The sequence below is a fragment of the Streptomyces sp. CA189 genome (assembly GCF_056428985.1).
On record NZ_JBWJVM010000039.1, the window covers coordinates 1 to 56,190 of the forward strand.

Consider the following 56,190-nt stretch of genomic DNA (forward strand, 5'->3'; position numbering starts at 1 on the left):
CCTCGTCCTCCGTACCGACGCCGGAACATGACGGACGCTCCGGACCCGGTCGGTAAACGAGCCCATGACGTCTTGGTCACAGGCCCAGCCGGACATCACGGGCAGCGCTACCAGCGGTCGGTAAAGTTCATCACCGGGTAGAAGATGGGCTGCTCCGGCAGCCGCGGCGGCCAGGCGCGCCAGTCGAGGCCGCGGACGAGGTCGAGCTCCACCGGGCCCGTCGGGCGCCACAGCGTGGTCGTTGTAGGGGACATGGGCGCAGCGTAGGCGGGCGGACACGGCCCCGACCAGCACTTTTCAGGCGGCGGGGCGGCGGGAGAGCCGGGTCAGGGAGACCGTCTGGGTCAGGAGCAGGGCTCCGGTCAGGATCTGCCAGAGGAGCGGGTCGGGGGCGTCCAGGGCCTGGGCCGCGGACAGGGCGATCGCCACCGCGCCGACCGCGAGCACGATCCGGTGGACGAAGCCGGCCTCGGTGCCGTGCGGCACTCCGGACACGAGGGCGACCAGCCCCAGCATGACCGGCAGCCAGTGCGGCTGGGAGCCGCGCAGCAGCAGGGCGGCGGCGAACTCCGCTGCGAGGGCGAGGGAGTTGCGCGCCAGCGCCCCCGGGACCGATATCGACATGCGCACATCATGCCGGGGATATTCGCGTGCGCACCCGCCGGGGCCGCGCCTAGGATCCCGGTCAAGGGCTGGGTCGTAGCACAGAGGTAGTGCGCCTACACAGCATGGAGGAGGACGCCGGTTCGAATCCGGCCGCCCAGCCCCCCTCCCCCTACTTCGCGGCCGTCGCCGCCACCCACGCTCCCGCCGCCCCGATCGCGGCCGCGGCGGCGGGGAGCGGCAGACCCAGGAAGCCGTGGAAGACCCCGGGGACCAGGTGGATCCCGCAGTCGACTCCCGCCTCCCCCAGCCGGCGCCCGTAGGCCAGGCCCTCGTCCCGCAGGACGTCGCAGTCGGCCAGGACCAGCAGGGTGCGCGGCAGCCCCGAGAGGTCGGGGGCCCGCAGTGGGGAGACGTGGGGGTGGGCCGGGTCGCCTCCGTACTGGTCCCAGTACCAGGCCATGTGGGCGGCCGTGTGGAAGTACCCCTCCGCGAACTCGGCTACGGAGGGGTGGTCCATCGAGGCGTCCAGCGGCGGGTAGAACAGCAGTTGCCCTGCGACCAGTTCGGGGGCCCGCAGGGCCGTCACGGCCGCGAGGTTGCCACCGCTGGAGTCCCCGGCGACGACCAGCCGCGCCGGGTCGCAGCCCAGTTCGGCCGCCCGCGCCCGGGCCCACAGCAGCACCGTCAGCGCGTCGTCGGGCGCCGCCGGCCACGGGTGTTCCGGGGCGAGTCGGTAGTCCGCGGAGACCACCACCGCGCCCGAGGCCGCGGCCAGCGCCCGGCACAGCGCGTCGTGGGTGTCCAGGCCGCACATCACCCAGCCCCCGCCGTGGAAGAACACCGTCAGCGGGCGGCCCCCGGCGCCCGGCGCCGGGTCGTAGATCCGGACGGGGACGCCGTCCGCGACCGCGTCCCGTACGGAGGCCACCTCCGCGCCGCCACCGCGGGAGCCGGCCGCGGCCGCCCGCAGGGCCGCCGCGTCCCCCGGTCCGGGGAAGACCGCGGCCATCGCGTCGCACAGCCCGCGGGCCGCCGGGGACAGGGAACCGGTGCCGGCGCCGCTCATCGCGCCGTCATCCCGCCGTCGACCGTGAACTCCGCGCCCGTGATGTACGAGGACCCCTCCGAGCAGAGGAAGAGGACCAGCGCCCCGACCTCCTCGGGCCGCCCGATCCGCCCCAGCGGCAGGTGCGACCAGTCCCGCCCCGCGACGGCCTCGCTGACCATCGGGGTGTCGATCGCCCCCGGATGCACGGAGTTGACCCTGATCCGGTCCCCCGCCAGGTCCAGCGCGGCCGACTTCGTCAGCCCGCGCAGGGCGAACTTGCTCGATCCGTACGCCGCGTGGCCCGGGATGCCGACCAGTCCGGCGGTGGAGGAGACGTTGACGATCGAGCCGCCTCCCGCGGCGCGCAGCACCGGGGCCACCGCCTGGATGCCGAGGAACGGGCCGAGCAGATTGACCCGGAGCAGGGCTTCGAAGTCTTCGAGGCCCTGGCGCTCCACGTGGGCCGTGCGCCACAGCGCGGCGTTGTTGACCAGGGCCGAGACCGTGCCGAAGGCGCGTACGGCCTCGCGGACCACCTCGGCCCAGCTGTCGGCGTCGGCCACGTCGTGGCGGACGTAGAGCCCCTGGTCACCGAGGGAGTCGGCGACCGCGCGGCCCTCCTCCTCCCGGATGTCGGTGACCACGACCCGCGCTCCGGCCTCGGCGCAGAGCCGGGCCTCGGCCGCGCCCTGGCCGCGGCCGGCGCCGGTGATGACGACGACCTTGCCGTCGAGGACCTTGCCGTCGAGGACCTTGCCGTCTAGGGGCTTGCCGTCGAGAGAGGGGGTCACGGGTCAGCCCTCCAGGGCGCGGAAGTGCGGGATGACCGTCTCGCCCCACTGGCGGATGGTCTCCATGCAGGCCTCCTGCGGGACGGTGCCCATCTGGATCAGGCACATGACCTCGTCGACGCCGATTTCGCGGAGCTGCTCGACGTAGGCGATGGCCGTCTGGGCGTTGCCGTAGGCATGCTCGGCGTTGTAGGTGCCGGTGTCTATGGGGCGGGCCGGGATGTTCGCCTCGTGGAGCTTGGCGACCAGCTCCTCGCGGCCCTTCTCCAGCGCGGCCACGTGCTCCTCGGCGGTCTCGTCCTCGGAGTAGCCCGTCGGCTCGGGGGCGTTGCCGTACCAGTGGGCGATGGACTCGGCGAAGAAGCGCTGGCCGCGGGTGCCCAGGCGCAGGGCGCGCTCGGCGTCGTCGAGGACGATGGTGGGGCAGAGCGCGGAGAGGTGGTCGTTGACCTCGGTGGAGACGAAACGGTCTCCGGTGCGGGTGGCGATGGCCTCGTCGTAGACCTTGCGCATCGTGCGGACGTCGTCGGCGCCGGCGAAGCCCATCACGAGGGCTCCGATGCCCAGTTCGGCGGCGAGCTTGAGGGTGTCGTGCTTGGAGCAGGCCATGAAGAGCGGCGGGTGCGGGTCCTGGACCGGGCGGGGCAGGATCGCGCCGGGGCCGATGTCGATGGAGCCGTGCCACTCGAACTTCTCCTCGCGCCACGCGGAGGAGAAGATCCGCAGCGCCTCTTCCATCTGCGGGTAGGTGTCCTCGGGGCGGACCCCGTACATGGACATCTCCTGGCGGGTGGCGCCGCGGCCGGCGCCGATGTCCACGCGGCCGCCGGAGAGCACGTCGAGCATGGCGGCGCGTTCGGCCACGCGCACGGGGTGCTGGTAGCCGAAGGGCATGGTGACGACGCCGTGGCCGATGCGGATCTTCTCGGTCCGGGCGGCGACCCAGGTCAGGAAGATCTCGGAGGCGCTCATGTGGGCGTACTGGGTGAGGGCGTGGTGCTCCACGGCCCAGATCCGGTCGAAGCCCATCTCCTCGGCGAACACGGCCTGTTCGACGCAGTCGTGGATGACCTGGCGCTCGCGTTCGGGCGTCGGGTCGACGAGCTGCGCCTCGAAGATCATCGAGAACTTCACGGGAGCCTCCCAGCCGTGCGCTGCGCACGGCATGTCGGTGATGTATTTCGAATAGGAATACTTCTAGCAGTCATACCCCGCCGGGGGAAGGGCGCCGCGACGACCGGTCGTAGACTGCGCTGCGTGACGAACGAGGCGACAGAAGAGGCGAACGGCCGCACGCTCCCCGCGACCAGCTGGGCGGTGCTCGGGCTGCTCTCCTTCGGAGAGGAGCTCTCCGGTTACGACCTGAAGAAGTGGTCGGACTGGTCGCTGCGCTTCTTCTACTGGAGCCCGTCCTTCAGCCAGATCTACAGCGAGCTCAAGCGGCTGGAGAAGGCCGGCTACGCCTCGTCGCGGATGGTCGCCCAGGAGACCGGCACCCGCGACAAGCGGGTGTACCGGATCACCGACGAAGGCATGACGGCCGTACGGCGCTGGGCGCGCGAGGCGCCCGTCGACCCGCCGGTGCTCAAGCACGGGCCGATGCTGCGACTGTGGCTCGGCCACCTGCTGGAGCCGGAGCAGATGCGCGAAGTCCTCGTACAGCACCAGGAGTTCGCGGAGAAGATGCGGCGGCGCGCGGTGGCCGACGCGGACGGGGCCAAGGAAGAGGCCTCGTGGGCGTACCCGACCCTGACCCTCAAGTGGGCGGAGCGGTACTACGCCTCCGAGCGCGACCTGGCGGCCGCCATGCTCGACGACATTGCGGCACTGGAGAGCGGGCGCACCCCGGCCCCGGGCTCGGCCCCGGACCCGGCGCCGGGCAAGCACCCGTAGGTGCGCCGGAAGTAGAGCAGCGGCGCACCCTCGCGGTGTGCCGTAAGGGCGGTGACCCTGCCCAGCGCGATGGCGTGGTCGCCGCCGTCCAGGACGGCCTCCAGCTCGCATTCGACGGTGGCGAGGACCCCGTCCAGCAGGGGCGCGCCATTGCCGCCGGGCAGCCAGGAGACCCCGGCGAACTTGTCGCCCCCGGTGACGGCGAACCGGCGGCACAGCTCCTGCTGGTCGGCGGCGAGGATGTTGACGGCGAAGGCCTCCGCCTCCTGGATCCGGGGCCAGGTGGTGGACGTGCGCGCCGGGCAGAAGCAGACGAGCGGCGGATCCAGGGACACGGACGAGAACGACTGGACGGCCATCCCGACGGGACGGCCGTCGGCTCCGCATGCCGTGACGACGGCGACGCCGGTGCAGAAGCTGGACAGGACCGACTTCATGTCGGACATGGCTTCCTCCCTCATGAGAACCCTCCCTGATTATTTCTACTAGGTATATGCCTAACCGAAACATTTGTGATTGGATACCGCCCACGCTCGCTCGTCAAGTAGGGAGGGTCCGATGCCACCACCACCCCCGCCTCAGCAACAGCAACAGCCGCAGCCGCAGCCGCCCGCCACGCTCGCCCGGCTCCCCGAGTACGCCGCCGCCGCGTACGGGGAGCGCGAGGCGCTCGCCGACGGAGAGGTCCGCTGGACCTTCACCCGCCTCGCCGCCGAAATCTCCGCCGCCGCCCGCGCCGCCATCGCCCACGGCATCCGCCCCGGCGACCGGGTCGCGATCTGGGCCCCGAACAGCCGCCGGTGGATCACCGCCGCCCTCGGCGCGGTCGGTGCCGGAGCCGTCCTCGTACCGGTCAACACCCGCTACAAGCCCGCCGAGGCCGCCGACGTCATCCGGCGCAGCGGCGCCCGCGTCCTGCTCACCGAGCGCGGGTTCCTCGGTACCGACTACGCCCGCGACCTGCACGCCTCCGGCGAGGACCTCGGGGCGCTCGGCTCGACGGTGATCCTGCGCGACGGGCGCGAGGAGCGCGAGGCGGGGGGCAACGGCGGCCCCGACGTCCCCGACGGCCCGCCCGGGACCGTCTCCTGGGAGGCGTACCGGCGCGCCGGCGAGGCCGTCCCCGACGCCGAGCGGGCCGCGCGCGCCGCCGCCGTACGCCCCGAGGACCTCAGCGACATCCTCTACACCTCCGGCACCACCGGCCGCTCCAAGGGCGTCATGACCACCCACGGCCAGACCGTCCGGCTCTACGCCTCCTGGTCCGCCCTCGTCACCCTGCGCCCCGGCGACCGGTACCTGCTGGTCAACCCCTTCTTCCACACCTTCGGCTACAAGGCCGGCGTGCTCGCCTGCCTGCTGCGCGGGGTCACCATGCTCCCCGAGGCGGTCTACGACACCGACCGCATCCTGCACCGCATGGCCGCCGAGCGCGTCACCTGCCTGATGGGCCCGCCGACCGTCTTCCGCGGCCTGATCCGCCACCCGGCGCGGGCCGCGCACGACCTGTCCGCGCTGCGCCTGGCCGGCACCGGAGCCGCCTCGGTGCCCGCCTCCCTCGTCGAGGAGATCCGCGGCGAGCTGGGGGCGCCCGACGTGTTCACCGCGTACGGGCTCACCGAGTCCGGCGGGGTCGTCTCCGTCTGTCCCACCGACGCCGACGCCTGGACCCTCGCCCACACCGTCGGCCTGCCGCTGCCCGACACCGAGGTGCGGATCACCGACCCGCTCGGCGCGGCGCTGCCCGCCGGGGAGCCGGGCGAGGTGCAGGTCCGCGGCTACCACGTCACCCCCGGCTACCTGGACGACCCGGCGAGCACCGCCGAGGCCGTGCTGCCCGGCGGTTGGCTGCGCACCGGGGACATCGGCGTGCTCGACGGGCGCGGCTACCTCGCCATCACCGACCGGCTGAAGGACATGTACGTGGTCGGCGGCTTCAACGCCTATCCGGCGGAGGTGGAGAACGTGCTGCTGACCCACCCCGCCATCACCGACGCGGCGGTCGTCGGCGCCCCCGACGAGCGGCTCGGCGAGGTCGGGGTGGCCTACGTCGTCACCACCGGGCCGGTCACCGCCGAGGAGCTGACCGCCTGGGCCCGGGAACGGCTGGCCAACTTCAAGGTGCCGCGGCGGTTCACCCGGCTGGCGGAGCTCCCGCGCAACGCGGGCGGCAAGCTGCTGAAGACGGAGCTGCGCCGCACGGCGCGAGGGGAGTCGGCGTGAGGCCGCTGGAGCTGACGGTCGAGCAGGAGGAACTCCGGGACGCGGTACGGGCGGTCCTGGCCCGGCACCCCGGCCACGCGGCCTGGGCTCCGCTGACGGCGCAGATCGGCGCGGCCGCGCTGGCGGTCCCCGAGGAGTACGGCGGGCTCGGCTGCGGGCCGACGGAAGTCGGGGTGGTCATGGCGGAGCTGGGGCGCGCGCTGAGCCCCGTACCGTACCTGGGCTCGGCGGTGCTGACCGCGGAGGCCCTGCTCGCGTCCGGTGACCGGGAGGCCTGCGCGAAGCACCTGCCGCACCTGGCGGAGGGCACCGTCGTCGGCGCCCTGGCCTGGGCGGAGACCCCCGCCGGCCCGCCGGTTGCGGGCTCCCCGGGTGGCGGCTGGGAGGCGGACGAGCTGTCGGCCCGCGCCGAGCCCGCCGGGCCGGACTGGCTGCTCACGGGCACGAAACAGTACGTCCTGGCCGGACCGGCCGAACCGTCCCTGCTGCTGGCCTTCGCGAGGATGGACCCGGCCCCCGGCACGGCCTGCGGACCCGGTACCGAGCCCGGCCGGGGCCATGGCCCGCTCGGCCTGTTCGAGGTCCTCGCCGCACCGGCGGCCTTCACCGTACGGTCCACGATGGACCGCACCCGCCCCCTCGCGGAGCTGACCCTGGACCGGACCCCGGCCCGGCTGCTGTCGGCCGACGGCGCCGGGGTCCTCGCCCGGGTCCGGGACCTGGCCTGTACGGCGCTCGCCGCCGAGCAGGCGGGCGCGGCGGCACGGGCACTGGAGGCGACGGTCCGGTACGCGAAGGAACGGGTGCAGTTCGGGCGGCCCATCGGCTCCTTCCAGGCGGTCAAGCACCGGCTCGCCGACCTGCACACCGCGGTGGAGGGCGCCCGCTCCCTCGCCCTCGCGGCGGCCGCCGCCGACGCGGCCCCGGACCTCGCGGCCGCCGCCAAGTCGGCCTGCTCGGAGGCCTATGCGTACGTGGCGGGCGAGATGATCCAGCTGCACGGCGGCATCGGCATCACCTGGGAGCACGAGGCGCACGAGTACTTCAAGCGGGCGCACGGCTCGGCCCTGCTCTTCGGCTCCCCCGCCGCGCACCGTGAACGGCTGGCGGCACGGCTGGGGTTCCTCCCGGCCGGGTGACGCGCCGGCGACCGGGGGCGCGCGGAGCGGCGGCTGTCGTACGCTCGGCCCATGACGGGCAGTGCGATAAACCTCCGGAAGATCGAAGAGACCGCCCCGGCGCTGGTGAGCCTGTACAAGAGCGCCGGGACCTCGCTCCGCGCACACGGCCTGGAGGGCGGGCGGGCCGCGGTTTACCTGGTCCTCGACTACTCCGGCTCGATGCGCCCGTACTACGACGACGGCAGCGTGCAGGCCCTCGCCGACCGGGTGCTGGGGCTCTCCGCCCACCTGGACGACGATGCCCGCGTGCCGGTCGTCTTCTTCTCCACCGAGGTCGACGCGGTCGAGGAGATCTCCCTGGCCGGCCACGAGGGACGGGTCACCGCGATCGCCGCCGGCCTCGGCCACATGGGCAAGACGGCCTACCACGCGGCGATGGACGCGGTGATCGACCACTACCTGGACTCGGGGTCGACCGTCCCCGCGCTCGTGGTCTTCCAGACCGACGGCGGCCCGATCAACAAGCTCGCCGCCGAGAAGTACCTGTGCAAGGCCGCCCGGCTGCCGCTCTTCTGGCAGTTCGTCGGCTTCGGCAACACCCGCAGCTCGCAGTTCGATTTCCTGCGGCGGCTGGACGAACTGCCTGTCCCGGCCAAACGGGTCGTGGACAACGCAGGCTACTTCCATGCCGGCCCCGACCCGCGGACCGTCGCGGACTCGGAGCTGTACGACCGGCTGGTCGGGGAGTTCCCGGGGTGGCTGGCGGCGGCCCGGGCAGCGGGAATCGTGCGCGCCTGAGCGGCGGTTGTCGGTGCCCCACGCTTTGATGGACGTATGACGACGAACAACTGGGCCGTATTCGAGAAGGCGGAACCCGACTTCGCGGCGGCCGTGCAGGCCCGCTTCGCACAGTTCCCGCACCACGTCCTGGCGACCCTGCGCAAGGACGGCTCCCCGCGCGCGACCGGACTGAACGTGGAGATCCGCGGCGGCGAGCTGTGGCTGGGCATGATGCCGGGCTCGATGAAAGGCAAGGACCTGCGGCGCAATCCGCGCTTCGCCCTGCACACCAACCCGGGCGCGGGCGAGACGATGCCCGACGGGGACGTACGGATCTCCGGGCGCGCGGTGGAGATCGTGGAACAGCCCGAGCTGCACCGGTACGCGGAGGAGGCCGAGGAGAACGACACCCCGCACCCCTTCGACCTGTTCCGCGCCGAGCTGACGGAGGTGGTCCACGTCGGCGTCGAGGGCGACGACCTGGTGGTCCGCTCGTGGACCCCGGAGCACGGACTGCGCACCCTGCGCCGGGGCAACGACGACGAGCCGGCCCGCGAGGAGCCTGCTGTGGGCTGAGCTGGGCCGGGACTGGCTGGGCTGGGTTGGGCTGGGCTAGGCCCGGCCCACAGTCTTCACCGGGGCCTTCGGGGTCTGGCCCGGGACCTTGGCCGGGGAGTTGGCGGGAGCCTTGGCCGGGGCCTTGGGGGTCTTGGCCGGGGTCTTGCCCGAGGCCTTCGGGGCCTTCGGGGTCTTCGGGGTCTTCTCCGGGACCTTCGGAGTCTGCGGGACCTCCGGGACCTGGGCCGGGGTCTGGGCGCCGACGTCCAGCCAGCTCCGGTCGATGTTGAGCGTCACGCCCCCGTACGTGGCGTCGTGGTCCCCGCGGAACTGGTGGGCGCGGCGGCCCCCCGTCCACTGGCTCGTACCTGCGGGCAGCCCCAGGTCGGCGTCGGCGACGGAGGCCACGCCGTTCCAGCGGGCCACCCACAGCACGTCGGGCATGGCGTCCGGGGCCTGCGCGTAGTGGGCGCTCAGCGCCTTGGCCCCGGAGCTCGCCGCGACGTAGGCGGCGGCGCCGTAGCCCAGTTCGTGCAGCCGGACGGTCCAGGCCGTGAGGTAGGCGACGACCGGGGCGTCCCACGTGGCCCGGTCCGTGTAGTTCTCCAGGTCGTTGTAGAGGACCGTGCCCTCGGCCATGCCCAGGGCCGCGGCCGCGTGGGCCGCGCCCTCGGCCTCGGCCCGGCCCTGCTCGTTGGCTTCGGAGGGGTCGGTGGAGAGCCCCGTGGAGGAGCTCTTCCAGGGCTGGGGGCCGACCCAGATCGGCATGAGGTGCCAGCCCGCCTCGGCCTGCCGGCGCACCCATCCGGCGGTGAGCTGCGGCTGGGCGCAGGCGCGGGCGCGGCCGCCGATGTAGACGCCGACGGCGCCGAAGGGCGAGTCGGCCCGCCAGGCGTTCATGGTGCGCTGGGTGGGGGCCGTGCAGGCGTCGAATCCCTCGCCGGTGAAGGGCGCCTGGACGGTGGTACGGGGACCCCCGCCGACCACGCCGACCGGATCGACGGGGACCGGTCCGGGGGCGGCCGGGGGTGCGAGGGCTCGGGCCCGGGTGAGGACCGCGCGGACGACCTCGGGGGTGGACCCGTAGGAGACGGTGGCCATCACCCCGGCGCGGCGCAGGGCGTAGCGGATCTCGTTGCTGTCGCCCCGGACCTTGGGCAGGGGGTCGCCCTCGTCTCCCCCTACGGTGGGGATGTCGGCGCGCGGCGGGGCCCCGTCGAGCGGCTCCAGGTGCAGGGTGTCGGAGCGGGGGGTGGCCGCGCGGGCGGCTCCGCATTCGCCCTGGGCGCCGGCGTGCCCGAGGTAGAGGGTGGGCACGTCGAGGCGCAGGCAGGCGTCGGGGTTCCGGTCGAGGTCGACCACCCGCCAGTCGGCGGGGACGGTGAGGCGCAGCCCGCGGTAGTCGACGGTCCGGCCCTCGGCGGGGTGGCCGTCGGCGGCCCCGAGGGGGACGGGAGCGAGCAGCGCGGCGCCCAGCAGGCAGCTCAACATCATGTGGGAGGGGAGCATGTGACCCACTGTTACCAGAAGGCCCGGGTGTTGACGCAGAGGCACGAGAGCCCGCGCCCACCTGTTGACGGGACGGCCGCACCGCACCGCGTACGGGCCCCCTCACTGCCACTGGCACCTACTCCCCCGCCGGGCGGGCCTTGCTCCGGCGCGGTCCGGTAGAACCTCGGATCCCCTCCGGGGCCGCGCGGAACGCGGACGCGACGCGGACGGACGACCGGCCGGGCGGGCGGGCGGGCAGACGGACGGCGGATCGCCGCTTTCCAGACCACCTGGCGCGAGCCCCTAACCGAGGCCTCTCCCACCGACTCGCCCCGGGCCGTCGCCCGCGCCTCCGAGCGCCGGCCGGGCGCCGACCCCGGTCTGGCCTACTCCTGCGGCTGCCCCTGCTCCCCCTGCTCCTCCTGCTCCTGGAAGGCCGGCAGGGCGAAGATCCGCTCCTTCCCCGCCTCCTCCATGAGCTCGACGAGCGGCAGCACCAGCTCCCACAGGTCCTGCTTGTCGACCTCGCGCACGAGCCCTTCCAGCTCCGCGTCGCCCAGTCCGGCGGCGGCATCGGCCACCACCTTGCGCGACTCCTCGGGCAGGACGCCGACCAGCGGCAGGAAGGCGCCCCACAGCGCGGTCGCCACGACGGCCCGTACCACGCCGGCCAGCACGAGCGGGTCCCGCAGGGAGTCCAGCCGGGCCACCGCGAGCCGGTCCTCCTCACCGAGCAGGGCCACGAGCGGGAGGAGCGACTCCCACAGCCCTTCGGCGTGCGTCACCCGGACGAGCGAGTCGAGTTCGGCCGCGCCGAGGCGGGCGGTGAGCTCGGCGATCCGCAGCCGCTGGTCGCCGCCGACCATCGCGGCGACGCCGAGGGCTTCCTCCCAGAGCCCCTCGGCGGCAGCGGCCCGTACCACCGCGCCGAGGCGGTCGTCGCCCATGAGCTCCAGGATCCGGGGCAGCCGCTCGGGCAGGTCCACGTAGAAGCCGGCGCGCAGCACCGCCGCCGCGTCCACCTGGTCGAGGATCCGGCGGAGCACCTGGTCCCGCATGTGGCCGACGAACCGGCCCATCGTGAGGTGGTCGCGGTTCTCGGCGAGGGTGGTGGCGATGCGTACGACGAGCCCCTCGTCGAGGCGGTCGACGATCCCGGAGATCTTCCGCGGGTCCAGGTGTCCGCAGGCCTCGGCGGTGAAGGAGACGGGCAGCTTCTCGATGATGGCGGCGGCCCGGCCCGCCTCCAGCCGGCCGGCCACGCCGGCGGCCAGCCGGGGTCCGAGCGCCTTCTGCGAGATGGCGGCCGCCACCCCGGCCGGCACCAGCTTGGTCGCGGCGGCGATCCGGTCGAGCATCTCGGGTGCGCCGTCGTTCAGTACGCCGCTGACCTGCTCCCGGAACGCCCGTACGTCCTCGTCCGGCAGTGCGCGAAGGAAGCCGAGCTCCCCGGCGTCCGTGCCCACCAGGCGGGCGATCTTCTCCACTTCGGCGCGGCTCACCGGAACAGCACCTTGCGCACGGCCCCGCGTGCGAGGGCGGGGACCAGCCCCAGCGCCTCTTCCGCGGCCTGGTTCAGGCCTTCGGCCTGCCGCGCCCGCTCCGCCTTGAGCGCCTCGGCGAGCCGTACGAGCTCCCCGGCGTCCAGCTCCGCGAACGACGCGGGAGGCCGGGCGCCCCCCAACTCCCCGCCCAAACGGCCCATTTCCTCATCTGTACGCACGGGACGACCTCCCACACCAGAGACGACACGACGGCTCGCGTCGAGCGTGGGCCCGAATTGACTAATAGTCAATACTCACGGGTAAGGCTGGAGCGGGCGCGGCGGCCGCACAGCCGAAGGGGCGGTCGAGGCCGGTCGCGCCGGCTTCAACCGCCCCTTCCTCTTCCTCCTACCGGTCAGGCCCCGGCGGCCGCCCGCTCCAGGACCTCCAGGACGGTGTCGCGGAACAGGGTGGCCTTGTACCCGGTCTGCGGCAGCGGCCGGCAGCGAGCCAGTACGGTCGCGGCCGCTGCCGTGAGGACCTCGGGGGTGGCCTCGCGGCCGGTCAGGGCAGCCTCCACCTCCGACAGCCGCAGCGGAACCCGCGCCACCCCGCCCGCCGCGACGGCCGCGTGCGTGATGGTGGCGCCGTCGAGCGCGAGCCGGGCGGTGGCCTCGACCAGGGGCCATTCGCCGTGGGCCCGGCTGGTGGCCCGGTGGCAGGCGGCGCGTTCGCCCGGCAGGGCCGGCGGCAGCAGGACCGCGGTGAGGATGCGGTCCGGTGCCAGCAGGTGGTCGGCCTGGTGGAGCCGGTCGCCGTCCCCGTACAACTCGGCTACGGTGCGCGGCGATTCGCCGTGGATCTCGGCTCCGGCGTCGTAGGTGAGCAGGGCCATCGCGAGGGTGGACGGGTGCGGGGCGACACACGGGCCGTTTCCGCTGACCACGCCGAAGTGGTGGTCGCCCTCGCGCGCGGGGCAGCCGGAGCCGCCCTTCTGGAGGCAGCTGAAGTGCGGATTGCGGTAGTACCAGCAGCGGTTGCGCTGGAGCAGGTTGCCGCCCAGGGTGCCGGCGGCGCGGATCTGCGGGGTCGCCGCGGTGCCGGCCGACACCGCCAGGGCGGGCCACCCGGAGCGGACCCGCGGATCGGCGGCCACGTCGGCGAGCGTGGTCAGGGCGCCGATCCGCAGCCCGCCGCCGGGCAGCGGCGTGCAGCCGCGCAGGCCGGCCGCGCCGTCGAGGTCGGTGAACGGGCCCGGGGAGACGCCGGTGCGCTGTCGGGCGGTGGTGTCGGTGCCGCCTGCGCGCAGCTCTCCGCCACGGGCGAGGACGGCGGCCGAGAGGTCGGTGAGGGTGGGCTCGGTGCTCACGTGGCCAGTCCTTCCAGGAGCCGGTCGGGGCGGATGGGCATGTCGTACGGGCGCCAGCCGGTCGCGTCGTGGACCGCGTTGGCCAGGGCGGCCGCGGTGGGCAGGGTGGCGATCTCGCCGAGGCCGACTCCGCCGCCGGGGACGTGTTCGAAGCCCTCCTGGTGGAAGTGGACGGTGATCTCGGGGGTGTCTCCGATGCCGGGGATGCGGTAGTCCTCCAGGTTGTCGGTCAGCACCCGGCCGGTGGCGGGGTCGGTGCGCCGCTCCTCGAACAGGGCGTAGCCGACGCCCTGGATGACGGCGCCCTCGCACTGGCTCCGGGCGAGGCGGTCCTCGTGGATGCGGCCCGCGGCGATGCCGCTCCACACGCGCCGCGGGCGGATCCGGCCGAGCCGTGTGTCCACCTCCACCTCGGCGACCTGCACCGATCCGGTGAAGCCGCGGCCGATCGCCACGCCCCCCATGGTCAGGTTGAGGGGGGTCACGAAGCCCCGGTGGTCCCGGGTGCGCCGGCCCGTGACCCGTACGCCGTTCGCCCCGTCCAGCCGGGCGGCCATGTCACCTCGACCGTGGCCGTGGCCGTGACCGTCACCGCCGCCGCCTAGCGCCTCGCGCAGCCGCGCGGCGGCGTCCGCGGCGGCGGGCACGATCGACGGCGTGGTGCGGCTGCCGCCGGAGGTGGGGCCGTGGACGGTGTCACTGTGCCCGACCTCGGCGCGCACCCTCTCCTCCGGTACGCCGAGTCCTTCGGCGACGGCCCGGCGCAGTACGGTGCGCGCGCCCGTGCCCATGTCCTGCACGGCGCAGCGGGCGACGACGATCCCGTCCTCGACGGTGAGCTCGACCTCGGTGACGGGGTCGAGGAAGTACAGCCAGTTGCCCGCGGCGACGCCGACGCCCCGGCGGAAGCGCCCGGCGCCGCCGCGGGTGCCCGACCAGGCCGGGAGCGCCGAGGCCAGGTCGTAGAGCGCGTGGCGCTTCGGGTTCCCGTCCCAGCGGCGGCGCAGGGCGATCGGATCCTGGCCGAGCCGGTGGGCCATCTCGTCGACGGCCTGCTCCAGGGCCCAGCACATCGTGGGTCCGCCCGGGCCGCGGAACGGGGCGCCCGGCGGCCGGTGGGTGACGGTGTCGAAGTCCCGTAGCCGACGCGGGGCCTTGCCGTACATGAAGCGGGCCAGCGCCGCGACGGTGCCGCCCACCGAGACCCCGCCGTCGGTGTCCACGTCCATGGCCAGCGCGCTCAGCTCGCCGGCGGCGTCCGCGGCCATCGCCAGCCGGATCCGGGTGCCGGGCCGGTACCCGCCGTCGGTGAGCTCCTCGTCCCGGTCCAGCACCACCCGCACCGGGGCGCCGTGCAGCCGGGCCAGCTCCACCGCGGCGACGACGTCGGAGGTCAGGCCCATCTTGCAGCCGAAGCCGCCGCCGACGTGGACGGCCCGGGCCACCACCCGTTCGACGGGCACGCCGAAGCGCTCGGCGGCGAGTACGGCCACCTGCTTGACCGACTGCGTGGACACCTCCAGGTGGAGGGTGCCTTCGTCCCACCGGGCCAGGCAGGCGTGCGGTTCGAGCGGGGTGTGGGTCTGCGCGGCAGTCGTGAACAGGCCCTCGACCACCCGCTCGGGGCTGCGCTCCCTGGCCTCGGTGATCCGGCGCACCGCGGTGGCGGGCCGCTTGCTCATGGCGGACGGCCCCCGCCGGTTGCCGCGCCAGCGGGCGGGCGTCAGCTGGGGGGCCTCACCGGACCCGGGCGCCAGCTTCCGCGCCGCCTTGTCCTCGTAGACCAGCGGCCCCTCGCCGGCCCGGGCCCGGCCCACGTCGAGGGCGGCCGGCAGCACCTCGTACTCCACCGTGACCCGCTCGGCGGCCGCCCGGGCAGAGGCCCGGTCCGCCGCGGCGACCGCCGCCACGGGCTGCCCGACGTACCGCACCACGCCGTCGGGGGGCAGCAGCGGCACCAGGGGAAGCTCTCCGGCCTCCAGGGACCGTACGTGCGCATGCGCGTGCGGCGAGCGGATGATCACCCCCTCCAGCAGCCCCTCGGGACGCTGATCGGTGGTGTACCGGGCCGACCCGTCGACCTTCTCCGGAGCCTCGGCGCGCGGAACGGCCGCCGCCGCCTCCCCGTCGTACTCACCCGCACAGGCCGCCGCCACGGCGTTGAAGATCCCCTCATAGGCGCCGCACCGGCACAGGTGCCCCGCCAGCGCCTCCGCGATCTCCTCCCGTCCCGGCCTGGCCCGCCCGTGCGCGGCCCGCCACCGCTCGAAGAACGCCGCCGCCTCGACCACGAACCCGGGCGTGCAGTAACCGCACTGGAGGGCGTCCTCACCGGCGAAGGCACGCCCGACCGGGTGACCGGCCAGCCCCTCCACCGTCGTGACCCGCCGCCCGGCCAGCCGCACCGCCGGCGTCAGACACGCCACCCGCGGCTCACCGTCGACCTGCACCGTGCAGGCCCCGCACACCCCGCCGGCGCAGACCAGCTTGGTCCCGGTCAGCCCCAACTGCTCCCGCACCACCTCCACGGCAGCCGGATCGTCGTCCACGTCCACCACACACGGGACGCCATTGACCTCGAACTCCACGAGACGCACTCCTCAACCGTGGGGGCGACGACCCCCACACCACCCGGGCTCGCCTTCACCCCCCTTGATAACCCGCCCCCACCCTCCCCGCAGCTCGGCCCGGCGAACGGCCCCGCCCCGGAACGCCACAACGCCCGCCACCCCTGGCCGGGGACGTGGCGGGCGCTGCGTCACCGTCACTCACTTCACGCCGAGGCCAGCTTGAACCCGGCCCAGACCGTCTTTCCCACCCGCCCATCGCGGATCTGAAACTCGTCCGCAAGCTCGGCCACCATCCACAGCCCCCGGCCGCTTCGGGCATCGAGGCCAGGCTGCCGCACGACGGGAGAACCGGGGCCGCTGTCACGCACCTCGATCGCCACGATCCCCCCTCCCACTCCAGACGCACGGAGAACTCCCGCCCTCGTGGGACCCCGTGCAGAACGGCATTCGTGGCGAGCTCGGACACGCAGAGCCGGATGTCGTCCCGCCGCTCGCACACGCCCCAATCGCCGAGCGTGTCTCCTACGAAGTGACGGGCCGCGCGCACCGAGGCACGGGCCCGAGGGAACCGCTGCTGCCGGGACAAGGACATAGCACCCCACCGCCTTAACGCTGAGCTTCCAAGGCCACACAGAACGTATCGCTTTTCGCGAAAAGCGGCAAGATTTGCAGGCTCGGATAGCGCAGTGGCGTCGCTTACGGTGGGGACCGTCAGAGCGACGGACACTCAGGAGGCAGCGTGAGCGGCAGCGGATGGACCAGCACGTCGATGCCGTATCTGACCCCTCGCGCAGACGGAGAATCGGATGCCTGGACTGCCGAGGCCAAGGCCGCGGGCCGCCGCGGTGCGCAGCGCATCCTGCACGCCGGCGAGGCCGACACCTCGGCTGAAGTCGCCCGGATGCTCGACCTCACGACCGGGGAGACCGCCATCGTGCGCCGCCGGATCATCGAACTCGACGGCGAGCCAACCGAATTGACCGACACCTATTACCCTGCCGACATCGCCGCAGGCACCCCTCTGGCCGGCACGGCAAAGATCCGGGGCGGCGCGGTGACCCTGCTGGCCGGGCTGGGACACATCGGCGTACGGGCTGTCGAGAACGTGACGGCCCGGATGCCGGGCACCCAGGAGCGGGAGCACCTGCGCCTCGGACCGGTCGAACCGGTCCTTCAACTCTCCCGGACAACCTACGACTCGGCGGGCCGGCCGATCCAGGCCGATGTGATGGTCATGCCTGCCGGACGCCAGCAGTTGCGGTACGAAATCGACATCGAGGTCGAGGTCGCATGACCCTGTCCAGCACCGACGCCGCGGGCCCCGACCCCCGGCCGCTCCACGCCCGCATCGCCGCCGATCTACGTGACGAGATCATGAGCGGCGGCCTCCCGCCTGGATCGAAGCTGCCTTCCACCGCGCAGCTGAAGGCCCGATTCGATGCCTCCAACGCCACGATCCAGAAGGCCGTCCAGCTCCTCAAGGACGAAGGACTGGCCCTGGGCCGTGCGGGCTCGGCCGTGACCGTACGGGATACCCGGCAGCGGACCGTTCGCCCGGCCGGATCCCTGACACCGGCCGTGGACGGGGCGGCCTACCCGTGGCTCGCCGAAGCATCGGAACCGGCCCGCGCAGCCCACAGCACCCTGCTGGCGGTGGAGGAGGCCCCGGTCGTCGGCGCGGTGGCTGCCGCGCTCGGCCTCCCGGAGGGTAGTCCCGCCGTATGCAGGCGCCAGTTGCTGAGCATCAACGGCGAACCCGCCGAGCTGGTGAGCTCGTACTACCCGCCGGACCTGGCACGCGGCACCGCCCTCGCGGAACCCCGCCGGATCCGGGGAGGCACTCCGACCCTCCTGACCGAGCTCGGCTTCCCGCCCCACCGCAGCGTGGACCGGCTCTCCGCCCGGGTCGCGACGCAGGAGCAGTACACCGCACTGCGCCTGCCAGGCGACCTGCCCGTCCTGCGGACCCTCCGTACGGTGTACGGCGCGGCGGGACAGCCGATCGAGGTCACCGTGATGGTGAAGGCAGGCCACCTGTACGAGCTCCAGTACGAGTTCACGCCCGAAGCCTGACCGCCCCGGAACGCCACAACGCCCGCCACCCCTGGTCGGGGACGTGGCGGGCGTTGTGTCGAGTGCCGTACTTCGTTGTACGGACCGTATGAGGGGTCCCGGCCGAAGCCGGGGGTACTGCGGGTGGAGCGGGTACTGCGGTCAGACGGTGATGGAGCGGTCCGTCGGCTTGACCGGGTACGGGAGGGCGCTGGTGCCGGTCAGGAAACGGTCCACGCCGCGGGCGGCCGAGCGGCCTTCCGCGATGGCCCAGACGATCAGCGACTGGCCGCGGCCGGCGTCGCCGGCGACGAAGACGCCGTCGACGTTGGTCGCGTAGGAGGCGTCGCGCTCGATGTTGCCGCGGGCGTCCATCGCCAGGCCGAACTGCGCCGTCAGGCCGTTCTCCTGGTCCGTACCGGTGAAGCCCATCGCCAGGGTGACCAGCTGCGCGGGGAGGACGCGCTCGGTGCCGGGCTTCTGGACGAGCTTGCCGTCCTCGAAGGCGACCTCGACCAGGTGGAGGGCCTGGACGTTGCCGTCCTCGTCGCCCTCGAAGTGGGTGGTGGAGACGGAGTAGATCCGCTCGCCGCCCTCCTCGTGAGCAGAGGTGACCTTGTACAGCATGGGGAAGGTCGGCCAGGGCTGGCCGGTCGGCCGGTCCTCGGACGGACGCGGCATGATCTCCAGCTGCGTGACCGAGGCCGCGCCCTGGCGGTGGGCGGTGCCCACGCAGTCCGCGCCGGTGTCGCCGCCGCCGATGACGACCACGTGCTTGCCCTCGGCCGTGATGGGGGGCGCCATGAAGTCGCCCTCCTGGACCTTGTTCGCGAGGGGGAGGTACTCCATCGCGAAGTGGATGCCCTTGAGGTCGCGGCCCGGGACCGGGAGGTCGCGGGAGACGGTCGCGCCCGCCGCGATGACCACCGCGTCGAACCGCTTGCGCAGGTCGGTGGCGGTGATGTCGCGGCCGACCTCGACGCCCGTACGGAACTTGGTGCCCTCCGCGCGCATCTGCTCGATGCGGCGGTTGATGTGCACCTTCTCCATCTTGAACTCGGGGATGCCGTAGCGCAGCAGCCCGCCGATGCGGTCGGCGCGCTCGTACACCACCACGGTGTGGCCGGCCCGGGTCAGCTGCTGGGCCGCGGCGAGACCCGCCGGGCCGGAGCCGATGACCGCGGCCGTCTTGCCCGACAGGCGCTCGGGCGCCTGCGGGGTGACGTCGCCGTTGTCCCACGCCTTGTCGATGATCGAGACTTCGACGTTCTTGATGGTGACGGCCGGCTGGTTGATGCCGAGCACGCAGGCGGACTCGCACGGCGCCGGGCACAGCCGCCCGGTGAACTCCGGGAAGTTGTTCGTCGCGTGCAGCCGCTCGGAGGCGGCGGTCCAGTCCTCGCGGTACGCGAAGTCGTTCCACTCGGGGATCAGGTTCCCGAGCGGGCAGCCGTTGTGGCAGAACGGGATGCCGCAGTCCATGCAGCGGCCGGCCTGCTTGCTGATGATCGGCAGCAGCGAGCCCGGAACGTAGACCTCGTCCCAGTCCTTGAGGCGCTCGGCCACAGGACGGGTGCAGGCGGTCTCGCGCGGGGTGGTGAGGAAGCCCTTCGGGTCAGCCATTGGTCGCCGCCTCCATCATCTTCTCCGTGGTCTCGGACTCGGAGAGTCCGGCGAGCTCAGCGGCGTCCTTGGCGGCGAGCACTGCCTTGTACGTGGTCGGGATGATCTTGCTGAAGCGGGCCGCCGAGGCGGTCCAGTCAGCCAGGAGCTTCGCGGCCACGGTCGAGCCGGTCTCCTCCTCGTGGCGGCGCACCACATCGTGCAGCCACTGGGCGTCCGCTTCGGAGACGGCCTCGACCGCGCCCGTGTTGCCGACGTTGACGTTGGCCGGGTCCAGGTCGATGACGTACGCGACGCCGCCCGACATGCCCGCCGCGAAGTTGCGGCCCGTCTCGCCGAGGACGACCGCCGTGCCGCCGGTCATGTACTCGCAGCCGTGGTCGCCCACGCCTTCCGAGACGACCAGGGCGCCGGAGTTGCGGACGCAGAAGCGCTCGCCGGTGCGGCCGCGCAGGAACAGCTCGCCGCCGGTGGCGCCGTAGCCGATCGTGTTGCCCGCGATGGTCGAGTACTCGGCCAGGTGGTCGGCGCCGCGGTCGGGACGGACCACGACGCGGCCGCCGGAGAGGCCCTTGCCGACGTAGTCGTTGGCGTCGCCCTCCAGGCGCAGGGTCACGCCCTTCGGCAGGAAGGCGCCGAAGGACTGGCCGGCGGATCCGGTGAAGGTCAGGTCGATGGTGTTGTCGGGCAGGCCCGCGCCACCGAACTTCTTCGTGACCTCGTGGCCGAGCATGGTGCCGACCGTGCGGTTGATGTTGCGGATCGCGACCTGGGCGCGGACCGGCTGAGCGGTCTCGGCCGAGTCGGCGCTCAGCGCGTCCGCGGCGAGGCGGATGAGCTCGTTGTCGAGCGCCTTCTCCAGACCGTGGTCCTGCTCGATCAGGGCGTGGCGGACCGCGCCCTCGGGCAGCTCCGGCACGTAGAAGAGCGGCTCCAGGTCGAGACCCTGCGCCTTCCAGTGCGTGACGGCCTTGCTGGTGTCGAGGAGCTCGGCGTGGCCGACGGCCTCCTCGATCGTGCGGAAGCCCAGCTCGGCGAGGAGCTCGCGCACCTCCTCCGCGATGAACTCGAAGAAGTTGACGACGAACTCGGGCTTGCCGGAGAAGCGGTCGCGCAGGACCGGGTTCTGGGTGGCGATGCCGACCGGGCAGGTGTCCAGGTGGCAGACGCGCATCATGACGCAGCCGGAGACGACGAGCGGCGCGGTCGCGAAACCGAACTCCTCGGCGCCGAGCAGCGCGGCGATGATGACGTCGCGGCCGGTCTTGAGCTGGCCGTCCGTCTGGACCACGATGCGGTCGCGCAGCCCGTTGAGCAGCAGGGTCTGCTGGGTCTCGGCGAGGCCGAGCTCCCAGGGACCGCCCGCGTGCTTCAGCGAGGTGAGCGGGGAGGCGCCCGTACCGCCGTCGTGGCCGGAGATGAGGACGACGTCCGCGTGGGCCTTGGAGACACCGGCCGCGACCGTACCCACGCCGACCTCGGAGACCAGCTTCACGTGGATGCGGGCGACCGGGTTGGCGTTCTTGAGGTCGTGGATCAGCTGAGCCAGGTCCTCGATGGAGTAGATGTCGTGGTGCGGCGGCGGGGAGATCAGGCCGACACCCGGGGTGGAGTGCCGGGTCTTGGCGACCCACGGGTAGACCTTGTGGCCGGGCAGCTGGCCGCCCTCGCCGGGCTTGGCACCCTGCGCCATCTTGATCTGGATGTCGTCCGCGTTGACCAGGTACTCGCTCGTGACACCGAAGCGGCCGGAGGCGACCTGCTTGATGGAGGAGCGGCGCGCCGGGTCGTACAGGCGGTCCGGGTCCTCGCCGCCCTCACCGGTGTTGGACTTGGCGCCCAACTGGTTCATGGCGATGGCGAGGGTCTCGTGCGCCTCCTTGGAGATGGAGCCGTACGACATGGCGCCGGTGGAGAAGCGCTTGACGATGTCGGCGACCGACTCGACCTCGTCGATGGAGATCGACGGACGGGCCCCGGTCTCGTCGGTCCGGAACCCGAACAGGCCGCGGAGCGTCATCAGGCGCTCGGACTGCTCGTTCACCCGGTCCGTGTACTGCTTGAAGATGTCGTACCGGCGGTTGCGCGTGGCGTGCTGCAGGCGGAAGACCGTGTCCGGGTCGAACAGGTGCGGCTCGCCCTCGCGGCGCCACTGGTACTCGCCGCCGATCTCCAGCGCGCGGTGCGTGGCCGCGATGCCGGAGGCCGGGTACGCCTTGGTGTGGCGCGCGGCCACCTCCTTGGCGATGACGTCCAGGCCGGCGCCGCCGATCTTGGTGGCGGTGCCCGCGAAGTACGCCGCGACGAACTCCTCGTTCAGGCCGACGGCCTCGAAGACCTGCGCGCCGCGGTAGGAGGCGACGGTGGAGATGCCCATCTTGGACATGACCTTCAGGACGCCCTTGCCGAGCGCGTAGATCAGGTTCTTGATGGCCTGCTCCGGCTCCAGGCCGGACAGGAAGGTACCGGCGCGCAGCAGGTCCTCGACGGACTCCATGGCGAGGTACGGGTTGACCGCGGCCGCGCCGTAGCCGATGAGCAGCGCGACGTGGTGGACCTCGCGGACGTCGCCGGCCTCGATCAGCAGACCCACCTGGGTGCGCTGCTTGGTGGCGATGAGGTGGTGGTGCACGGCCGAGGTGAGCAGCAGCGACGGGATCGGCGCGTGCTCGGCGTCGGAGTGACGGTCCGAGAGGACGATCAGGTGCGCGCCGTTCTCGATGGCCGCGTCGACCTCGCCGCGGATCTCGTCGATGCGGGCGGCCAGCGCCTCGCCGCCGCCCGAGACCCGGTACAGGCCCGAGAGGGTGGCGGCCTTCATGCCCGGCATGTCGCCGTCGGCGTTGACGTGGATGAGCTTGGCGAGCTCGTCGTTGTCGATCACCGGGAACGGCAGCGTGACGCTGCGGCAGGACGCTGCGGTCGGCTCCAGCAGGTTGCCCTGCGGGCCGAGCGAGGACAGCAGCGAGGTGACGAGCTCCTCGCGGATGGCGTCCAGCGGCGGGTTGGTGACCTGCGCGAAGAGCTGGGTGAAGTAGTCGAAGAGCAGCCGGGGGCGCTCGGACAGGGCCGCGATCGGGGAGTCCGTACCCATGGAGCCGAGCGGCTCGCCGGCGGTACGGGCCATCGGCGCGAGGATGACGCGGAGCTCTTCCTCGGTGTAGCCGAAGGTCTGCTGGCGACGGGTGACCGAGGCGTGGGTGTGCACGATGTGCTCACGCTCGGGCAGGTCCGTCAGCTCGATCTCGCCCGTCTCCAGCCATTCGGCGTACGGGTGCTCGGCGGCCAGCGCGTCCTTGATCTCGTCGTCTTCGATGATCCGCTTCTGGGCGGTGTCGACGAGGAACATCTTGCCGGGCTGCAGGCGGCCCTTGCGGACGACCTTGGCCGGGTCGATGTCCAGGACGCCGACCTCGGAGGAGAGCACGACGAAGTCGTCGTCGGTGACCCAGTAGCGGCCGGGGCGCAGACCGTTGCGGTCGAGGACCGCGCCGACCTGGGTGCCGTCGGTGAAGGTGACGCAGGCGGGGCCGTCCCACGGCTCCATCTGCGTGGAGTGGTACTTGTAGAACGCGCGGCGGGCCGGCGACATGGAGGTGTGGTTCTCCCACGCCTCCGGGATCATCATCAGCACGCTGTGCGGGAGGGACCGGCCGCCGAGGTGGAGCAGCTCCAGGACCTCGTCGAAGGAGGCCGAGTCGGAGGCGTCCGGGGTGCAGATCGGGAAGATCCGCTCGAGGGCGCCCTCGCCGAAGAGGCCGGAGGCCAGCTGGGACTCGCGGGCCCGCATCCAGTTCCGGTTGCCCTTGACCGTGTTGATCTCGCCGTTGTGCGCGACGAAGCGGTACGGGTGGGCCAGCGGCCACGACGGGAAGGTGTTCGTCGAGAACCGGGAGTGGACCAGGGCGATCGCGGAGGCGAAGCGGCGGTCCGAGAGGTCCGGGAAGAAGGGCTCCAGCTGGCCGGTGGTCAGCATGCCCTTGTAGACGATCGTGCGGGCGGAGAGCGACGGGAAGTAGACCCCGGCCTCGCGCTCGGCGCGCTTGCGCAGCACGAAGGCCTTGCGGTCCAGCTCGATGCCCGAGGTCCCGTTGCTGACGAACAGCTGCGAGAAGGCCGGCATGGTGGCGCGGGCGCCGTTGCCGAGCAGGTCGGGGGTGACCGGAACCTCGCGCCAGCCGAGAACCGTCAGGTTCTCCTCGGCGGCGATGGCCTCGATCTGCTCCACGGCGACGGCCTGTGCGGTGCCGTCGGCGGGGAGGAAGGCGATGCCGACGGCGTACGCGCCGGCCTCGGGGAGGTCGAAACCGGCCACCTCGCGCAGGAACGCGTCCGGGACCTGGGAGAGGATGCCGGCGCCGTCGCCCGAGTCGGGCTCGGATCCGGTGGCGCCTCGGTGCTCGAGGTTCCGCAATACGGTCAGCGCCTGCTCGACCAGCGTGTGGCTGGCCTCGCCGGTGAGGTTGGCCACAAAGCCGACGCCACAGGCGTCGTGCTCGTTGCGCGGGTCGTACATGCCCTGCTGGGCGGGGCGACCGTCCATGGGCGACCAGGCGGTGTTGCTGAGGCCGGTCGCGGAGTGCGTGGATGCGGAACGCATCGGCTCTCCCGTCGTCGTCGTGGCATATGTGCATAGCCGAGGGACGACGTTGGCCCTCTGCGAAATTTCGTGCAGATTACATGATGACGACAATCCCGCGAAGCGGATATGTCATTCCAACATGCGGACACTGCACGGAGCAGACAAGAGGGGACTTTCGCAGGTGTCCGGCTCTCGGGACACGGGACGAAGGTCCCGGTACGGGGCGGGCCTCATTGCCCGGCGCCCAGGGTCTGATGCCCGGCGGACACAGGATCGAAACCGCCGAGTAACTGACTACTTATGTTGTCTACTGCATAGTGTCTCACTCCCTGCACGGTCAGCCTACGGCTCCGCCGATCCAGGTTCCCAGGATGTACGTCACACCCGCGGCCGCGCCACCCAGGACGAGCTGGCGCAGCCCGCTGTACCACCAGGACCGCGCCGTGACCCGGGAGACCACCGCGCCGCAGGCGAAGAGGCCCAGCAGGGCCGCGATCACCGCGGGCCACAGAACGGTGGCACCGAGCAGGTAGGGCAACAGCGGGATCAGCGCGCCGAGCGCGAACGAGCCGAAGGAGGACACGGCGGCGACCATCGGCGACGGCAGGTCGTCCGGGTCGATCCCGAGCTCCTCGCGGGCGTGGATCTCCAGCGCCTGCTCCGGGTCGCGGGACAGCTGCATGGCGACCTCGCGGGCCAGCGCCGGTTCGACGCCGCGCGAGACGTAGAGCTCGGCCAGCTCCTCCATTTCGTCAATGGGGTGCTTGCGCAACTGCTGCCGCTCTATGTCCAGTTCGGCGAGCACGAGTTCGCGCTGCGAGGCGACCGAGGTGTACTCCCCCGCCGCCATGGAGAAGGCACCGGCGGCGAGGCCGGCCAGGCCGGTGACGACGATGACGTGCGGGGCGACGGCGCCGCCGGCCACGCCGGTCATCAGCGCGAGGTTCGAGACGAGTCCGTCCATCGCACCGAAGACCGCCGGGCGCAGCCATCCGCCGTTGACGTCACGGTGGGTGTGGTTGTCGCGGTGGGCGGTGTGAAGCGGCGCTTCGATGTCGATGATGGACATGTGGAGTTTCTCCCCTTTTGTACGAGTGGGTGCGCAGCAGTGCGCCACGCGCGACGCGCGGGCACCCACTCCCCCGGAACACCTCGAAACTACGCACGATTTTTGCCGCCCGCCAGCAAGGAAGGCCGTACTTACCTGGGGTTTTGGGGATCGGCGACCGGGTGACGGCGGCCCGCGGCGGGTGTTTCGCGACGAGCGACAAACCACATGCCATGGCACAAATCCCCCAAGGGCTCAATATGAGTCCCATCAAGTGGAGAGGCGCGCCATGGAGCTGATTGCATGCAATCCGCAGGTCCTCCTCGAACGGGCCCGGGGCGCTCTTCTCGGACTCGCGGTGGGTGACGCGCTGGGCGCCCCCGCGGAGAACATGAAGCCGTCGGAGATCCGGGCGAAGTGGGGCCGGATCGAGGGCTTCGTCTCGGACGACCCGGCGGGCACGGACGATACGGAGTACGCGATCTTCTCGGGCCTGCTGCTGGCCCGCCACGGGTCGGCGCTGACGGTCGCCCACGTCGAACGGGCGTGGCACCACTGGATCGCGGACCTGGACGAAGGCCCGTTCCGCGGGGCGGGCTTCTCGGAACGCGGCACCCTGGAGAACCTCCGCCGCGGCCTGGCGGCCCCCATCTCCGCCCAGCACCGGCACGCCTGGTCGGACGGTCTGGCCATGCGGGCGGCCCCCTTCGGCGTCTTCGCGGCGGGCCGCCCGGCGGAGGCGGCACGGCTGGTCGCCATCGACGGCTGCGTCAGCCACGACGGCGAGGGCATCTACGGCGGCCAGGCCGTCGCGGCGGGGGTCGCGGCGGCGATGGCCGGGGGCTCCGCGGCCTCCGTCATCTCGGCGGCCCTCTCCGTCATCCCCTCGGACTCCTGGACGGCCCGCTCCCTGCGCCGGGCCGTGACGGCCGCCCCGCGCGGCGAGCGGGCGGTCCGCTCGGCGGTGGTCATCGGCGGCTACCCCTGGACGGACCTGGCCCCGGAGGCGGTCGGCCTGGCCTTCGGCGCGTTCGCCGCATGCGGTGGCGACTTCCCCTCCTCCGTCCTCATGGCGGTCAACATGGGCCGCGACGCGGACACCACGGCGGCGGTGGCCGGCGCGCTCGCCGGCGCGATGTCCGGCGCCCCCGCCATCCCGGCCGCCTGGTCCTCGGCGATCGGCCCGGTCCGCGGAAGCTGCCTCCCCTCGATGCGCGGCTACCACGTCCTGGACATCGCGGACCTCCTCACCCCGGAAACCGAGACCCCCCGATGACCCTGACCCCGACGCCCCCCTCCCCGACGCCCCCACCCCTCCTGCCGGACACCCCGCCCCTGGAAGCCGCCACCCCGACCGACCGGACCCCGCGGAACGCCCCCGAGCCCGAGCGGGACCCGGACGACAACACCCGGGCCGAGCGGCCCCGGCGGGACGCCCCCGAGGCCCAGCGGGACCCAGACGACAACACCCGGCCCGAGCGGGAGCCGCGGAACGCCCCCGAGGCCCAGCGGGACCCGGACGACACCACCCGGCCCGACCGGACCCCGCGGAACGCCCCCCGGCCCGCCGGGACCCCGGACGGCGACGCCCGGGCTGAGCGGGAGCCGTGGGACGACGACGCCCGGGGCGAGCCGTTCCCGCAGGACGCCCCCCCGGCCGAGCCGCCCCGGCACGGCGGCGCCCTGACCGGGCAGGCCCGGAAGGGGTTCGGCCCGGATGACCCGCCCGGGCCGACCCCCGGCACCGGGGCGGAGTCCGCCGCCCTGTGCGGTACAGCGGTCCCGGGGGTGGCGGGGCCGCCGGATCCGGCAGGCGGCCGGGAGGTGCCCGGGGAGCCGGGCGGGCCCGTCGCCGCGGCCGACCGGCCCGAGCGGGCCTGGGGCCGGGGGGTCGCCGGGACGCCGGTGCCCGAGTTCCTTCCCGCCGCAGCCGCGGTACGGGGCGACGCCGCCCCCGGACGCACGGGAGCGCCGCCCCAGGCCGCGCCCGTCCGGGGGCCCGGGGGCCTGCCCCCGGTCTCGGGAAGGGGCGGGTACGGGGAGAGCCCCTCCGCCCCGGAGCCGGCCCCCACCGGGCACGACGCCCCGCCGCGCACGCGGGCACGTACCGCCGACGGGGTGCACGGGCCCGGCCCGGGAACCCGGGGCCACACCCCCCTGAACGGGAGCGCCTCCGGCCAGGACGCCACGGCGACCGGCGCCGAGGGCCTGGCCGCCCAGCCCCGCACCGCCCCGGCGGAAGCCACGTCCGGCCCGCTCACCACCCCACCGCGCGCCCAGGCCCGCACCGCCCCCCAGGGGGCCTGGACTGCCCCCGGCGCCGCCGCCCGCACCGCCCCGGCGGAAGCCGCACCCGGCCCGCTCACCACCCCGCCGCGCATCCAGCCCCGTACCGCCCCGCAGGGGGCCTGGACCGCCCCAGGCGCCGCCCCCGGCGCCCCGGCGGAAGCCGCACCCGGCCCGATCGCCGCCCCGCGGGACGCGCAGCCCCGTACGGCCACAGCCTCGGCCACGGCCACCGCGGCCACCCCCCGCGCCGAGGCGGCCCCCGAGGGCCCCCGCCGGATCGAGGGGCTGCTCCTCGGGCTCGCCGCCGGCGACGCCGCCGGGTGGCCCGCGGCCCGGCACCGCGCCAGCCGGATGCCCGAGTGGACCCGCCGCCTCACCCGCGAGCTCGACACCTTCGCCGAGCAGAACGCCACCACCACGCTCCCCGTCCCCATCGCCCTCAACCAGCCCCCGGAACCGCTCCGCCTCGGCCCCTCCGACGACGCCGAGTGGGCGGCCTTCGCCGCCGAGTCCGTCCTCACCGCCGCCGGCGTGCTGCTCAGCGACCTCTCCCGGTCGCGCCGGATGCGCGCCGCCATCGACCTCGCCTGGAACGCCCTGGCCAGCGAGGTCGCCGCGGCAGCGGAACGCGCGCCCGAGGTCGAGTCCGCCGTCCTCCCCCTCCGCGCCCGGATCTCCGTCCGCGCCGGCCTCGGCAACCTCGCCGCCGGCCTGCGCCCGCCCGCCACCGGCCACGACAACCCGCACTACTTCGACGACGCCGCCTGCATCCGCGCCTGCGTCCTCGCCGTCGTCCATCCCGGGGACCCCGAAGCCGCCGCGGACCTCGCCGAGTTCGACGCCCGCTACACCCAGGACGGCGACGGGGTCCACGGCGCCCGCGCCATGGCCGCCGCCATCGCCACCGCCCTCGCCGGCAGCGGAACCTGCACGGCCGCGGACACCGACGCCGCCGTCGACGCCGCCCTCGCCCAGCTCCCGGAGTCCACCGAGATCGGCCGCAACGCCCGGCACGCCGTGAAACTCGCCCGCGCCGAGACGACCGGCGGAGCCTTCGCCATCGTCCCGCTCCTGGAGCACCAGATCGTCGACCACGTCTACAGCTACGGGATCGCCGCCGCGGAAACCGTCCCCGTGGCCCTCGCCCTCGCCACCGCCGCCCGCGGCCGGGTCTGCGAGGCGGTCCCGGCCGCCGCCTGCCTGTCGCGCGTCGCGGACTCCGCCCCCGCCCTCGCCGGCGCGCTGACCGGCGCCCTCGGCGGCGGCGACTCGCTCCCCGCCGCCTGGCGCGAAGCGTGCCGCACCCTCTCCGGCTGCGCCCTCCCCCGCCTCGCGGGCACCGACCTCGTCGAACTGGCCGCGCTGCTCGCCCGTACGGAACTCACCTCACCCAAGCCCCAAGGAAAGCCCCGGACATGACGACCCTGACCCCCGTCGACCCCACCCCCCACACCCACACCCACACCACCTCCCCCACCCTGGACGACCGGATCAGCGGCGCCCTCGTCGGCGCGGCCGTCGGCGACGCGCTGGGCGGCCCGGTGGAGGGCTGGACCCCGGAACAGATCGTGGAGCGGCACGGCGGCCGGGTGCGCGGCATCGTCGGCCCGTGGTACGAGGACTGGCGTACGGCCCGCCCGATCGCTCCGTACCACAAGGGCGACGGCCACGTCACCGACGACACCCTGATGACGCACGCGCTGGTACGGGTCTACGAGGCCGTACGCGACCACCTGGACGCGTACGCGATCGCCGAGCACCTGGTCCCGGACCTGATGACGACCCCCCGCTGGATCCCGGAACTGGAGGCGGACGCCCTCCCCCTCCAGCGCATCTTCCTCGCCGAGAAGTGGATCGTGACCCGGCTGCACTACGCGCACGCGGACCCGCGGGAGGCGGGCAACGGCAACATCGTCAACTGCGGCGCGGCGATGTACACGGCGCCGGTCGGCCTCGTCAACGCGGGCAATCCGGCCGGGGCGTACGCGGAGGCCCTGGACGTCACGGGCGCGCACCAGTCCTCGTACGGGCGGGAGGCGGCGGGCGTGTTCGCGGCGGCGGTGGCGGCGGCCTGCGTGCCGGGCGCGACGGCGGCCTCGGTGGTCGACACCGCCCTCTCCCTGGCCAAGGACGGCACCCGCGCGGCCATCGCGGCGGTCTGCGAAGTCGCCGCCGGCCACCGGGACTTCGAGTCGGCGCTGGCCCCCCTCCGGGCGGCCGTCGCCCCGTACGACTCGGTGGGACCGGACTACCGCGCACCCTCCCTGGGCGCGCGGCGCCCCTCCCGCCTGCACTCCATCGAGGAACTCCCGGTAGCGCTCGGCATGTTGCTCGTCGCCGACGGCTGCTACGAGACCTCCGTGCTCGGCGCGGTCAACTACGGCCGGGACTGCGACTCCATCGCCACCATGGCCGGTGCGATCGCGGGCGCCCTCTCGGGCGGGGCGGCCGTCCCGGCCGCCTGGGCGGACCGGGTCGCGGAGGCCAGCCGGCTGGACCTGCGCGCACCGGCCGTTTCGCTGGCCGCGGTGACCCGGGAGGTCTTCGCCCGCGACCGCGACCGCCGTCGCGCCCACGAAGCCGCCTTCGCAGCTCTGACGGCTCCCCGATGACGCCTGCCTCCCCGACCTCGCCGACCTCCCCGACCTCGCCGCCACCGTCGACGCCGGCGTGCGCGGCCCCCTCCCGGAGTCCGGCCCCGCCGCTCGCCGTCCCGATCCTGGGCACGCGCGCGGGCCCGGGCACCCACGGAGCCGCAGGAGCGGCGACTCCTGGATCGGCCCCGCGTACGCCCGCCCCCGGACCGGTGGCCCGCGGCCCCGTGCGGGCCGGGGGCGAGCCTTCCCCCACCCCGCCCCTTCCCGGAACCGGGGGCAGGCCCCCGGCCCCCTGGCCCCCGGGGCTGCCCGCCCCGGACGGCGAGACGGCCCCGCCGCCCGGATACGGGACCGGCGGCCCCGTCCGGCTGACCTGGGTCCAGCCCGAGGACCTGGTCGGCCACGAGTTCCGGCAGGCCGCCGAGGACGGCCGAGGGGAGGCCGCGGAGCCGTTGCTGCGCGTCTGGCTCGCGGCGGGCGGCCACCTCGCCCCCGCCCGGGCGGGTGCCTCCCCCGACCCGGCCCCACCGGAGCTCCGGGCCCTGGCCACCGACCTCCTGACGGCCCTCGCGGCCCTCCCCGCACCCGCCGAACCGGCCCCTTGGCCCGACCCCACGCGTCACGGGGCCGCCGGCGACCCGGGGCCCAGGGGCCTGCCCCCGGTTCCGGGAAAGGGCGGGGTGGCGGAACCCTCGCCCGCCGGACCCGGACCCGGACCCGGACCCGCGAGCCCGGGTCCGTCCGCCGGAGCGGCGGGCGGCAACGCCCACGACCCCGCCCTGCGCCGCAGGCTGGAGGCCGCCTGGCTCGGCCGCGCCGTCGGGTGCGTGCTCGGGAAGCCCGTGGAGAAGCTGCCCCTGCACGGGATCCGGGCCCTGGCCCGGGCCGCCGGAAACTGGCCGCTCGGCGACTGGTTCACCGAACGCGGCGTACCGCCGGAGGTACTCGCCGCCCACCCCTGGAACCGCCGCTCCGCCCCCACCTCCCTCGCCGAGAACATCGACGGCACCCCCGAGGACGACGACCTCAACTACCCCCTCCTCGGACTGCTCCTCCTCCAGCGCCACGGCAAGGGCTTCACCACCGCCGACGTCGGCCGGCTCTGGCTCGACGAACTCCCGGCCGGCCGGACGTTCACGGCCGAGCGGGTCGCGTACCGCAATCTCCTCCAGGGTCTGGAGCCCCCCGCCACCGCCACCCACCACAACCCCTTCCGCGAATGGATCGGCGCCCTGATCCGCGCCGACGTCCACGGCTGGACCAACCCGGGCGCCCCGGGCGCCGCCGCGGCCCAGGCGTACCGGGACGCCGCGCTCACCCACACCGGCAACGGCGCCCACGCCGCCGCGTTCGTGGCCGCCGCCACCGCCACCGCGGCCACCGGCCGGGCCGACGTGCACACCGCGCTCCGGGCCGGCCTGGCGGTCGTACCGCCCCGGTCCCGCCTCGCCGAGGCCGTGCGCTTCGGGATCCGGGCGGCCGCCGACGCGCGGGGCACCGCCGCCGGATTCGATACCGTCGTCGATCTGCTCCACGCCCGCTACGGCCACTACCACTGGGTCCACGCCGTGCCCAACACCGCCGTGATCGCCGCCGCCCTCACCCACGCCGACGGGGACTTCACCCGGTCCGTCTGCCAAGCCGTGTCCGGCGGCTGGGACACCGACTCCAACGGCGCCACCGCGGGCGCCCTCGCCGGACTGATCGCGGGCTCCCCGGACGCGATCCCCCACCGCTGGACCGCACCGCTGAAGAACCGCCTCGCCACCACCGTCCCAGGCTTCGACGGCATCGGCTTCGACACCCTCGCCCACCTCACCGCACAGGAGGCAGCACGCTCATGACGGCCATCGCCGTGCTCGGCAGTACCAACATGGACCTCGTCGCCTACGTTCCCAAGGCCCCCCGCCTCGGGGAGACCGTCACCGGCCGCTCCTTCCGCACGGTCCCCGGCGGCAAGGGGGCCAACCAGGCCGTCGCTGCCGCCCGTTCGGGCGCGGAGGTGGTGATGATCGGCGCGGTCGGGGCCGACGAGTTCGGCGTACGGCTGCGCTCCGCGCTCACCGACGCCGGGGTCGAGACGGCGGCCCTGCGCACCGTCGAGGGCGCCAGCGGCACCGCGCACATCACCGTGGACGACGAGGGCGGCAACAGCATCATCGTCATCCCCGGCGCCAACGCCCGCGTCACCTCCCTGGAACCGGGCGACGCCGCCCGCATCGGCGCCGCCGACTCCCTCCTCCTCCAGCTCGAACTGCCCCTGGCGGCCGTGCTCGCCGGCGCGCTCGCCGCCCGCGCCCACGGGGTCCGGACGATCCTCACCCCGGCCCCCGCCCAGCCGCTGCCGGCCGAACTCCTCGCCGCGACCGACCTGTTGGTCCCCAACGAGCACGAGGCCGCCGCGCTCACCGGGCTCACCGACGTCCACCTGGCCGCGGCGGCCCTGCTGCAGGACGTGCCGGAGGTGGCCGTCACCCTCGGCGCGGCCGGGGTCCTGTACGCCGCCCGCGGCCGCGAGCCGGTGACCGTGCCCGCGCCGCGCGTACGGGCCGTGGACACCACCGCCGCCGGAGACACCTTCGTCGGCGCGCTCGCCGTGGCCCTGGGCGAGGGCCGGCCGATGCCCGAGGCCCTGCACTGGGCCTCGGCGGCCGCCGCACTGTCCGTACAGCGCCCCGGCGCCCAGGACTCGATGCCGACCCGCTCCCAGACCGACGCCTTCGCCCGCTCCGGAGCCGCCTCGTGACCCCCGCCGGCCGGGGCCCCGGCACCGCCGACCCGCCCCTGCGGGGGCTCCGCGTCCTCGACCTCGCCACCCTCTTCGCCGGTCCCCTCGCCGCCACCCTCCTCGGCGACTTCGGCGCCGAGGTCGTCAAGGTCGAGCACCCGACCCGCCCCGACCCCTCCCGGGGCCACGGCCCCGCCAAGGACGGCATCGGCCTCTGGTGGAAGCTGCTCGGCCGCAACAAGCGGACGATGACCCTCGATCTGTCCACCCCCGGCGGCCGGGACACCCTGCTGCGCCTCGCCGCCACCGCCGACGTGGTGATCGAGAACTTCCGCCCCGGAACCCTGGAGCGCTGGGGCCTGGGCTGGCCCGAACTGTCAGCCGCGAACCCGCGGCTGATCCTGACCCGCGTCACGGCCTTCGGCCAGGAGGGCCCGTACGCCCACCGCCCCGGCTTCGGCACCCTCGCGGAGGCGATGAGCGGCTTCGCCGCGATCACCGGGGAGCCGGAGGGGCCGCCGACCCTGCCGCCGTTCGGGCTCGCGGACTCGATCGCCGCGCTGACCACCGCGTACGCCGTGATGGCGGCGCTCGCCGGGCGCGACCGCACCGGGCACGGGCAGGTGGTGGACCTGGCGATCATCGAGCCGATCCTGACCGTCCTCGGGCCGCACCCGCTCTGGTACGACCAGCTCGGCTACGTCCAGCCGCGCACCGGCAACCGGTCCACCAACAACGCCCCGCGCAATACGTACCGCAGCCTGGACGGCCGCTGGCTGGCGGTCTCCGCCTCCGCCCAGTCCATCGCCGAGCGCGTGATGCGGCTCGTGGGCCGGCCCGAGCTGATCGCCGAGCCCTGGTTCGCGTCGGGTTCCGGACGCGCCGGTCACACGGACGTGCTCGACGAGGCGGTCGGCGGCTGGATCGCCCGCCACAAGGCGGACGAGGTGACGGCCGCCTTCGAGGAGGCCGAGGCCGCGGTCGCGCTGGTCTACGACGTACGGGACGTCATGGCAGATCCGCAGTACGCGGCCCTGGACACGGTCACCGAGGTCGAGGACCCGGAGCTGGGCCCGATCCGCATGCAGAACGTCCTCTTCCGGCTCTCCGAGACCCCGGGCTCCATCCGCTGGGCGGGCCGCCCGCACGGCGCGGACACCGATGCCGTCCTCGCCGAGATCGGCCTCTCCCCGGCCGAGATCACCGCTCTCCGCACGGAGGGGGCCCTGTGATCCTGACCTGGCTCTACGTACCCGGCGACCGCCCGGAGGTGGTCGCCAAGGCCCTGCACGCCGGAGCGGACGCCGTCATCGTGGACCTGGAGGACGCGGTGTCGGCCTCCCGCAAGGAGTACGCCCGCCACGCCACCGCCGACCTGCTCGGCGACCGGCACCCGGTGCCGGTCCACGTCCGCGTCAACGCCCTGGACTCCCCCTGGGGCGGCGCCGACCTGACCGCCCTCGGCCGGCTCCGGGGTCTCGCCGGACTGCGCCTGCCCAAGATCTCCTCGCCCGAGCAGATCGTCGCCACCGCCGACCGCACCACCGGGGTGCCCCTGTACGCCCTGCTGGAGTCGGCGATCGGCGTGGAACGGGCCTACGAGATCGCCCGCGCGCACCCCGCCCTGCGCGGGCTGTCCCTGGGCGAGGCCGACCTGCGGGCCGACCTGGGCGTCACCGCGGAGTCGGGCCTGGACTGGCCGCGCTCCCGGGTGGTGGTCGCGGCCCGCGCGGCCGGGCTGGCGCCGCCGGCCCAGTCGGTGTTCCCCGACATCCGGAACCTGGAGGCGCTGGCGGCCTCCTGCGCCCGGGGCCGGGCCCTCGGCTTCCTGGGCCGCGCGGCGATCCACCCGCGCCAGCTCCCGGTGATCGAGCGGGCCTACCTGCCCGGCCCGGCGGAGGTCAGCGCCGCCCAGGAGGTCGTGGCCGCGGCCCGCCGCACGCCGGGCGCGGTGGCCCTCCCCGACGGCCGCTTCGTCGACCCGGCGATGCTGGCGGGCGCGGAACGGATCATGGCCCTGGCCCGCCGGGACGCGCCTGTACCCTCCTGATCGACAAGGCGCTGGCGCGCTGAGCAGGGGGATTTCCATGGCAGTTCTGAACGTGCACGAGCGGATGCTCCGGGCGGACGGGCAGCGGGGCGGCGCACTCGTCGACTCGCTGGCCTCTGGGCCTGACGATCTCCTCTGGCCGAGCAGCTCGTGGCCCGCCATGCGCCTCGACCCGGGCCTGGCCGTCGGCGCGAGGGGCGGCCACGGGCCGATCCGGTACACCGTGTCGGCCTACGAACCTGGGGTGCGGGCCCGCTTCGAGTTCACCGGTCCGCGCGGTTTCGTCGGCCACCACGAGTTCACCGTCCGGCCGCTGGAGGACGGCGAGCGCACGGCGCTGCGCCACACGATCGCGATGACCACGCACGGTCCGGCACGGGTCAGCTGGCCGCTGCTGTTCCGGTGGCTGCACGACGCATGGGCCGAGGACCTCCTGGACCGCGCCGAGCTGGCCTGCTCCGGCACGGTCGCGCGGCCCGCGCGCTGGAGTCCGTACGTCCGCCTGCTGCGCGGGGTGATCACGCGGCTGCCGCGCCGGTGAACGGAAAACGGGAGGGGTGCCGCGCGGTGTGCGCGGCGCCCCTCCCGTTCGACCGGTGACGACTCCGGTCAGAGCTTCTTGGCCCCGGGGGCCTCGGCCTTGTCTTCTTCCTTGTCTTCTTCCTTGCCGTCGACGTCACCGTCGGTGTCCGCCGGGTCGGCCTCGGCCTTGGCTTCGCCCTCGGCATCGGGCGCGACCTCGCCCTTGGCTCCGGCCTTCCCGGCCGGGGTGTCCCCGTCGGTGTCCCCGTCCTTGGCGCCGGCCACGGCGTCAGCGTCCGGTTCGACGACCTCCTCGCGGCCCGGCCGCAGCTTCGCCGACAGCACCAGGTACGTGACGGCGAGCACGAAGACGACGATCGAGGTCCAGACGTTGAGCCGCAGGCCGAGGATGTGGTGGGCCTCGTCGACCCGCATGTACTCGATCCAGCCGCGCCCCACGCAGTACGCGGCGACGTACAGCGCGAACGCCCGCCCGTGTCCGAGCGTGAAGCGGCGGTCGGCCCAGATCACCAGCAGGGCGACACCGACGCACCAGAGGGACTCGTAGAGGAAGGTCGGGTGGTAGGTCCCGGCGACCCTGTTCGGGCCGTCGCTGATCTCCACCGCCCACGGCAGATCGGTGGCGCGGCCGTACAGCTCCTGGTTGAACCAGTTGCCCCAGCGTCCGCAGGCCTGGGCCAGCGCGATGCCGGGGGCCAGGGCGTCGGCCCAGGCCGGCAGCGGGATGCCGCGCCGGCGACAGCCGATCCAGGCACCGACCGCGCCGAGCGCGATGGCGCCCCAGATGCCGAGGCCGCCCTCCCAGATCTTGAAGGCGTCGACCCAGTCGCGGCCCTCGCCGAAGTAGAGCTGGTAGTCGGTGATCACGTGGTAGAGGCGACCGCCGACCAGGCCGAACGGCACCGCCCACACGGCGATGTCGGCGACCGTCCCCGGCTTACCGCCGCGGGCGACCCAGCGCTTGTTGCCGAGCCAGACGGCGACGAAGACGCCGATGATGATGCAGAACGCGTAGCCGCGCAGCGGGACCGGTCCGAGATGGAGCACGCCCGTCGACGGACTGGGAATGAAGGCAAGGTTCATGGCAAGACCCGACGCTACCTTGCCGGACGGTGGTGACCGCAACCCGCCCGGCAAGCTGCTGCCGAATCGAGATGGCCCTCAGTGCCCCATGGGCATCCCGGCGTGGTCCGGGGAAGCGCCCGCGGAGCCCGTCCCGCCCGTGGCCGACCGGCCCGCCGAGCGTGCGGCGGGGGACGAGGAGGAGCCCGAGGGGGTGCCCGAGCGGGCGGAGGAGGCCTTCGCCGAGCCCGACGCGGACGGCGACGCGGACGCGGATCCGGTTCCCCTGCCGGACGTGGACTTGGCCGGGGAGCCGGACGCCGACGGGGACGGGGAGCCCTTCACACCGCCGGGGCCGCCCTTGCCGGCCGCCTCCACCTTCTCCTTCAGCTTCTGCGGGGTCAGCTGGTTGGCCTGGTCCCCGAAGATGTCCGTGCCGTCGAGCAGCACGGTCGGCGTGCCGCGGAACTTGCCCGCGCGGAAGGCCTCCTGCGACTTGTTCACCCAGCTGTCGTGCGTACCGTCCTCGACGCACGTCCGGAAGGCGGGCGTGTCCAGTCCGTCGACCTTGCCGGCCAGCTCCAGCAGCTTGGCGTTCTTGCCGTAGGCGTCGTCGGGCTCCTCGGGCTGGTTGTCGAAGAGCACGTCGTGGTACGGGGCGAACTTCCCGGCGTCCTGTGCGCAGGCGGCGGCGTTGGCGCTCTTGAGGGAGCCGCTGCCGCCCATGTTCCCGTCGATCAGGGTGACCAGGTGGTATTCGACCTTGAGGAGGCCCTTGGCCTCCAGCTCGTGGATGGTGTCGCGGTAGTTGGTCTCGAAGGACTTGCAGGCGGGGCAGCGGAAGTCCTCCCACACGGTCAGCGTGGAGGGCGCCTCGCTCTTGCCGGTCTGGATGGCGAGCGCGTCCTTGCCCGTGGCCCCGGACGGGGCGACCAGCGGGCCGCCCTTGGCGGAGGATCCGCTCTTGCCCGTGTTCGCCGCGATCAGGCCGACGACGGCCGCCAGCCCGAGCACGCCGACCACCGCCGCCGACACGACGAGGGTCCGCCGGCGCTTGTCCCTCGCCTTCTGCTTCTCGCGCTCCACCTGGAGTCGCTCGCGGGCCGATCGTTTCGTCGCATCGCGGTTCGCACCGTCGTTCATGTCGCTCACGTTCGGCCAAACGAAGCAGGGAGGCACTCTCGTGCCTCCCTGCCGCTACTTCCACCCGATCGGGCTACAGAACCCGCTCAGGGGTCCGGCTGCTCGATCGAACGCGCCGCCCGTCAGCTCCGGCGCACGCCTTCGGCGAGCTCGCCCGCCAGTGCCTTGACGGCGGCCAGCCCGGCGGGCAGGTCCGGCGCGTCGAGCAGCAGCTTCACGAAGGCCGAGCCGACGATCACGCCGTCGGCGAAGCCGGCGACCTCCTTGGCCTGGGCGGCGTTGGAGACGCCCAGTCCCACGCAGACCGGGAGGTCGCTGGTGGCGCGGGTGCGGCGCACCAGATCGGCCGCCTGGTTGCCGACCGACTCGCGGGTGCCGGTGACGCCCATGAGCGAGGCGGCGTAGACGAAGCCGGAGCCGGCCGCCGTGATGGTGGCGAGGCGCTCGTCCTTGCTGCTGGGAGCCACGACGAAGACGGTCGCCAGACCGTGCTTGGCCGCGTGCTCGCGCCACAGAGCGGACTCCTGGACCGGCAGGTCGGGCAGGATGCAGCCCGCGCCGCCGGCCTCGGCGAGCTCGGCGGTGAACCGCTCGACGCCGTAGCGGTCGATCGGGTTCCAGTACGTCATGACCAGGATCGGCGCGCCCGTGGCCTCGTACGCCTCGCGGACGGTCCGCAGCGTGTCGGCGATCTTGACGCCGCCGCGCAGGGCGATGTCATCGGCGGTCTGGATGATGGCGCCGTCCAGGACCGGGTCGCTGTGCGGGAGGCCGATCTCGACCACGTCCGCGCCGCCGGCGATGACGGCCTTGACGGCCTCGATGGCGCCGTCGACGGTCGGGAAGCCGGCCGGGAGGTAGGCGACCAGGGCCGCGCGGTCCTCGGACTTCGCCTTCGCGAGGGTCGCCGACAGGAGTTCGATGGTGCCGCTCACTTGGTCTCCCCCTCGGAGGCATCTGCGTCGTACAGGTCGAAGTAGCGGGCGGCGGTGTCCATGTCCTTGTCGCCGCGGCCGGACAGGTTGACGACGAGCAGGCCGTCCTTGCCCAGCTCCTTGCCGAGGTCCAGGGCGCCCGCGAGGGCGTGCGCGGACTCGATGGCCGGGATGATGCCCTCGGTGCGCGAGAGCAGCCGCAGGGCCTGCATCGCCTGGTCGTCGGTGACCGCACGGTACTCGGCGCGGCCCGCGTCCTTGAGGTAGGAGTGCTCCGGGCCGATGCCCGGGTAGTCCAGACCGGCCGAGATGGAGTACGGCTCGGTGATCTGGCCCTCTTCGTCCTGCAGGACGTAGGAGCGCGATCCGTGCAGGATGCCGGGCTCGCCCGCGGTCAGCGTCGCCGCGTGCTCACCGGTTTCCACGCCGTGCCCGGCGGGCTCGAAGCCGACCAGGCGGACGCCGGCGTCCGGGATGAAGGCGTGGAACAGGCCGATGGCGTTGGAGCCGCCGCCCACGCACGCCGCGACGGCGTCGGGCAGGCGTCCGGCGCGCTCCAGGATCTGGCGGCGGGCCTCGACGCCGATGACCCGGTGGAAGTCGCGGACCATGGCGGGGAAGGGGTGGGGACCCGCGACCGTGCCGAAGAGGTAGTGGGTGCGGTCCACGTTGGCGACCCAGTCGCGGAACGCCTCGTTGATGGCGTCCTTGAGGGTGCGCGAGCCGGACTTCACCGCGATGACCTCGGCGCCCAGCATCCGCATCCGGGCCACGTTGAGGGCCTGGCGCTGGGTGTCGATCTCACCCATGTAGATGGTGCACTCGAGACCGAACAGGGCGCAGGCGGTGGCGGTGGCCACGCCGTGCTGGCCGGCGCCGGTCTCGGCGATGACGCGGGTCTTGCCCATGCGCTTGGTGAGCAGCGCCTGGCCCAGCACGTTGTTGATCTTGTGCGAGCCGGTGTGGTTCAGGTCCTCGCGCTTGAGGAAGATCCGCGCCCCGCCCGCGTGCTCGGCGAACCGCGGCACCTCGGTCAGGGAGCTGGGGCGGCCGGTGTAGTTGACCATCAGGTCGTCGAGCTCGGCCGCGAAGGCCGGATCGCCCTTGGCCTTCTCGTACTCGACGGCGACCTCGTCCACGGCGGCGACCAGCGCCTCCGGGATGAACTTGCCGCCGAAGTCGCCGAAGTAGCCCTCGGCGTTCGGGATGTGACCCTCGGGGTCCGGGATGAAGAAACTGCTGGCGCTGGACATGCCCAGGTACTCCTACGGATGCGACGCGGATGTCTTCACCGTATTGCGCCGTCCGCCCGCGACGCGCACACCCCGCTGGGGCATGGGCGTACGAGGTGCGGAGCGGCCGCCCCGGAGCCGGCGGCTCGGGGGCGGACCGCAAGGAGGTGCCGACCGACGTGGTGTACGACGTACACCACCCGGGGCTGCCTCGTTACGGCGCGGCTCCGGGTCGCCATCGCATGCCGTTGACCTGACCGGGCTCGGAGCCGATCACGTACCGGACCCGCCGCCCCCGGACGCGCCGGGCCGGGGCGCGGCAGCCGCGAGGGCGGCAGCCGCGCGCCAGGGGCGCGTGCGCCGTCGGCACACCGGCCAGGCCGGAGCCCGGTCGGGTGCGGACGGAGGGGCGGTTTCGGGCCATGGGACGGGTCAGCTCCGCCCGTGGCGCAGGGCGGGGTGGGCGCCGGCGGCGACGAGGTCGGCCACGGCCGCCTTCGGGTCGCGGCCGGTCACCAGGGACTCCCCGACGAGGACGGCGTCCGCGCCCTCGTTCGCATAGGCGATCAGGTCGTGCGGCCCGCGGATGCCGGACTCGGCAACCTTGACGATGTGGGCCGGGATCTCTCCGACGACGCGCTCGAAGGTGGAGCGGTCGACCTTGAGGTCCTTGAGGTTGCGGGCGTTGACGCCGATGATCTTGGCGCCGGCGGCGACCGCGCGCTCCACTTCCTCCTCGTCGTGGACCTCGACGAGCGGGGTGAGGCCGATGGACTCGGCCCGCTCGATGAGGGAGACGAGGGCCTCCTGTTCCAGGGCCGCGACGATCAGGAGCACGAGGTCGGCGCCGTAGGCGCGGGCCTCCCACAGCTGGTACGCCGTGACGATGAAGTCCTTGCGCAGGATCGGGATGTCCACGCGGGCGCGGACGGCCTCCAGGTCGGCCAGCGAGCCACCGAAACGACGCTGCTCGGTGAGGACGGAAATGACCGCCGCACCGCCCGCTTCGTAGTCGGCGGCGAGCCCGGCCGGATCGGCGATGGCGGCCAGCGCACCCTTGGAGGGGCTGGAGCGCTTGACCTCGCAGATCACCTTGACGCTGTCGCCGCGCAGGGCAGCGACGCCGTCCTTGGCCTGGGGCGCCTTGGCGGCACGCTCCTTGAGCTCGTCGAGGCTGACGCGCGCCTGCCGTTCGGCAAGGTCTTCGCGGACCCCTTCGATGATCTCGTCGAGCACACTCACGCGAGCGGCCCCCTTCCGGGTCGATGACGGTCGGCCGCCTTGCAGACACGTACAACTGCAAGGTCAGCAGTTCAAATGGTATCCGCAGGACGCCTTGCCCTCCGCACGCGGTTGACGGCGTCCCATTAAATGGACATCCGGAATCTTTACTTCAGCTATACCTCAGGGCGCCAGGAAAGAGCCCACGGGCAGGTTCCGGACAACGGAGAACACCAGGGCCACCGCACCGATCCCCCACCAGTACAACGGCCGTACGACGAGCCTCGGGGCCGGTACCCCCCGATAGGCGCGAACCAGCCACAGAACCATGAAGCCGGCGAAGAAGAAGTAGCCGGCGACCGCCATCGCATTTGCCCCGATAGCTGTCACGAGATCGCCATGGGCGAACGCGTGGGCGCTGCGCAGCCCGCCGCAGCCGGGGCACAGGACCCCGGTCAGCCGGAACAGCGGGCAGGCCGGATAGTGGCCGGGCTCGTTCGGGTCCACGGTCCCCACGTACGCGAGGGCCGCGGCGGCCGCTGCCAGCGTGAGCGCCGGACGCGCCAGCCGGCCGGCCCGGGATGCGGGCGCGGGGGGCGGCGCGAGATCGGTCGTTCCAGAGGAGGCGTCCACTCGCTGATTCTCTCCGCTCATGACAAAAGGCGCAGCCCGACAGGGCCGCGCCTTTCGAAAACCCGCGTACCGGCTGCCGCCCGGTCAGACCTTGGCGGCGACCCGGTTCGCGGCGATGACCTCGGCGAGGTCGTGGTGCGCGGCCTTCGGTGCGCCCATGCCCGCAGCCTTCATCGCCATGCCCACGACACCGCCGATGACGACGACGACGAGGCCCGCGTAGAAGCCCAGCGGGTTCGCCAGCACCATGAAGGCGCCGGAGATGCAGAAACCGATGACCGCGATGATGACACCGGTCCAGGCGGCCGGGGTGTGTCCGTGGCTAGTGCCCGCCATGAGTTGCTCCTCGTACTCGGGTGTGCTCCGTCGCACGCCGCGCGTGCTGTGTCGACGGTGCTGTGTCGAACGCTCGATGGTCATTGTCCCGTACCAGGCGGCTGCCTCGTTCACGGGGTCGGTGGTCCGCGTTCAGCGAGTCGGGCCCGGGTCCGGGTCCGGGCCGGTGGGGTCCTCGCCCCGGTCCAGAGCCTTCCACAAGTCCTCCGGCCGGTCCGGGTCCACCACGGCCGCCTTGCGGGGACGCGGGCTGCCGTCACGCTCGTAGCGGCCGCCCATCGTGGGCCAGGAGCTCCCGAAGCGCAGCGCGAGCAGGCCGGCCAGCAGGATCAGCGCCCCGCCTGCGGCCGTCACGTAGGGCCACGCCGTGTGGGTCAGGCCGGCCACGTGGGCCGCGGTGTCGGCCGTCGTACGGGCAGCCTCCGCGTCCAGGGCGCGCCGGCCGTCCGCGTTGGCCAGGGCGGCCGCCCCCGCGCCCAGGCCGCTCAGCGCCAGCAGCGCCGAGACCAGCAGCCGGCTCCTGCCGCGTACGGCGAAGACGGCGACCAGGGCGGCGAGCCCGACGATGGCCAGGGCGGCGGGCAGGCCCGTGACGGCCCGCCCGTCGGCGGTCACCGGCAGCGAGCCGCCGCCGATGGCGGCCACGCCCCGGGCCCAGACGCGGCCGGAGGCGAGCAGGACGACGGTGGCACCGAGGGCGCCGAGCAGCAGGGCGACGGCCACGCTGCGGCGGCCGCCGCGGCCCGAGGGGGCCTCGGGCTCGGCGGCGGCATCGGCGTGTTCGCTTCGGGGCGGGGGTACGGCACTCACGTACCCCACTATCCCCTACGGGCTCAGGCGCCGTGGAGGCGGTTCGCCGCTGCCACCGCGCGGAGCACCGCGGCGGCCTTGTTGCGGCACTCCGCGTCCTCCAGCTCGGGCACCGAGTCGGCGACGACCCCGGCGCCGGCCTGGACGTACGCCTTCCCGTCGCGCAGCAGCGCGGTGCGGATGGCGATGGCGGTGTCGGAGTCCCCGGCGAAGTCGAGGTAGCCGACGCAGCCGCCGTAGAGCCCGCGGCGGGTGGGCTCCAGCTCCTCGATGATCTGCATGGCGCGCGGCTTGGGCGCCCCGGACAGGGTGCCGGCCGGGAAGCAGGCGGTGAGCACGTCGAAGGCGGTCCTGCCCTCGGCGACGCGCCCGGTGACGGTGGAGACGATGTGCATGACGTGCGAGTACCGCTCGATGCTCATGAAGTCGACGACCTCCACCGATCCCGGCTCGCAGACCCGGCCGAGGTCGTTGCGGCCGAGGTCGACGAGCATGAGGTGCTCGGCGCGCTCCTTGGGGTCGGCCAGCAGCTCGTCGGCGAGCTCGTTGTCCTGCTGCGGGGTGGCGCCCCGGTGCCGGGTGCCGGCGATGGGGTGGACCATGGCCCGCCCGTCCTCGACCTTGACCAGCGCCTCGGGGCTGGACCCGACGACGTCGAAGCCGTTCTCGAAGCGGAAGAGGTACATGTACGGGGAGGGGTTGGTGGCCCGCAGCACCCGGTACACGTCGAGCGCGGAGGCGCTGCACGGCGTCTCGAACCGCTGCGAGGGCACCACCTGGAAGGCCTCGCCGGCCCGGATCCGCTCCTTCACGTCCTCCACGGCGGCCTGGTACTTCTCGCCGCCCCACAGGGCCGAGTACTCCGGGAGCTGCGAGTCGGGCAGCGGCATCGGCGCGTACGGGGCGGGCCGCGCGAGGTCGGCCTCCATGGCGTCGAGGCGGGCCACGGCGTCCGCGTACGCCTCGTCCACGCCCGCGGCGAGGTCGTTGTGGTTGATGGCGTTGGCGATGAGCTGGACGGTGCCGTCCCAGTGGTCCAGGACCGCCAGGTCGGAGGTGAGCAGCATCGTCAGCTCGGGGAGCTGCAGGTCGTCCTCGGTCTGCTCGCCGATGCGCTCCAGCCGGCGCACGATGTCGTAGCCGAGGTAGCCGACCATGCCGCCGGTGAAGGGCGGCATGCCGGAGGCCAGGTCCCGGGGGGTGTGCAGGGCCGACACGGTCTGCCGCAGGGCCTCCAGCGGGTCGCCGGAGGTCGGGACGCCGACGGGCGGGGTGCCGATCCAGTGGGCCTGGCCGTCGCGGACCGTGAGGGTGGAGGCGCTGCGGACGCCGACGAAGGAGTAGCGCGACCAGGAGCGGCCGTTCTCGGCGGACTCCAGGAGGAATGTCCCGGGGCGTTCGGCGGCCAGCTTGCGGTACAGCCCGACCGGCGTGTCACCGTCCGCCAGCAGCTTGCGGCTGACGGGGATGACGCGGCGGTCGGTCGCGAGCTTGCGGAACGTCTCAAGATCCATGGCGTGGGACCTTACCTATGATCGGCTTCGGCTATTCGGCTTCGGCGGTGGGGCCGGAGGGACCGGCCAGGGGCAGGACGTCGGCATCGAAACACGTCCGGGCACCGGTGTGGCAGGCCGCCCCGACCTGGTCCACCTTGACCAGCACGGTGTCGGCGTCGCAGTCGAGCGCGACGGACTTGACGTGCTGGAAGTGGCCGGAAGTGTCCCCCTTCACCCAGTACTCCTGACGGCTGCGCGACCAGTACGTGCAGCGGCCGGTGGTCAGGGTGCGGTGCAGGGCCTCGTCATCCATCCAGCCGAGCATGAGCACCTCACCGGTGTCGTACTGCTGGGCGATGGCCGGGACCAGACCGTCGGCGGAGCGCTTGAGGCGGGCGGCGATGGCGGGATCGAGGGAGGACGTACTCATGGAGCCATTGTGCCGGGCCGGGGGGACGATCATGGATCCCTGTCCGCCTGATGGGCAGGCACGGTGCGGGTTCCGGCCGTAGGCTGGCCCGCATGTCTACCCATGCGAAGCGTGAACGACTGCTGCTGGCCGACCTGTTGGAGTCGGCCGGACCGGAAGCGCCGACGCTGTGCGACGGCTGGCGGACGCGGGAGCTCGCCGCGCACGTGGTGGTCCGGGAGCGTCGCCCGGACGCGGCGGGCGGACTGCTGCTGAACGTCCTGAAGGCCCGCCTGGACAAGGCGATGGCGGAGTACGGGGCCAAGCCGTACGAGGAGCTCATCCAGTTGATCCGGACCGGCCCGCCGAAGATGTCCGTCTACTCGCTGAAGCAGATCGACGAGCTGGCGAACGCGGTGGAGTTCTTCGTCCACTCCGAGGACGTCCGCCGCGCCCAGCCGGACTGGTCCCCGCGCCCGCTGGACCCGGTCTTCTCCGACTCCCTCTGGTCCCGCCTGGAGAAACTGGCCCGCCTGGCGGGCCGCCGCTCCCCGGTGGGCCTGGTCCTGCGCCGCCCGAACGGCCAGACGGCGGTGGCCCACAAGGGCGCGCCGGTGGTGACGGTGACGGGCGAGCCGGGGGAGCTGACGCTGTTCTGCTTCGGCCGCCAGGACGCTGCCGCGGTGGAACTCGACGGCCCGAAGGAAGCCATCGCGAAGCTCACGGTGGCGCAGCTGGGCATGTGAGGCCTCCTTGACGCGCCGCTCGCGCGGCTGCGCCGGACTCCGTCCGGCGGTGGCTGGGCGGGGGTGCCGCCACCGCCGTCCCGGCGCGGTGCGAGGGGCGCGTCAAGAAGGGGCGAAGGCGAGTTCCGCGCGGCGGACCGCGGGGGCCGAGGTGCCGACTATCGCGCCGGCCATGCTCACCGCCGCCCCCGCCAGGAACACCGGGGTCACGCCCCAGAGGTCGGCGGCGAAGCCGAAGACGGGGTAGGCCAGCGGGGCCAGGCCGACCGCCGTGAAGGCCATCACGGAGCTGACCCGCCCCAGGTACGAGGGGTTCGTGGCCGTCTGGATGAGTGCGATGGCCAGACCGCCGCAGATCCCGCAGACCAGCCCCGTCAGCACGGCCAGCCCCACCGCCACCGGCAGGCTCGGCGCCAGCACCAGGCCGCCGATCCCGGCGGAGCCGATGATCAGGGTGAGGTTCTGGACCGCCCCGGCCCGCGGGAACCTCGGGATCAGGGTCAGCACCAGCGCGCTCGACGCCGCGCCCACACCCATCCCGCCGATGATCCAGCCGACCCCGGCCGGCCCCCAGCCGCGCTCCTCGGAGACCAGGATCAGCCCCAGCGTCATCGGCGCGGACGTGCCCAGCTGGCTCAGCGCCCCCGACAGCACCAGGGGTCCGATCAGCCCGTGCCGCCGTATGTAGCCGAGCCCCGAGCGGAGCTGCTTCCAGGGGCTCTCCCCCGAGGTGGAGGCCGGGGCCGTCTCCGACGACGCCGGCAGCGGAGCGATCCGTACCGCCACCAGCAGCACCAGCGACACCCCGAACAGCGCCGACGCCACCGCGAAGGCCGACGCCGGCCCGCCCAGCCCCATCGCCAGCCCCGCCACCGGCGGCCCGGCGGTGTGCCCGACGCGTTCCGCGAGGCTGCGCAGCCCCTGGACCCGTACCAGTTGACCGGGCCCCGCGATCCGCGGCGGCAGCGCGCCGACGGCCGGCATGAACAGGGCGTCGACGATGCCGAAGACCAGCGCGACGAGCACCAGGACCCACAGGCCCGGGGAGCCGAGGGCGAGGACGAGCGCCAGCCCCAGGACGACACCGCACCGCACCGCGTCGGAGGAGATGACCACCAGCCGGGGTCCGAACCGGTCGGCGACCACCCCGCCGCCCAGCATGAGCAGGGCCCTCGGTATCGCGCCGACCGCCATGACCAGGCCGACCTCGGCCGGGCCGGCCGGCTGGGCGGCCGCCCAGCCGAGGGCGAGGAAGTAGACCCCGTCCCCGACCAGCGAAGCCCCGTAGGCGGCGAGCCAGCGCAGGACATTGGCGTCCCGCCAGACGTTCCCGTTCACAGCAAGCCCCCCACGGGCAAAGCGAACCTCAGCGGACCGGGTGGCCCGCTTCCCTCAGCGCGTCCTTGACCTGGCCGATGCGCAGGTCTCCGAAGTGGAACACCGACGCCGCGAGCACCGCGTCGGCGCCCGCCGCGATCGCCGGGGGAAAGTGCGCGAGCTTGCCCGCGCCGCCCGAGGCGATCACCGGGACCGTGACGTGCTTGCGCACGGCCGCGATCATCTCGGTGTCGTAGCCGTCCTTGGTACCGTCCGCGTCCATCGAGTTCAACAGGATTTCCCCGGCGCCCAGCTCGGCCGCCCGGTGCGCCCACTCGACGGCGTCGATGCCGGCGCTCTGCCGGCCGCCGTGGGTGGTCACCTCGAAGGAACCGGAGGCGGTGCGGCGGGCGTCGACCGACAGCACCAGCACCTGCCGGCCGAACCGCTCCGCGATCTCCTGGATGAGCTCGGGCCGGGCGATGGCGGCGGTGTTGACGCCCACCTTGTCGGCGCCGGCCCGCAGCAGCTTGTCCACGTCGTCGGCGGTGCGGACGCCGCCGCCCACGGTCAGCGGGATGAAGACCTGCTCGGCGGTGCGGCGCACCACGTCGTAGGTGGTCTCCCGGTTCCCGGAGGAGGCGGTGATGTCGAGGAAGGTCAGCTCGTCGGCGCCTTCGGCGTCGTAGAGCTTGGCCATCTCGACGGGGTCGCCGGCGTCGCGCAGGTTCTGGAAGTTGACGCCCTTGACCACGCGGCCGTTGTCCACGTCCAGGCAGGGGATCACCCGTACGGCGAGGGTCATGCGGAGCCTCCCGCGACGGGGCCGAAGGCCTCGACCTCCACCTCGACGACCATGCTCGGGTCCACGAACCCGTTGACGATGATCAGCGTCGAGGCGGGGCGGATCGTGTCGAAGAGCTCGCTGTGGGCGCGGCCGACCTCGTCCACGTCACGGGCGTGCGTGAGGTAGAGCCGGGTGCGGACCACGTGCTCGGGGCCGAGTCCGGCCTGCTCCAGCGCCTTGAAGGCCACGCTGAAGGCCATCTTGGTCTGGTCGTACGGGCCGCCCGCGTCGGCACCGGTGCAGCCGGAGACCAGGACCAGCCCGTTGGGGAGCTGGACGGCGCGGGAGTAGCCGAGTACGTCCTCGTAGGCGCCGCCGGACGAGATGCGTCGGACGTCGGAACTGTTCGTGGAACCGTTCTCGGAACTCATGCGGAGACCACCTTCAGTGCTTCTTCGAGCGTGAACGCCTTGGCGTACAGGGCCTTGCCCACGATGGCGCCCTCGACGCCGGCCGCGACGAGCCCGGCGAGTGCGCGCAAGTCGTCGAGGGAGGAGATGCCGCCGGAGGCGACGACGGGCCGGTCGGTGGCGGCGCAGACGTTCTTCAGCAGCTCCAGGTTGGGGCCGGTGAGGGTGCCGTCCTTGCCGATGTCGGTGACGACGTACCGGGCGCAGCCCTCGGAGTCCAGGCGCGCGAGGGTCTCGTAGAGGTCCCCGCCCTCGCTGGTCCAGCCGCGGCCCTTGAGGGTGGTGCCGCGTACGTCGAGGCCGACGGCGATCTTGTCGCCGTGCTCGGCGATGGCCTTGGCGGCCCACTCGGGGGTCTCCAGGGCGGCGGTGCCGAGGTTCACGCGGGTGCAGCCGGTGGCCAGGGCCGCGGCGAGCGAGGCGTCGTCGCGGATGCCGCCGGACAGCTCGACCTTGATGTCCATGGCGCCGGTGATCTCGGCGACGAGCGCGCGGTTGTCGCCGGTGCCGAAGGCGGCGTCCAGGTCGACCAGGTGGAGCCATTCGGCGCCGGCGGACTGCCAGGCGAGGGCGGCCTGGAGCGGGGAGCCGTAGGAGGTCTCGCTGCCGGACACCCCGTGCACGAGGCGGACGGCCTGGCCGTCGCGGACGTCGACGGCGGGGAGCAGTTCGAGCTTCTTCGACGTCGTCATCACAGGGTCTCGATCCAGTTGGTGAGGAGCTGGGCGCCGGCGTCCCCGGACTTCTCGGGGTGGAACTGGGTGGCCCACAGGGCCCCGTTCTCCACCGCCGCGACGAACCGCTCGCCGTGCGTGGCCCAGGTGACCTTGGGGGCCTTGATCAGCGGGTTGGTGACTTCCAGCGACCAGTCGTGGGCCGCGTAGGAGTGCACGAAGTAGAAGCGGGCGTCCTCGTCCAGGCCGGCGAAGGCCTGGCTGTCGGCCGGCGCGTCCACGGTGTTCCAGCCCATGTGGGGGACGATCGGGGCCTGGAGCGGTCCGACCGTGCCGGGCCACTCGTCCAGTCCCTCGGTCTCCACGCCGTGCTCGATGCCGCGCTCGAAGAGGATCTGCATGCCGACGCAGATGCCCATGACCGGACGGCCGCCGGAGAGCCGGCGGCCGATGATCCAGTCGCCGCGCGCCTCCTTGAGCCCCTGCATGCAGGCGGAGAAGGCTCCGACGCCGGGGACGAGGAGTCCGTCGGCGTCCATGGCCTTGTCGTAGTCGCGGGTGATCTCCACGTCCGCGCCGGCGCGCGCGAGGGCGCGCTCGGCGGAGCGGACGTTGCCGAAGCCGTAGTCGAAGACCACGACCTTCTTCGTGGGGGCCAAAGTGCTCACTCCCAAATTCCCTGGATCCGCAGCACTCCGGCGACCAGGCACATCACGGAGCCGATGGCGAGCAGGGCGATGACCGAGGTGGGCATCTCCTGCTTCTTGAAGGAGTAGACGCCTCCGGCCAGGAACAGGCCGAGGACGATCAGGATCGTGTTGAGCCCGTTCACGCTAGAGGGCGCCCTTCGTGGAGGGCAGGATCCCGGCGGCGCGCGGGTCGAACTCGGCGGCGTAGCGCAGGGCCCGGGCCAGCGCCTTGAACTGGCACTCCACGATGTGGTGGGCGTTGCGGCCGTACGGCACGTGGATGTGCAGGGCGATCTGGGCCTGCGCGACGAAGGACTCGAAGATGTGCCGGGTCATCGTCGTGTCGTACGAGCCGATCATCGGCGCCATGTTCTCGGGCTCGGTGTGCACGAGGTACGGGCGGCCCGACAGGTCGACGGTCACCTGGGCGAGGGACTCGTCGAGCGGCACGGTGCAGTTGCCGAAGCGGTAGATGCCGACCTTGTCGCCGAGGGCCTGCTTGAAGGCGGCGCCCAGCGCCAGCGCGCTGTCCTCGATGGTGTGGTGGCTGTCGATGTGCAGGTCGCCCTCGGTCTTGACCGTGAGGTCGAAGAGGCCGTGGCGGCCGAGCTGGTCGAGCATGTGGTCGTAGAAGCCCACGCCCGTCGAGACGTCGACCTTGCCGGTGCCGTCGAGGTTTATCTCGACGAGGACCGAGGTCTCCTTCGTGGTCCGTTCGACCCGTCCGATGCGGCTCATGCGTGCTGCTCCTTCTTCAGTGCGCGAACCGCTTCCAGGAACGCGTCGTTCTCGGCCGGGGTGCCCGCGGTGACCCGCAGCCATCCCGGCACGCCGTTGTCCCGGACCAGGACGCCCTGGTCGAGGATCTTCTGCCAGGCGGTGTGGGAGTTGTCGAACCGGCCGAACTGTACGAAGTTCGAGTCGGAGTCGGTGACCTCGAAGCCGATCCCCCGCAGCTCGGTGACCAGGCGGTCGCGCTCGGCCTTGAGCTGCTCGACGTAGCCGAGCAGGGTGTCGGTGAATTCCAGGGCGGCCAGCGCGGTCGCCTGGGTGACGGCCGACAGGTGGTACGGCAGGCGTACGAGCTGTACGGCGTCGACCACGGCCGGGTGCGCGGCCAGGTAGCCCAGGCGCAGTCCGGCGGCGCCGAAGGCCTTGGACATGGTCCGGGAGACCACCAGGTTCGGGCGGCCCTCGATCAGCGGCAGCAGCGAGTCCCGGTGGCTGAACTCCACGTAGGCCTCGTCCACGACGACCAGGCTGGGCCCGGCCGCCTGCGCGGCCTCGTAGAGGGCCAGGACCGTCTCCGCCCCGACCGCGGTGCCCGTGGGGTTGTTGGGCGAGGTGATGAAGACGACGTTGGGCTGGTGCGCGGCGATCGCCTGCTCGGCGGCCTCCACGTCGATGGTGAAGTCCTCCCGGCGCGGACCGGAGATCCACTCCGTCCCGGTGCCGCGCGCGATGAGCGCGTGCATCGAGTACGAGGGTTCGAAGCCGATCGCGGTGCGCCCGGGCCCGCCGAAGGTCTGCAGCAGCTGCTGGAGGACCTCGTTGGAGCCGTTGGCGGCCCATACGTTCTCCCGCGCGACCGGGTGCTTGCCGGTGCGGGTGAGGTAGGCGGCCAGCTCGGTGCGCAGCTCGACCGCGTCCCGGTCGGGGTACCGGTTGAGGGTGCGGGCGGCCTCGGCGACCCGTTCGGCGATGCGCGCGACGAGCGCCTCGGGCAGGCCGTACGGGTTCTCGTTGGTGTTGAGCTGGACGGGCACGTCCAGCTGCGGGGCGCCGTACGGGGTCTTGCCGCGCAGCTCGTCCCGGATGGGGAGGTCGTCGATGCCGATGACGCCCGTACCGTCCGTGCTGTCTGTGGTGCCGGTCATGCCTGGGGAACCTTCCACCCGAAACGTGCCTTGAGAGCCGCGCCGTGCGCGGGCAGGTCCTCGGCCTCGGCGAGGGTCACCACGTGGTGGGTGACCTCCGCGAGGGCGTCGCGCGTGTAGTCGACGATGTGGATGCCGCGCAGGAAGGACTGCACGGACAGGCCCGAGGAGTGGCAGGCGCAGCCGCCGGTGGGCAGCACGTGGTTGGAGCCGGCGCAGTAGTCGCCCAGCGAGACCGGGGACCACGGACCGACGAAGATCGCGCCGGCGTTGCGCACGCGGGCGGCCCAGGCGGCCGCGTCGGCGGTCTGGATCTCCAGGTGCTCGGCGCCGTACGCGTCGACGACCTTGAGGCCGTCCTCCAGGCTGTCGACCAGCACGATCGCCGACTGGCGGCCCGCCAGCGCGGGCTTGATCCGGTCCTCGACGTGCTTGGTGGCCGCGACCTGCGGCTCCAGCTCCTTCTCGACGGCGGCCGCGAGCTCCGCGGAGTCCGTGACGAGGACGGCGGCGGCCAGCGGGTCGTGCTCGGCCTGGCTGATCAGGTCGGCGGCGACGTGCACGGGGTCGGCCGTGGAGTCCGCGAGGACCGCGATCTCGGTCGGACCGGCCTCGGTGTCGATGCCGATCCTGCCGGTGAAGTAGCGCTTGGCGGCGGCGACCCAGATGTTGCCGGGGCCGGTCACCATGTTCGCCGGGGCGCACCCGTCGGGGCCGGTGGTGCCGTACGCGAACATCGCGACGGCCTGGGCGCCGCCGACGGCGTACACCTCGTCCACGCCGAGCAGTGCGCACGCGGCGAGGATCGTCGGGTGCGGCAGGCCGCCGAAGTCCGCCTGCGGCGGGGACGCGAGTGCGATGGACTCGACGCCCGCCTCCTGGGCCGGGACGACGTTCATGACGACGGAGGACGGGTACACCGAGCGGCCGCCCGGGGCGTACAGCCCCACGCGCTCCACCGGAACCCACTTCTCGGTCACCGTGCCGCCGGGGACCACCTGGGTGACGTGCTCGGACCGGCGCTGGTTGCGGTGCACGATCCGGGCGCGCCGGATCGACTCCTCCAGGGCGGCGCGGACGGCCGGGTCGAGCTGGTCGAGAGCGGTCTTCAGGGCCTCGGCGGGCACCCGGATCCGGTCGAGCTCGACCCCGTCGAACTTCCGCGCGTAATCGATCAGCGCCGCCGTTCCACGATGGTGGACGTCCTCGCAGATGGGCCGCACCTTCTCCAGGGCGGCTTCTACGTCGAACTCGGCACGGGGCAGCAGATCGCGCAGGGCGCCACCCTCGGGGAGGGTGTCGCCGCGCAGGTCGATACGAGAGATCACCTGCCAATTCTCTCAGACCGCTTCGCGCCGCCGTTCGTCCGTATCACTGGCTGATACAAGCCACGGGCGTTCCCCGATGTCACAGAGGCCCTCTAGCGTGCAGGCAAGCGCGGTGGCGTCCGCGCGGACGAGCGGAGGGGGGCCGCCATGGCCGAAGCACGCCCGGACGGGGAACCGGCCGATCTCACCGGCCCCGAACGGCTCATGTGGGACGCGTACCGGACCGGCAGCGTCTGCGATCTCAGCGCCCGCAGCGCCGACCGGGACGATCCGCACGCCGACCGGGTCTGGGGCCCCGGGCGCAGCGTCCGCGCGGCGGTCGTGGCGCTGCTGCTGCTCCACGGGCCGGGCCCGGTGCCGGGCCGGGTGGCCTCGCTGAAGCTGCGGGGCGTGCGGATCACCGGCCGCCTCGACCTCTCCGGGGGCACGGTCACCCCGTACGTGGAGCTCCAGTCCTGCCGCTTCGACGGGGAGGTCCAGCTCTCGGAGAGCCGCTTCGGCACGCTGCGCCTGGTCAACTGCGCGATACCCCGGCTGGAGGCGGCCCGTCTGCACACCGAGGGCGATCTGCACCTGCCGCGCTGCCGGGTGGCGCGCGGGATCCGGCTGACCGACGCGCAGATCGGCACCGACCTGCTGATCAGCGAGGCGGTACTGCAGCGCGACGGCAAGGGGCGGGCCCTGGCCGCCGACGGGATGTCGGTCGCGCAGGACTTCCAGGGCGAGCTGCTCCAGACCTACGGGGAGCTGAGCCTGCGCGGGGCCAAGGTCGGCGTGTCCATGAACCTGCGCGGGGCCCGCCTGAACAATCCGCACGGGAGGCGGGCGCTGAACGCCCCGCAGCTCACCGTCGAGCGCACGCTTTACCTCACCTCGATCGCGCTGGACTACGCCCCGGGCGACTCCGACTCCTCCACTCCCCCCTACGGGCTCGGCCACACACCCCTGCGGGGGCAGCGCGCGCAGCACTTCGAGTGCCGCGGCGGCCTGCGCCTGGACGACGGCCGCTTCGGGGACGCCGTGGACTTCTACGGGGCCCGGTTCACCCTCACGGAGGACCAGGAGGTCTCGCTGCGCCGCATCCACACCCCGGAGCTGCGGTTCGTCGGCGAGCGGCCGGAGCGGGGGCGGGTGGTGCTGTCGGGGGCGCAGGTGGTCAAGCTGGTGGACACCTTCACGAGCTGGCCGGGACCGGGCCGGCTGGCCATCGAGGGCTTCGGCTACGAGAACCTCGCGCCCCGGGGCCTCTTCCCGCCGGCCGCCCGGCTGGAGTGGGTCGAGGCGGCCACCCCCGAGTACTCCCCGGAGCCGTACGAGCGGCTCGCCGCGGTCCTGCGGGCCTCCGGGGAGGACGCGGACGCCCGCGCGGTGCTGCTGGCCAAGCAGCGGCGCCGCCGGGCGACGCTGCCGCCGGCGCTGCGCGCGTGGGGGTACCTCCAGGACTGGACGGTGGTCTACGGCTACCGGCCGGGGCGGGCTGCGCTGTGGATGGCCGTGCTGTGGGCGGCCGGGGCGGTGCTCTTCGCGGTGCACGGCAAGCCGCCGCCGCTCAAGGCGGAGGAGCACCCCGACTGGAACCCGGTGCTGTTCGCCCTGGACCTGCTGCTCCCGGTGATCGACCTCGGCCAGCAGGACCAGTGGATCCTGCGGGGCGGCTGGCAGTGGGGCACGGCGGCCCTGGTCATCCTGGGCTGGATCCTGGCCACGACGGTCGCGGCGGGCGCCTCCCGCGTGCTGAGGCGGGGGTGACGGTCCTCGGGTCACGGCCATTACCCTGTGCCTCGTGACCACCGTTCGCCTGCCCCTCTTCCCGCTGAACTCGGTGCTGTTCCCGGGACTCGTCCTCCCGCTGAACATCTTCGAGGAGCGTTATCGCGCCATGATGCGCGAGCTGCTGAAGGCGGGAGAGGACGAGCCCCGCCGTTTCGCGGTCGTCGCGATCCGCGACGGCCGGGAGGTCGCCCCGACCGCGCCCGGCCTGCCGGACCAGACGGCCGTGCCCGAGCGCGGGCCGGCCGCCGGTTTCGGCGCGGACCCGGTCCAGGCCTTCCACCGGGTGGGCTGCATCGCGGACGCGGCCTCGATCCGGGAGCGGGAGGACGGCAGCTTCGAGGTGATGGCGACCGGCACGGTCCGCGTCCGGCTGCTGTCCGTTGACGCGTCCGGCCCCTTCCTCGTGGCGGAGCTGGAAGAGCTCCCCGAGGACGCGGGCGACGGCGCGGGCGCACTGGCGGAGGGCGTGCTGCGGGCGTTCCGCACGTACCAGAAGCGGCTGGCCGGAGCCCGCGAACGGTCCCTGACCGGCATGGACCTCCCCGACGAGCCGTCGGTGGTCTCGTACCTGGTCGCGGCCGCCGCGGTGCTGGACATCCCGGCGAAGCAGCGCCTGCTCCAGGCCCCGGACACGGCGACCCGCCTCGCGGAGGAGCTGAAGCTGCTGCGCTCCGAGACGGCCGTCATCCGCCACCTCCCCTCGCTCCCGGCCGTGGACCTCACCCGCGCCCCGACGAGCCCGAACTGACGGACGGCGCACCGATGGCGAAGAAGAAGCCGGCGGGCACTCCGGCGATCGTGGCACTGACGGCGGCCGGCGCCGAGTTCACCGTGCACGCCTACGAGCACGACCCGGCCCACCCGTCCTACGGCGAGGAGGCGGCCCAGGCCCTCGGGGTCTCCCCCGCGCAGGTCTTCAAGACGCTGCTGGCGGACGTGGACGGCTCGCTGGTGGTCGCGGTGGTCCCGGTCTCGGGCAGCCTCGACCTGAAGGCCCTGGCCGCCGCGGTGGGCGGCAAGCGCGCGGCGATGGCCGATCCGGCCCTGGCCGAGCGCACCACGGGCTACGTCCTGGGCGGCATCTCCCCGCTGGGCCAGCGCAAGCGGCTCCGCACGGTCCTGGACGCCTCGGCCTCCGGCTTCCCCACGATCTGCGTATCGGCGGGCCGCCGCGGCCTGGAGGTCGAACTCGCCCCGGCCACCCTGGCCGCCCTGACCGAAGCCACTCCGGCCCCCATCGCCCGCGCGTAGCGCCCCCGGAACGCTGCGGGGCGGAGTTCCCCTACCCGCCCTTCGCCCGTTCCCCGGGCGCTGCCCGGACCCGGTCCTCAAACGCCGGCCGAAATCCAGCCTCGCCGGCGTTTGAGGCGCGGGGTCTGGGGCGGAGCCCCAGGGGGGTCCGGGCACAGCCCGGGGAACGGTGGAAGGGCGGGTAGGGGACATCGCCCCGCAGGGCCCGCCTCCCCCGGCCGGGGCTACGGCCGCGGAGGCTCCGTACCGGACGGGTCCGGCGAAGGCGACGGCGACGGCGAGACGGCGGAATCGACAGGGGCCTGGTAATACGGCGAAGGCCACACCCCGAGCTCCGGCGCCGGATCCCGCTTGCCCCACAGGGCGGTCAGCGCCAGGTGGACGACGACCGCGGCCATCGGCCACCCGAGCAGCGCCCCGTGCGCGAGCAGTTCCAGCGGGGCCTCGAAGGGAACCCCCTTGCCCGCCTTCCGCGCGGCCGCCACCAGGTCCGAGGACGGTCCCAGCCACAGGCCCACGCGCCAGCCGACCAGCGCGGCGAAGACCGATCCGACC

52 protein-coding genes, 1 tRNA gene and 3 pseudogenes (1 of these 56 only partly in view) are annotated in these 56,190 nt (G+C 73.5%); 20 read left to right on the plus strand and 36 right to left on the minus strand.

Annotation, left to right across the window (positions count from 1 at the left end; genetic code table 11):
- Window positions 1-107 precede the first annotated feature (107 nt).
- On the minus strand, window positions 108-254 hold the full coding sequence (locus tag AC061S_RS25780; RefSeq protein WP_478688331.1) for a hypothetical protein: 147 nt from the start codon (window positions 252-254) through the stop codon (window positions 108-110).
- A 43-nt stretch (window positions 255-297) separates the two neighbouring features.
- Window positions 298-624, minus strand: a complete 327-nt coding sequence (locus AC061S_RS25785) for a hypothetical protein (RefSeq protein WP_478688268.1) — start codon at window positions 622-624, stop codon at window positions 298-300.
- A 67-nt stretch (window positions 625-691) separates the two neighbouring features.
- On the opposite strand from AC061S_RS25785, the gene AC061S_RS25790 reads away from it, so the two are divergent.
- Window positions 692-766 (plus strand) — tRNA-Ala (locus tag AC061S_RS25790).
- A 9-nt stretch (window positions 767-775) separates the two neighbouring features.
- Here the strand turns inward: AC061S_RS25790 and AC061S_RS25795 are convergent.
- From AC061S_RS25795 to AC061S_RS25805, 3 genes are read right to left on the minus strand one after another with little or no spacing between them, the layout of a single operon-like run.
- Entirely contained in the window at window positions 776-1,672 is an 897-nt protein-coding gene (locus tag AC061S_RS25795; RefSeq protein ID WP_478688269.1) for an alpha/beta hydrolase, read from the minus strand.
- Window positions 1,669-2,445, minus strand: a complete 777-nt coding sequence (locus tag AC061S_RS25800; protein WP_478688270.1) for an SDR family NAD(P)-dependent oxidoreductase — start codon at window positions 2,443-2,445, stop codon at window positions 1,669-1,671. The genes AC061S_RS25795 and AC061S_RS25800 overlap by 4 nt, the downstream gene beginning before the upstream one ends.
- A gap of 3 nt (window positions 2,446-2,448) precedes the next feature.
- Complete coding sequence (locus AC061S_RS25805) at window positions 2,449-3,579, minus strand: LLM class flavin-dependent oxidoreductase (RefSeq protein ID WP_478688271.1); 1,131 nt, start codon at window positions 3,577-3,579, stop codon at window positions 2,449-2,451.
- 114 nt (window positions 3,580-3,693) lie between these two features.
- Here AC061S_RS25805 and AC061S_RS25810 point away from each other — a divergent pair, with 114 nt between their 5' ends.
- Window positions 3,694-4,338 (plus strand): helix-turn-helix transcriptional regulator, encoded by a 645-nt coding sequence (locus AC061S_RS25810; protein ID WP_478688327.1) that lies wholly within the window; start codon window positions 3,694-3,696, stop codon window positions 4,336-4,338.
- Here AC061S_RS25810 and AC061S_RS25815 read toward each other — a convergent pair.
- Window positions 4,221-4,784: a flavin reductase family protein gene (locus AC061S_RS25815; RefSeq protein ID WP_478688272.1), complete on the minus strand. Its 564-nt coding sequence runs from the start codon at window positions 4,782-4,784 to the stop codon at window positions 4,221-4,223. The two genes, AC061S_RS25810 and AC061S_RS25815, sit on opposite strands and share 118 nt — an antisense overlap.
- Before the next feature lie 112 nt (window positions 4,785-4,896).
- Here AC061S_RS25815 and AC061S_RS25820 point away from each other — a divergent pair, with 112 nt between their 5' ends.
- From AC061S_RS25820 to AC061S_RS25835, 4 genes are read left to right on the plus strand one after another with little or no spacing between them, the layout of a single operon-like run.
- The gene (locus AC061S_RS25820) at window positions 4,897-6,561 is read left to right on the plus strand and encodes a FadD3 family acyl-CoA ligase (RefSeq protein ID WP_478688273.1); all 1,665 of its coding nucleotides are present in this window, start codon (window positions 4,897-4,899) and stop codon (window positions 6,559-6,561) included.
- Entirely contained in the window at window positions 6,558-7,700 is a 1,143-nt protein-coding gene (locus tag AC061S_RS25825) for an acyl-CoA dehydrogenase family protein (RefSeq protein WP_478688274.1), read from the plus strand. The genes AC061S_RS25820 and AC061S_RS25825 overlap by 4 nt, the downstream gene beginning before the upstream one ends.
- A gap of 51 nt (window positions 7,701-7,751) precedes the next feature.
- Window positions 7,752-8,480: a VWA domain-containing protein gene (locus AC061S_RS25830; RefSeq protein ID WP_478688275.1), complete on the plus strand. Its 729-nt coding sequence runs from the start codon at window positions 7,752-7,754 to the stop codon at window positions 8,478-8,480.
- A gap of 36 nt (window positions 8,481-8,516) precedes the next feature.
- Window positions 8,517-9,038 carry a pyridoxamine 5'-phosphate oxidase family protein gene (locus AC061S_RS25835; protein ID WP_478688276.1) on the plus strand — a complete coding sequence of 174 codons (522 nt, stop codon included), beginning with the start codon at window positions 8,517-8,519 and terminating at the stop codon, window positions 9,036-9,038.
- Between the two features lie 36 nt (window positions 9,039-9,074).
- Here the strand turns inward: AC061S_RS25835 and AC061S_RS25840 are convergent, their stop codons facing one another.
- The 6 genes and pseudogenes from AC061S_RS25840 to AC061S_RS25865 all read right to left on the minus strand — a co-directional run bounded on the left by AC061S_RS25840 (window position 9,075) and on the right by AC061S_RS25865 (window position 16,526).
- Entirely contained in the window at window positions 9,075-10,529 is a 1,455-nt protein-coding gene (locus tag AC061S_RS25840; protein WP_478688277.1) for a DUF1906 domain-containing protein, read from the minus strand.
- Window positions 10,530-10,897: 368 nt separating this feature from the next.
- Window positions 10,898-12,013: a hypothetical protein gene (locus AC061S_RS25845; RefSeq protein WP_478688278.1), complete on the minus strand. Its 1,116-nt coding sequence runs from the start codon at window positions 12,011-12,013 to the stop codon at window positions 10,898-10,900.
- On the minus strand, window positions 12,010-12,234 hold the full coding sequence (locus AC061S_RS25850) for a hypothetical protein (protein ID WP_478688279.1): 225 nt from the start codon (window positions 12,232-12,234) through the stop codon (window positions 12,010-12,012). The genes AC061S_RS25845 and AC061S_RS25850 overlap by 4 nt, the downstream gene beginning before the upstream one ends.
- A gap of 176 nt (window positions 12,235-12,410) precedes the next feature.
- Window positions 12,411-13,364 carry an FAD binding domain-containing protein gene (locus AC061S_RS25855; protein WP_478688280.1) on the minus strand — a complete coding sequence of 318 codons (954 nt, stop codon included), beginning with the start codon at window positions 13,362-13,364 and terminating at the stop codon, window positions 12,411-12,413.
- Window positions 13,361-15,961, minus strand: a complete 2,601-nt coding sequence (locus tag AC061S_RS25860; protein WP_478688281.1) for a molybdopterin-dependent oxidoreductase — start codon at window positions 15,959-15,961, stop codon at window positions 13,361-13,363. The genes AC061S_RS25855 and AC061S_RS25860 overlap by 4 nt, the downstream gene beginning before the upstream one ends.
- A gap of 176 nt (window positions 15,962-16,137) precedes the next feature.
- A pseudogene (locus tag AC061S_RS25865) lies at window positions 16,138-16,526 on the minus strand (ATP-binding protein).
- Window positions 16,527-16,673: 147 nt separating this feature from the next.
- On the opposite strand from AC061S_RS25865, the gene AC061S_RS25870 reads away from it, so the two are divergent.
- The gene (locus tag AC061S_RS25870; protein WP_478688282.1) at window positions 16,674-17,228 is read left to right on the plus strand and encodes a GntR family transcriptional regulator; all 555 of its coding nucleotides are present in this window, start codon (window positions 16,674-16,676) and stop codon (window positions 17,226-17,228) included.
- Entirely contained in the window at window positions 17,225-18,007 is a 783-nt protein-coding gene (locus tag AC061S_RS25875; protein WP_478688283.1) for a GntR family transcriptional regulator, read from the plus strand. The genes AC061S_RS25870 and AC061S_RS25875 overlap by 4 nt, the downstream gene beginning before the upstream one ends.
- A gap of 141 nt (window positions 18,008-18,148) precedes the next feature.
- Here the strand turns inward: AC061S_RS25875 and AC061S_RS25880 are convergent, their stop codons facing one another.
- From AC061S_RS25880 to AC061S_RS25890, 3 genes are all read right to left on the minus strand, one after another.
- Entirely contained in the window at window positions 18,149-19,609 is a 1,461-nt protein-coding gene (locus AC061S_RS25880) for a glutamate synthase subunit beta (RefSeq protein WP_478688284.1), read from the minus strand.
- A complete protein-coding gene (gene gltB, locus AC061S_RS25885; RefSeq protein WP_478688328.1) occupies window positions 19,602-24,152 on the minus strand; it encodes a glutamate synthase large subunit in 4,551 nt (1,516 codons plus the stop codon). Before gltB ends, AC061S_RS25880 begins: the two co-directional genes overlap by 8 nt.
- 376 nt (window positions 24,153-24,528) lie before the next feature.
- Window positions 24,529-25,260, minus strand: a complete 732-nt coding sequence (locus tag AC061S_RS25890; RefSeq protein ID WP_478688285.1) for a VIT1/CCC1 transporter family protein — start codon at window positions 25,258-25,260, stop codon at window positions 24,529-24,531.
- Window positions 25,261-25,528: 268 nt separating this feature from the next.
- Here AC061S_RS25890 and AC061S_RS25895 point away from each other — a divergent pair, with 268 nt between their 5' ends.
- The 8 genes and pseudogenes from AC061S_RS25895 to AC061S_RS25930 all read left to right on the plus strand — a co-directional run bounded on the left by AC061S_RS25895 (window position 25,529) and on the right by AC061S_RS25930 (window position 35,444).
- Window positions 25,529-26,515 (plus strand): ADP-ribosylglycohydrolase family protein, encoded by a 987-nt coding sequence (locus tag AC061S_RS25895; protein ID WP_356515378.1) that lies wholly within the window; start codon window positions 25,529-25,531, stop codon window positions 26,513-26,515.
- 1,103 nt (window positions 26,516-27,618) lie between these two features.
- Window positions 27,619-28,932 (plus strand): annotated as a pseudogene (locus AC061S_RS25900) (ADP-ribosylglycohydrolase family protein); the annotation flags it as partial.
- An 11-nt stretch (window positions 28,933-28,943) separates the two neighbouring features.
- Window positions 28,944-30,140 (plus strand): ADP-ribosylglycohydrolase family protein, encoded by a 1,197-nt coding sequence (locus AC061S_RS25905; RefSeq protein ID WP_478688286.1) that lies wholly within the window; start codon window positions 28,944-28,946, stop codon window positions 30,138-30,140.
- On the plus strand, window positions 30,137-31,969 hold the full coding sequence (locus AC061S_RS25910; protein WP_478688287.1) for an ADP-ribosylglycohydrolase family protein: 1,833 nt from the start codon (window positions 30,137-30,139) through the stop codon (window positions 31,967-31,969). The genes AC061S_RS25905 and AC061S_RS25910 overlap by 4 nt, the downstream gene beginning before the upstream one ends.
- Window positions 31,966-32,871 (plus strand): ribokinase, encoded by a 906-nt coding sequence (gene rbsK, locus AC061S_RS25915; RefSeq protein ID WP_478688288.1) that lies wholly within the window; start codon window positions 31,966-31,968, stop codon window positions 32,869-32,871. Before AC061S_RS25910 ends, rbsK begins: the two co-directional genes overlap by 4 nt.
- A complete protein-coding gene (locus AC061S_RS25920) occupies window positions 32,868-34,085 on the plus strand; it encodes a CaiB/BaiF CoA transferase family protein (protein WP_478688289.1) in 1,218 nt (405 codons plus the stop codon). The genes rbsK and AC061S_RS25920 overlap by 4 nt, the downstream gene beginning before the upstream one ends.
- Complete coding sequence (locus AC061S_RS25925; RefSeq protein WP_478688290.1) at window positions 34,082-34,903, plus strand: HpcH/HpaI aldolase/citrate lyase family protein; 822 nt, start codon at window positions 34,082-34,084, stop codon at window positions 34,901-34,903. The genes AC061S_RS25920 and AC061S_RS25925 overlap by 4 nt, the downstream gene beginning before the upstream one ends.
- A 37-nt stretch (window positions 34,904-34,940) precedes the next feature.
- Window positions 34,941-35,444, plus strand: coding sequence for an SRPBCC family protein (locus AC061S_RS25930; RefSeq protein ID WP_478688291.1), 504 nt, complete (start codon window positions 34,941-34,943; stop codon window positions 35,442-35,444).
- A 68-nt stretch (window positions 35,445-35,512) separates the two neighbouring features.
- Here the strand turns inward: AC061S_RS25930 and lgt are convergent, their stop codons facing one another.
- The 11 genes and pseudogenes from lgt to hisI form a co-directional block, all read right to left on the minus strand.
- Window positions 35,513-36,529, minus strand: coding sequence for a prolipoprotein diacylglyceryl transferase (gene lgt / locus AC061S_RS25935; RefSeq protein WP_478688292.1), 1,017 nt, complete (start codon window positions 36,527-36,529; stop codon window positions 35,513-35,515).
- Window positions 36,530-36,865: 336 nt separating this feature from the next.
- Window positions 36,866-37,651: pseudogene (locus AC061S_RS25940) on the minus strand (DsbA family protein); the annotation flags it as partial.
- Window positions 37,652-37,773: 122 nt separating this feature from the next.
- Complete coding sequence (trpA, locus tag AC061S_RS25945; protein ID WP_266909508.1) at window positions 37,774-38,586, minus strand: tryptophan synthase subunit alpha; 813 nt, start codon at window positions 38,584-38,586, stop codon at window positions 37,774-37,776.
- On the minus strand, window positions 38,583-39,839 hold the full coding sequence (gene trpB / locus AC061S_RS25950) for a tryptophan synthase subunit beta (protein ID WP_478688293.1): 1,257 nt from the start codon (window positions 39,837-39,839) through the stop codon (window positions 38,583-38,585). The genes trpA and trpB overlap by 4 nt, the downstream gene beginning before the upstream one ends.
- 193 nt (window positions 39,840-40,032) lie before the next feature.
- Window positions 40,033-40,242: a tryptophan biosynthesis modulator TrpM gene (gene trpM / locus AC061S_RS25955; RefSeq protein ID WP_478688294.1), complete on the minus strand. Its 210-nt coding sequence runs from the start codon at window positions 40,240-40,242 to the stop codon at window positions 40,033-40,035.
- A gap of 8 nt (window positions 40,243-40,250) precedes the next feature.
- On the minus strand, window positions 40,251-41,060 hold the full coding sequence (trpC, locus tag AC061S_RS25960; RefSeq protein ID WP_030707250.1) for an indole-3-glycerol phosphate synthase TrpC: 810 nt from the start codon (window positions 41,058-41,060) through the stop codon (window positions 40,251-40,253).
- 162 nt (window positions 41,061-41,222) lie between these two features.
- Window positions 41,223-41,693 (minus strand): DUF2752 domain-containing protein, encoded by a 471-nt coding sequence (locus AC061S_RS25965; RefSeq protein WP_478688295.1) that lies wholly within the window; start codon window positions 41,691-41,693, stop codon window positions 41,223-41,225.
- Window positions 41,694-41,756: 63 nt separating this feature from the next.
- Entirely contained in the window at window positions 41,757-42,008 is a 252-nt protein-coding gene (locus tag AC061S_RS25970) for an HGxxPAAW family protein (RefSeq protein WP_327252266.1), read from the minus strand.
- Between the two features lie 132 nt (window positions 42,009-42,140).
- A complete protein-coding gene (locus AC061S_RS25975; protein WP_478688296.1) occupies window positions 42,141-42,827 on the minus strand; it encodes a TIGR02234 family membrane protein in 687 nt (228 codons plus the stop codon).
- Window positions 42,828-42,841: 14 nt separating this feature from the next.
- The gene (locus AC061S_RS25980; RefSeq protein ID WP_478688297.1) at window positions 42,842-44,332 is read right to left on the minus strand and encodes an anthranilate synthase component I; all 1,491 of its coding nucleotides are present in this window, start codon (window positions 44,330-44,332) and stop codon (window positions 42,842-42,844) included.
- Between the two features lie 31 nt (window positions 44,333-44,363).
- Entirely contained in the window at window positions 44,364-44,744 is a 381-nt protein-coding gene (hisI, locus tag AC061S_RS25985; RefSeq protein ID WP_254383608.1) for a phosphoribosyl-AMP cyclohydrolase, read from the minus strand.
- 92 nt (window positions 44,745-44,836) lie between these two features.
- Between hisI and AC061S_RS25990 the strand changes: the two genes are divergently transcribed.
- Complete coding sequence (locus AC061S_RS25990) at window positions 44,837-45,469, plus strand: TIGR03085 family metal-binding protein (protein ID WP_478688298.1); 633 nt, start codon at window positions 44,837-44,839, stop codon at window positions 45,467-45,469.
- Window positions 45,470-45,571: 102 nt separating this feature from the next.
- Here AC061S_RS25990 and AC061S_RS25995 read toward each other — a convergent pair whose 3' ends face one another.
- From AC061S_RS25995 to hisD, 9 genes are read right to left on the minus strand one after another with little or no spacing between them, the layout of a single operon-like run.
- Window positions 45,572-46,807 (minus strand): MFS transporter, encoded by a 1,236-nt coding sequence (locus tag AC061S_RS25995; protein ID WP_478688299.1) that lies wholly within the window; start codon window positions 46,805-46,807, stop codon window positions 45,572-45,574.
- Between the two features lie 28 nt (window positions 46,808-46,835).
- Window positions 46,836-47,591 (minus strand): imidazole glycerol phosphate synthase subunit HisF, encoded by a 756-nt coding sequence (gene hisF, locus AC061S_RS26000; RefSeq protein WP_266909499.1) that lies wholly within the window; start codon window positions 47,589-47,591, stop codon window positions 46,836-46,838.
- Window positions 47,588-48,004 (minus strand): RidA family protein, encoded by a 417-nt coding sequence (locus tag AC061S_RS26005; protein WP_478688300.1) that lies wholly within the window; start codon window positions 48,002-48,004, stop codon window positions 47,588-47,590. Before AC061S_RS26005 ends, hisF begins: the two co-directional genes overlap by 4 nt.
- Window positions 48,001-48,735 carry a bifunctional 1-(5-phosphoribosyl)-5-((5-phosphoribosylamino)methylideneamino)imidazole-4-carboxamide isomerase/phosphoribosylanthranilate isomerase PriA gene (gene priA / locus AC061S_RS26010; protein WP_478688301.1) on the minus strand — a complete coding sequence of 245 codons (735 nt, stop codon included), beginning with the start codon at window positions 48,733-48,735 and terminating at the stop codon, window positions 48,001-48,003. The genes AC061S_RS26005 and priA overlap by 4 nt, the downstream gene beginning before the upstream one ends.
- Complete coding sequence (gene hisH, locus AC061S_RS26015; protein WP_478688329.1) at window positions 48,735-49,376, minus strand: imidazole glycerol phosphate synthase subunit HisH; 642 nt, start codon at window positions 49,374-49,376, stop codon at window positions 48,735-48,737. The genes priA and hisH overlap by 1 nt, the downstream gene beginning before the upstream one ends.
- 5 nt (window positions 49,377-49,381) lie before the next feature.
- Entirely contained in the window at window positions 49,382-49,549 is a 168-nt protein-coding gene (locus tag AC061S_RS26020) for a hypothetical protein (protein WP_243330269.1), read from the minus strand.
- A 1-nt stretch (window position 49,550) separates the two neighbouring features.
- Window positions 49,551-50,144: an imidazoleglycerol-phosphate dehydratase HisB gene (gene hisB, locus AC061S_RS26025; protein WP_215035049.1), complete on the minus strand. Its 594-nt coding sequence runs from the start codon at window positions 50,142-50,144 to the stop codon at window positions 49,551-49,553.
- Window positions 50,141-51,283, minus strand: a complete 1,143-nt coding sequence (locus AC061S_RS26030; protein ID WP_478688302.1) for a histidinol-phosphate transaminase — start codon at window positions 51,281-51,283, stop codon at window positions 50,141-50,143. The genes hisB and AC061S_RS26030 overlap by 4 nt, the downstream gene beginning before the upstream one ends.
- The gene (gene hisD, locus AC061S_RS26035; protein WP_478688303.1) at window positions 51,280-52,611 is read right to left on the minus strand and encodes a histidinol dehydrogenase; all 1,332 of its coding nucleotides are present in this window, start codon (window positions 52,609-52,611) and stop codon (window positions 51,280-51,282) included. Before hisD ends, AC061S_RS26030 begins: the two co-directional genes overlap by 4 nt.
- Window positions 52,612-52,758: 147 nt before the next feature.
- On the opposite strand from hisD, the gene AC061S_RS26040 reads away from it, so the two are divergent.
- Genes AC061S_RS26040 through ybaK form a run of 3 tightly spaced genes read left to right on the plus strand, consistent with a single transcriptional unit; the run spans window position 52,759 to window position 55,635 of the window.
- Window positions 52,759-54,360, plus strand: coding sequence for an oxidoreductase (locus AC061S_RS26040; protein ID WP_478688304.1), 1,602 nt, complete (start codon window positions 52,759-52,761; stop codon window positions 54,358-54,360).
- Between the two features lie 34 nt (window positions 54,361-54,394).
- Window positions 54,395-55,132 carry an LON peptidase substrate-binding domain-containing protein gene (locus AC061S_RS26045; RefSeq protein WP_478688305.1) on the plus strand — a complete coding sequence of 246 codons (738 nt, stop codon included), beginning with the start codon at window positions 54,395-54,397 and terminating at the stop codon, window positions 55,130-55,132.
- Window positions 55,133-55,146: 14 nt separating this feature from the next.
- Window positions 55,147-55,635 carry a Cys-tRNA(Pro) deacylase gene (gene ybaK / locus AC061S_RS26050; RefSeq protein WP_478688306.1) on the plus strand — a complete coding sequence of 163 codons (489 nt, stop codon included), beginning with the start codon at window positions 55,147-55,149 and terminating at the stop codon, window positions 55,633-55,635.
- Window positions 55,636-55,859: 224 nt separating this feature from the next.
- On the opposite strand, the gene AC061S_RS26055 is transcribed toward ybaK, so the two are convergent.
- Window positions 55,860-56,190, minus strand: the final stretch of a protein-coding gene (locus AC061S_RS26055) for a hypothetical protein (protein WP_478688307.1). Its footprint extends 374 nt past the window's final position; only the last 331 of its 705 coding nucleotides appear in the window; the start codon falls outside the window, past its right edge — the gene reads right to left on this strand; its stop codon occupies window positions 55,860-55,862.

What these genes read in the sequence shown, in the direction of transcription:
- AC061S_RS25980 (WP_478688297.1), bottom strand. Translation starts at nt 44,332, where the DNA reads ATGGATCTTGAGACGTTCCGCAAGCTCGCGACCGACCGCCGCGTCATC.
- AC061S_RS25990 (WP_478688298.1), top strand. Translation starts at nt 44,837, where the DNA reads ATGTCTACCCATGCGAAGCGTGAACGACTGCTGCTGGCCGACCTGTTG.
- AC061S_RS25795 (WP_478688269.1), bottom strand. Translation starts at nt 1,672, where the DNA reads ATGAGCGGCGCCGGCACCGGTTCCCTGTCCCCGGCGGCCCGCGGGCTG.
- AC061S_RS25880 (WP_478688284.1), bottom strand. Translation starts at nt 19,609, where the DNA reads ATGGCTGACCCGAAGGGCTTCCTCACCACCCCGCGCGAGACCGCCTGC.
- AC061S_RS25820 (WP_478688273.1), top strand. Translation starts at nt 4,897, where the DNA reads ATGCCACCACCACCCCCGCCTCAGCAACAGCAACAGCCGCAGCCGCAG.
- AC061S_RS25835 (WP_478688276.1), top strand. Translation starts at nt 8,517, where the DNA reads ATGACGACGAACAACTGGGCCGTATTCGAGAAGGCGGAACCCGACTTC.
- AC061S_RS25895 (WP_356515378.1), top strand. Translation starts at nt 25,529, where the DNA reads ATGGAGCTGATTGCATGCAATCCGCAGGTCCTCCTCGAACGGGCCCGG.
- AC061S_RS25965 (WP_478688295.1), bottom strand. Translation starts at nt 41,693, where the DNA reads ATGAGCGGAGAGAATCAGCGAGTGGACGCCTCCTCTGGAACGACCGAT.
- priA (WP_478688301.1), bottom strand. Translation starts at nt 48,735, where the DNA reads ATGACGACGTCGAAGAAGCTCGAACTGCTCCCCGCCGTCGACGTCCGC.
- AC061S_RS26030 (WP_478688302.1), bottom strand. Translation starts at nt 51,283, where the DNA reads ATGACCGGCACCACAGACAGCACGGACGGTACGGGCGTCATCGGCATC.
- AC061S_RS25910 (WP_478688287.1), top strand. Translation starts at nt 30,137, where the DNA reads ATGACGCCTGCCTCCCCGACCTCGCCGACCTCCCCGACCTCGCCGCCA.
- trpM (WP_478688294.1), bottom strand. Translation starts at nt 40,242, where the DNA reads ATGGCCCGAAACCGCCCCTCCGTCCGCACCCGACCGGGCTCCGGCCTG.
- AC061S_RS26005 (WP_478688300.1), bottom strand. Translation starts at nt 48,004, where the DNA reads ATGAGTTCCGAGAACGGTTCCACGAACAGTTCCGACGTCCGACGCATC.
- gltB (WP_478688328.1), bottom strand. Translation starts at nt 24,152, where the DNA reads ATGGACGGTCGCCCCGCCCAGCAGGGCATGTACGACCCGCGCAACGAG.
- AC061S_RS25840 (WP_478688277.1), bottom strand. Translation starts at nt 10,529, where the DNA reads ATGCTCCCCTCCCACATGATGTTGAGCTGCCTGCTGGGCGCCGCGCTG.
- AC061S_RS25815 (WP_478688272.1), bottom strand. Translation starts at nt 4,784, where the DNA reads ATGTCCGACATGAAGTCGGTCCTGTCCAGCTTCTGCACCGGCGTCGCC.
- ybaK (WP_478688306.1), top strand. Translation starts at nt 55,147, where the DNA reads ATGGCGAAGAAGAAGCCGGCGGGCACTCCGGCGATCGTGGCACTGACG.
- lgt (WP_478688292.1), bottom strand. Translation starts at nt 36,529, where the DNA reads ATGAACCTTGCCTTCATTCCCAGTCCGTCGACGGGCGTGCTCCATCTC.
- AC061S_RS25905 (WP_478688286.1), top strand. Translation starts at nt 28,944, where the DNA reads ATGACGACCCTGACCCCCGTCGACCCCACCCCCCACACCCACACCCAC.
- AC061S_RS25780 (WP_478688331.1), bottom strand. Translation starts at nt 254, where the DNA reads ATGTCCCCTACAACGACCACGCTGTGGCGCCCGACGGGCCCGGTGGAG.
- hisI (WP_254383608.1), bottom strand. Translation starts at nt 44,744, where the DNA reads ATGAGTACGTCCTCCCTCGATCCCGCCATCGCCGCCCGCCTCAAGCGC.
- AC061S_RS25930 (WP_478688291.1), top strand. Translation starts at nt 34,941, where the DNA reads ATGGCAGTTCTGAACGTGCACGAGCGGATGCTCCGGGCGGACGGGCAG.
- rbsK (WP_478688288.1), top strand. Translation starts at nt 31,966, where the DNA reads ATGACGGCCATCGCCGTGCTCGGCAGTACCAACATGGACCTCGTCGCC.
- AC061S_RS26040 (WP_478688304.1), top strand. Translation starts at nt 52,759, where the DNA reads ATGGCCGAAGCACGCCCGGACGGGGAACCGGCCGATCTCACCGGCCCC.
- hisF (WP_266909499.1), bottom strand. Translation starts at nt 47,591, where the DNA reads ATGACCCTCGCCGTACGGGTGATCCCCTGCCTGGACGTGGACAACGGC.
- AC061S_RS25830 (WP_478688275.1), top strand. Translation starts at nt 7,752, where the DNA reads ATGACGGGCAGTGCGATAAACCTCCGGAAGATCGAAGAGACCGCCCCG.
- AC061S_RS25875 (WP_478688283.1), top strand. Translation starts at nt 17,225, where the DNA reads ATGACCCTGTCCAGCACCGACGCCGCGGGCCCCGACCCCCGGCCGCTC.
- hisB (WP_215035049.1), bottom strand. Translation starts at nt 50,144, where the DNA reads ATGAGCCGCATCGGACGGGTCGAACGGACCACGAAGGAGACCTCGGTC.
- AC061S_RS25785 (WP_478688268.1), bottom strand. Translation starts at nt 624, where the DNA reads ATGTCGATATCGGTCCCGGGGGCGCTGGCGCGCAACTCCCTCGCCCTC.
- AC061S_RS25890 (WP_478688285.1), bottom strand. Translation starts at nt 25,260, where the DNA reads ATGTCCATCATCGACATCGAAGCGCCGCTTCACACCGCCCACCGCGAC.
- AC061S_RS25970 (WP_327252266.1), bottom strand. Translation starts at nt 42,008, where the DNA reads ATGGCGGGCACTAGCCACGGACACACCCCGGCCGCCTGGACCGGTGTC.
- trpB (WP_478688293.1), bottom strand. Translation starts at nt 39,839, where the DNA reads ATGTCCAGCGCCAGCAGTTTCTTCATCCCGGACCCCGAGGGTCACATC.